48 protein-coding genes and 2 tRNA genes (2 of these 50 cut by a window edge) are annotated in these 57,671 nt (G+C 68.3%); 29 read left to right on the forward strand and 21 right to left on the reverse strand.

Translation table 11 applies throughout. The features are described 5' to 3' along the window. The 3 genes in view from GPX89_RS28380 to nudC are tightly spaced (at most 26 nt apart) and all read left to right on the forward strand, a layout consistent with a single transcriptional unit that may run on beyond the window. Positions 1 to 3,389: the 3' portion of an ATP-dependent helicase gene (locus GPX89_RS28380; protein WP_328602404.1), read on the forward strand. The gene continues 373 nt to the left of window position 1, outside the view; the window shows 3,389 of its 3,762 coding nt (coding positions 374-3,762); its start codon lies beyond the left edge, outside the window; the stop codon is at positions 3,387 to 3,389. 26 nt (positions 3,390 to 3,415) lie between these two features. Beyond that, entirely contained in the window at positions 3,416 to 4,477 is a 1,062-nt protein-coding gene (locus GPX89_RS28385; RefSeq protein ID WP_328602405.1) for a potassium channel family protein, read from the forward strand. Positions 4,478 to 4,501: 24 nt separating this feature from the next. Then, entirely contained in the window at positions 4,502 to 5,431 is a 930-nt protein-coding gene (nudC, locus tag GPX89_RS28390) for an NAD(+) diphosphatase (RefSeq protein WP_328602406.1), read from the forward strand. Between the two features lie 60 nt (positions 5,432 to 5,491). Here the strand turns inward: nudC and GPX89_RS28395 are convergent, their stop codons facing one another. Next, positions 5,492 to 5,743: a mycoredoxin gene (locus GPX89_RS28395; RefSeq protein WP_328602407.1), complete on the reverse strand. Its 252-nt coding sequence runs from the start codon at positions 5,741 to 5,743 to the stop codon at positions 5,492 to 5,494. A gap of 110 nt (positions 5,744 to 5,853) precedes the next feature. Between GPX89_RS28395 and GPX89_RS28400 the strand changes: the two genes are divergently transcribed. The 3 genes from GPX89_RS28400 to GPX89_RS28410 are packed head-to-tail and all read left to right on the forward strand — an operon-like array spanning position 5,854 to position 7,165. Then, entirely contained in the window at positions 5,854 to 6,276 is a 423-nt protein-coding gene (locus GPX89_RS28400; protein ID WP_157390775.1) for an SRPBCC family protein, read from the forward strand. After that, positions 6,273 to 6,698, forward strand: coding sequence for an EVE domain-containing protein (locus GPX89_RS28405; RefSeq protein WP_157390776.1), 426 nt, complete (start codon positions 6,273 to 6,275; stop codon positions 6,696 to 6,698). The genes GPX89_RS28400 and GPX89_RS28405 overlap by 4 nt, the downstream gene beginning before the upstream one ends. Further along, a complete protein-coding gene (locus tag GPX89_RS28410) occupies positions 6,698 to 7,165 on the forward strand; it encodes a MarR family winged helix-turn-helix transcriptional regulator (protein ID WP_157391197.1) in 468 nt (155 codons plus the stop codon). Before GPX89_RS28405 ends, GPX89_RS28410 begins: the two co-directional genes overlap by 1 nt. Positions 7,166 to 7,250: 85 nt before the next feature. Here GPX89_RS28410 and GPX89_RS28415 read toward each other — a convergent pair whose 3' ends face one another. Beyond that, on the reverse strand, positions 7,251 to 8,522 hold the full coding sequence (locus GPX89_RS28415) for a low temperature requirement protein A (RefSeq protein WP_328602408.1): 1,272 nt from the start codon (positions 8,520 to 8,522) through the stop codon (positions 7,251 to 7,253). 90 nt (positions 8,523 to 8,612) lie between these two features. Between GPX89_RS28415 and GPX89_RS28420 the strand changes: the two genes are divergently transcribed. The 3 genes from GPX89_RS28420 (at position 8,613) to GPX89_RS28430 (ending at position 11,736) form a co-directional block, all read left to right on the forward strand. Continuing rightward, on the forward strand, positions 8,613 to 10,769 hold the full coding sequence (locus GPX89_RS28420) for an ATP-dependent DNA helicase UvrD2 (protein WP_157391199.1): 2,157 nt from the start codon (positions 8,613 to 8,615) through the stop codon (positions 10,767 to 10,769). 153 nt (positions 10,770 to 10,922) lie between these two features. Further along, on the forward strand, positions 10,923 to 11,276 hold the full coding sequence (locus tag GPX89_RS28425; protein WP_157390777.1) for a hypothetical protein: 354 nt from the start codon (positions 10,923 to 10,925) through the stop codon (positions 11,274 to 11,276). Between the two features lie 139 nt (positions 11,277 to 11,415). After that, positions 11,416 to 11,736: a WhiB family transcriptional regulator gene (locus GPX89_RS28430; RefSeq protein ID WP_407939495.1), complete on the forward strand. Its 321-nt coding sequence runs from the start codon at positions 11,416 to 11,418 to the stop codon at positions 11,734 to 11,736. Between the two features lie 529 nt (positions 11,737 to 12,265). Here the strand turns inward: GPX89_RS28430 and GPX89_RS28435 are convergent. From GPX89_RS28435 to GPX89_RS28445, 3 genes are all read right to left on the reverse strand, one after another. Continuing rightward, the gene (locus GPX89_RS28435) at positions 12,266 to 13,654 is read right to left on the reverse strand and encodes an ABC1 kinase family protein (protein ID WP_157390778.1); all 1,389 of its coding nucleotides are present in this window, start codon (positions 13,652 to 13,654) and stop codon (positions 12,266 to 12,268) included. 50 nt (positions 13,655 to 13,704) lie between these two features. Further along, positions 13,705 to 14,574 carry a TOMM precursor leader peptide-binding protein gene (locus GPX89_RS28440; RefSeq protein ID WP_157390779.1) on the reverse strand — a complete coding sequence of 290 codons (870 nt, stop codon included), beginning with the start codon at positions 14,572 to 14,574 and terminating at the stop codon, positions 13,705 to 13,707. Between the two features lie 83 nt (positions 14,575 to 14,657). Continuing rightward, positions 14,658 to 16,064, reverse strand: a complete 1,407-nt coding sequence (locus tag GPX89_RS28445; RefSeq protein ID WP_157390780.1) for a zinc-dependent metalloprotease — start codon at positions 16,062 to 16,064, stop codon at positions 14,658 to 14,660. Positions 16,065 to 16,171: 107 nt separating this feature from the next. Here GPX89_RS28445 and GPX89_RS28450 point away from each other — a divergent pair, with 107 nt between their 5' ends. Then, positions 16,172 to 17,197 carry a YlbL family protein gene (locus GPX89_RS28450; protein WP_328602409.1) on the forward strand — a complete coding sequence of 342 codons (1,026 nt, stop codon included), beginning with the start codon at positions 16,172 to 16,174 and terminating at the stop codon, positions 17,195 to 17,197. A 13-nt stretch (positions 17,198 to 17,210) separates the two neighbouring features. On the opposite strand, the gene GPX89_RS28455 is transcribed toward GPX89_RS28450, so the two are convergent. Continuing rightward, positions 17,211 to 17,822, reverse strand: coding sequence for a PPA1309 family protein (locus tag GPX89_RS28455; RefSeq protein ID WP_328602410.1), 612 nt, complete (start codon positions 17,820 to 17,822; stop codon positions 17,211 to 17,213). 496 nt (positions 17,823 to 18,318) lie between these two features. Between GPX89_RS28455 and GPX89_RS28460 the strand changes: the two genes are divergently transcribed. Together GPX89_RS28460 and GPX89_RS28465 are read left to right on the forward strand one after the other, a co-directional pair. Then, positions 18,319 to 21,312, forward strand: a complete 2,994-nt coding sequence (locus GPX89_RS28460) for a UPF0182 family protein (protein WP_328602411.1) — start codon at positions 18,319 to 18,321, stop codon at positions 21,310 to 21,312. 242 nt (positions 21,313 to 21,554) lie between these two features. Continuing rightward, a complete protein-coding gene (locus GPX89_RS28465; protein ID WP_157390782.1) occupies positions 21,555 to 22,409 on the forward strand; it encodes an NAD(P)H-binding protein in 855 nt (284 codons plus the stop codon). Between the two features lie 94 nt (positions 22,410 to 22,503). Here the strand turns inward: GPX89_RS28465 and GPX89_RS28470 are convergent, their stop codons facing one another. Beyond that, positions 22,504 to 23,040: a transglycosylase family protein gene (locus tag GPX89_RS28470; RefSeq protein ID WP_157390783.1), complete on the reverse strand. Its 537-nt coding sequence runs from the start codon at positions 23,038 to 23,040 to the stop codon at positions 22,504 to 22,506. 535 nt (positions 23,041 to 23,575) lie between these two features. Between GPX89_RS28470 and GPX89_RS28475 the strand changes: the two genes are divergently transcribed. Continuing rightward, a tRNA-Met gene (locus tag GPX89_RS28475) sits at positions 23,576 to 23,649 on the forward strand. A gap of 64 nt (positions 23,650 to 23,713) precedes the next feature. Here the strand turns inward: GPX89_RS28475 and GPX89_RS28480 are convergent. The 4 genes from GPX89_RS28480 to GPX89_RS28495 form a co-directional block, all read right to left on the reverse strand. After that, on the reverse strand, positions 23,714 to 27,007 hold the full coding sequence (locus GPX89_RS28480; RefSeq protein WP_157390784.1) for a hypothetical protein: 3,294 nt from the start codon (positions 27,005 to 27,007) through the stop codon (positions 23,714 to 23,716). A 15-nt stretch (positions 27,008 to 27,022) separates the two neighbouring features. Then, entirely contained in the window at positions 27,023 to 27,427 is a 405-nt protein-coding gene (locus GPX89_RS28485; RefSeq protein ID WP_157390785.1) for a hypothetical protein, read from the reverse strand. A gap of 89 nt (positions 27,428 to 27,516) precedes the next feature. Continuing rightward, positions 27,517 to 28,248, reverse strand: a complete 732-nt coding sequence (locus tag GPX89_RS28490; protein ID WP_157390786.1) for a hypothetical protein — start codon at positions 28,246 to 28,248, stop codon at positions 27,517 to 27,519. Further along, positions 28,245 to 28,772: a hypothetical protein gene (locus GPX89_RS28495; protein WP_157390787.1), complete on the reverse strand. Its 528-nt coding sequence runs from the start codon at positions 28,770 to 28,772 to the stop codon at positions 28,245 to 28,247. Before GPX89_RS28495 ends, GPX89_RS28490 begins: the two co-directional genes overlap by 4 nt. A 91-nt stretch (positions 28,773 to 28,863) precedes the next feature. On the opposite strand from GPX89_RS28495, the gene GPX89_RS28500 reads away from it, so the two are divergent. The 3 genes from GPX89_RS28500 to GPX89_RS28510 are packed head-to-tail and all read left to right on the forward strand — an operon-like array spanning position 28,864 to position 31,266. Beyond that, on the forward strand, positions 28,864 to 29,313 hold the full coding sequence (locus tag GPX89_RS28500; RefSeq protein WP_157390788.1) for a hypothetical protein: 450 nt from the start codon (positions 28,864 to 28,866) through the stop codon (positions 29,311 to 29,313). A gap of 22 nt (positions 29,314 to 29,335) precedes the next feature. After that, positions 29,336 to 30,031, forward strand: coding sequence for a response regulator transcription factor (locus tag GPX89_RS28505; protein WP_157390789.1), 696 nt, complete (start codon positions 29,336 to 29,338; stop codon positions 30,029 to 30,031). After that, positions 30,028 to 31,266 (forward strand): HAMP domain-containing sensor histidine kinase, encoded by a 1,239-nt coding sequence (locus GPX89_RS28510; RefSeq protein ID WP_157390790.1) that lies wholly within the window; start codon positions 30,028 to 30,030, stop codon positions 31,264 to 31,266. The genes GPX89_RS28505 and GPX89_RS28510 overlap by 4 nt, the downstream gene beginning before the upstream one ends. A 132-nt stretch (positions 31,267 to 31,398) precedes the next feature. Here the strand turns inward: GPX89_RS28510 and GPX89_RS28515 are convergent, their stop codons facing one another. Together GPX89_RS28515 and GPX89_RS28520 are read right to left on the reverse strand one after the other, a co-directional pair. Continuing rightward, on the reverse strand, positions 31,399 to 31,938 hold the full coding sequence (locus tag GPX89_RS28515; RefSeq protein WP_157390791.1) for a hypothetical protein: 540 nt from the start codon (positions 31,936 to 31,938) through the stop codon (positions 31,399 to 31,401). A gap of 165 nt (positions 31,939 to 32,103) precedes the next feature. Then, a complete protein-coding gene (locus GPX89_RS28520) occupies positions 32,104 to 33,117 on the reverse strand; it encodes a hypothetical protein (RefSeq protein WP_157390792.1) in 1,014 nt (337 codons plus the stop codon). Positions 33,118 to 33,472: 355 nt separating this feature from the next. On the opposite strand from GPX89_RS28520, the gene GPX89_RS28525 reads away from it, so the two are divergent. Further along, a complete protein-coding gene (locus GPX89_RS28525) occupies positions 33,473 to 34,045 on the forward strand; it encodes a TetR/AcrR family transcriptional regulator (RefSeq protein WP_157390793.1) in 573 nt (190 codons plus the stop codon). Positions 34,046 to 34,055: 10 nt separating this feature from the next. On the opposite strand, the gene GPX89_RS28530 is transcribed toward GPX89_RS28525, so the two are convergent. Then, positions 34,056 to 35,480 (reverse strand): chloride channel protein, encoded by a 1,425-nt coding sequence (locus tag GPX89_RS28530; RefSeq protein WP_198347638.1) that lies wholly within the window; start codon positions 35,478 to 35,480, stop codon positions 34,056 to 34,058. Positions 35,481 to 35,521: 41 nt separating this feature from the next. Further along, complete coding sequence (locus GPX89_RS28535; protein WP_157390794.1) at positions 35,522 to 36,478, reverse strand: alpha/beta fold hydrolase; 957 nt, start codon at positions 36,476 to 36,478, stop codon at positions 35,522 to 35,524. Positions 36,479 to 36,668: 190 nt separating this feature from the next. Here GPX89_RS28535 and GPX89_RS28540 point away from each other — a divergent pair, with 190 nt between their 5' ends. The 3 genes from GPX89_RS28540 to GPX89_RS28550 all read left to right on the forward strand — a co-directional run bounded on the left by GPX89_RS28540 (position 36,669) and on the right by GPX89_RS28550 (position 37,990). After that, positions 36,669 to 36,944, forward strand: a complete 276-nt coding sequence (locus GPX89_RS28540) for a hypothetical protein (protein WP_157390795.1) — start codon at positions 36,669 to 36,671, stop codon at positions 36,942 to 36,944. A 136-nt stretch (positions 36,945 to 37,080) separates the two neighbouring features. Beyond that, on the forward strand, positions 37,081 to 37,836 hold the full coding sequence (locus GPX89_RS28545) for a PP2C family protein-serine/threonine phosphatase (protein ID WP_328602412.1): 756 nt from the start codon (positions 37,081 to 37,083) through the stop codon (positions 37,834 to 37,836). Between the two features lie 80 nt (positions 37,837 to 37,916). Next, positions 37,917 to 37,990: transfer RNA gene (locus tag GPX89_RS28550), tRNA-Met, on the forward strand. A gap of 464 nt (positions 37,991 to 38,454) precedes the next feature. Here the strand turns inward: GPX89_RS28550 and GPX89_RS28555 are convergent. Further along, complete coding sequence (locus GPX89_RS28555) at positions 38,455 to 39,621, reverse strand: MFS transporter (RefSeq protein WP_157390796.1); 1,167 nt, start codon at positions 39,619 to 39,621, stop codon at positions 38,455 to 38,457. Between the two features lie 59 nt (positions 39,622 to 39,680). Beyond that, positions 39,681 to 40,388, reverse strand: a complete 708-nt coding sequence (locus GPX89_RS28560) for a GntR family transcriptional regulator (protein WP_157390797.1) — start codon at positions 40,386 to 40,388, stop codon at positions 39,681 to 39,683. Positions 40,389 to 40,732: 344 nt separating this feature from the next. Between GPX89_RS28560 and GPX89_RS28565 the strand changes: the two genes are divergently transcribed. From GPX89_RS28565 to GPX89_RS28585, 5 genes are all read left to right on the forward strand, one after another. Next, complete coding sequence (locus GPX89_RS28565) at positions 40,733 to 41,584, forward strand: alpha/beta fold hydrolase (RefSeq protein WP_235948303.1); 852 nt, start codon at positions 40,733 to 40,735, stop codon at positions 41,582 to 41,584. Between the two features lie 50 nt (positions 41,585 to 41,634). Then, on the forward strand, positions 41,635 to 42,945 hold the full coding sequence (locus GPX89_RS28570; protein WP_157390799.1) for an MFS transporter: 1,311 nt from the start codon (positions 41,635 to 41,637) through the stop codon (positions 42,943 to 42,945). Positions 42,946 to 43,109: 164 nt separating this feature from the next. After that, positions 43,110 to 44,501 (forward strand): MmgE/PrpD family protein, encoded by a 1,392-nt coding sequence (locus tag GPX89_RS28575; protein ID WP_157390800.1) that lies wholly within the window; start codon positions 43,110 to 43,112, stop codon positions 44,499 to 44,501. Between the two features lie 33 nt (positions 44,502 to 44,534). Continuing rightward, positions 44,535 to 45,695, forward strand: coding sequence for an acyl-CoA dehydrogenase family protein (locus GPX89_RS28580; RefSeq protein ID WP_157390801.1), 1,161 nt, complete (start codon positions 44,535 to 44,537; stop codon positions 45,693 to 45,695). Continuing rightward, positions 45,692 to 47,755, forward strand: a complete 2,064-nt coding sequence (locus GPX89_RS28585; protein WP_157390802.1) for a 3-hydroxyacyl-CoA dehydrogenase NAD-binding domain-containing protein — start codon at positions 45,692 to 45,694, stop codon at positions 47,753 to 47,755. Before GPX89_RS28580 ends, GPX89_RS28585 begins: the two co-directional genes overlap by 4 nt. 151 nt (positions 47,756 to 47,906) lie before the next feature. On the opposite strand, the gene GPX89_RS28590 is transcribed toward GPX89_RS28585, so the two are convergent. Continuing rightward, a complete protein-coding gene (locus GPX89_RS28590; RefSeq protein ID WP_157390803.1) occupies positions 47,907 to 50,051 on the reverse strand; it encodes an acetate--CoA ligase family protein in 2,145 nt (714 codons plus the stop codon). Between the two features lie 141 nt (positions 50,052 to 50,192). Here GPX89_RS28590 and GPX89_RS28595 point away from each other — a divergent pair, with 141 nt between their 5' ends. Then, entirely contained in the window at positions 50,193 to 51,110 is a 918-nt protein-coding gene (locus tag GPX89_RS28595; protein ID WP_157390804.1) for an acyl-CoA thioesterase, read from the forward strand. 61 nt (positions 51,111 to 51,171) lie between these two features. Then, positions 51,172 to 52,350 (forward strand): thiolase family protein, encoded by a 1,179-nt coding sequence (locus GPX89_RS28600; protein ID WP_157390805.1) that lies wholly within the window; start codon positions 51,172 to 51,174, stop codon positions 52,348 to 52,350. A gap of 387 nt (positions 52,351 to 52,737) precedes the next feature. On the opposite strand, the gene GPX89_RS28605 is transcribed toward GPX89_RS28600, so the two are convergent. Further along, positions 52,738 to 53,172 (reverse strand): type II toxin-antitoxin system Rv0910 family toxin, encoded by a 435-nt coding sequence (locus GPX89_RS28605; RefSeq protein WP_328602413.1) that lies wholly within the window; start codon positions 53,170 to 53,172, stop codon positions 52,738 to 52,740. Positions 53,173 to 53,221: 49 nt separating this feature from the next. Then, the gene (locus GPX89_RS28610; RefSeq protein ID WP_157390806.1) at positions 53,222 to 54,241 is read right to left on the reverse strand and encodes a fatty acid desaturase family protein; all 1,020 of its coding nucleotides are present in this window, start codon (positions 54,239 to 54,241) and stop codon (positions 53,222 to 53,224) included. 273 nt (positions 54,242 to 54,514) lie between these two features. Between GPX89_RS28610 and GPX89_RS28615 the strand changes: the two genes are divergently transcribed. After that, on the forward strand, positions 54,515 to 55,888 hold the full coding sequence (locus GPX89_RS28615; RefSeq protein WP_157390807.1) for a cutinase family protein: 1,374 nt from the start codon (positions 54,515 to 54,517) through the stop codon (positions 55,886 to 55,888). A gap of 24 nt (positions 55,889 to 55,912) precedes the next feature. Here GPX89_RS28615 and GPX89_RS28620 read toward each other — a convergent pair whose 3' ends face one another. Further along, on the reverse strand, positions 55,913 to 56,953 hold the full coding sequence (locus tag GPX89_RS28620) for an AraC family transcriptional regulator (RefSeq protein WP_207710605.1): 1,041 nt from the start codon (positions 56,951 to 56,953) through the stop codon (positions 55,913 to 55,915). 188 nt (positions 56,954 to 57,141) lie between these two features. Here GPX89_RS28620 and GPX89_RS28625 point away from each other — a divergent pair, with 188 nt between their 5' ends. After that, a protein-coding gene (locus GPX89_RS28625; RefSeq protein WP_157390809.1) for an ATP-binding protein crosses the window boundary here: on the forward strand, positions 57,142 to 57,671 show its 5' end (the start). The gene runs 1,999 nt beyond the window's last position; 530 of the gene's 2,529 nt are visible here — the first part of the coding sequence; the start codon lies at positions 57,142 to 57,144; the stop codon falls past the right edge of the window.

Consider the following 57,671-nt stretch of genomic DNA (forward strand, 5'->3'; position numbering starts at 1 on the left):
TCACCGAATACGGCCTGCTGCTCCCCGTCGAACCCACCGCCACCCTCCTCACCCAGACCCAGCTCTGGCAGCTCGCCTACCGCGTCGTCTCCACCTGGGACGGCGACCTCGACACCGACCGCAGTCCCGTCGGCGTCACCGAAGCCGTCCTCGCCCTCTCCGGCCAGATCGCCGAACACCTCGTGGAACCCCGCCAATTGGCCACGGCCCACCTGGAATTGGAGCGCCTGGTCCACACCCTCCCGGCGGGCCCGCGCCAGAAGGGCGGCCCCAAGAAGGCCCTCCTCGACCTGCTCGAAGCCCAACACGAGCGCGTGGCTCTGCTGCCCTTGGTGGATCGCTTGGCCGAAGAGCTCCGCCGCCGCGGCGCCCTGGACTTCGGCGCACAAATGTCCCTGTCGGCCCGCCTTGCCGCCACCCATCCGGAAGTCGGCGCCGCCGAACGCGATCGGTTCCGCCTGGTGCTCCTGGACGAGTATCAGGACACCGGCCACTCCCAGCGCATCCTGCTCTCGGCCCTCTTCGGCGCGGCGGCGCTCGTCCCACCCCAGGTCGCCGCGACCGCTGACGGTACGCGGAATCCACACGGCGGCAAGGCGACAGGTGGCGAAGGCGGCTCGGTCGGACCGGATGCCACGGGCGAGTCGGACATGGCGCGGCATGGTATCTCGGCCGCTGAGTCCGACACGGCCTCCGGAGGTCGGCGACAGCCGCTGGCGGTCACCGCCGTGGGCGATCCCATGCAATCCATCTACGGCTGGCGCGGTGCGTCAGCTGCCAATCTGCCGCGCTTCGCGACCGATTTTCCCGCTGCCCCAGGGGTTCCCGCGCCGATCCTGCCGCTGCTCACCAGCTGGCGCAATCCGCCCGAGGCGCTGGACCTGGCCAACCTGGTGTCGGATCCGTTGCGGGAGCGCGCGGCCCGGGGCGGCGGAGTGACGGTCGACGCGCTGCGGCCCCGGCCGGACGCGACCGCGGGCACGGTGGCCCTCGCGCTGGCCGATACCGTCGCGGTGGAACGGGAATGGGTGGCCGAGCGGATCGCCGCCGAATGGGAGGCGGCCACCGACGAGGGCGACCCGCCGCCGACCTCCGCGGTGCTGGTGCGGCGCAACGCCGATGCGGCCCCGCTCGCGGAAGCCCTGCGGGAGCGGGGATTACCGGTGGAGATCGTCGGCCTGGGCGGGCTGCTGCACACCCCGGAGGTCGCCGACATCGTCGCCACCCTGCGATTGATCGCCGATCCGTCGGCGGGCAGCGCGGCGGTGCGCATCCTGACCGGCGCGCGCTGGCGCATCGGCGTCTCCGATATCGCGGCCCTGTCCCGCCGTGCCCGGGAGCTGTCCATCCGCCGCCCCGCCGGGCAGACCGACGCCATCACCGACACCGCCACCCTCGACGAGGCCCTGCGCGAGGTCGCGCCCGAACCCGCCGAGAAGGCCGGACTCGGCGATGCCATCGCGGATCCCGGTGACGCGGAAGACTATTCGGCGCAGGGCTTCGCCCGCATCACCGCGCTGGGCCGGGAACTGTCCGCGCTGCGCGAACGCGCCGGGCAGCCGCTGGCCGAACTCGTCGCCGACGTGGAGCGCACCATCGGCGTCGGCGTGGAGACCCAGACCCGCCGCACCCACGCCGCCGCCGGGCGCGAACACCTCGACGCGTTCGCCGAAGTGGTGGCCGGTTACTCCGCCGACCACCGCTCCTCGCTGGCGGGCCTGCTCGACTTCCTCGCCGCCGCCGAAGAGGTCGAAAACGGTTTGGAGCCGGGCGAAGTCGAGGTCGCGCACGACCGTGTCCAGGTCCTCACCGTGCACGCCGCCAAGGGCCTGGAATGGGAGGTGGTGGCCGTACCGCACGTGGTGGACGGCACCTTCCCCTCCGGCACCGGCACCGCCACCTGGATGGGCGCGCTCGCCGAACTCCCCACCACCCTGCGCGGCGACCGCGAACAGGAGGACGCCACCGACGGCGTCCCCGTCCTCGACCTCACCGACCTCTACGACCGCGCCGATCTCGAACACGCCCTCGACGCCCACAAGAAGGCCCTCGCCGCCCGCCGCCTCGACGAGGAACGCCGCCTGTTCTACGTGGCCCTCACCCGCACCGAACGCGTCCTGTTCGTCTCCGCCCATCACTGGGCCGAGACCGGCTCGAAACCCAAGGGCCCCTCGGCTTTCCTGACCGAACTGAGGAACGAGACCGAATCCCCGGGTTCGTCGTTGTCCCGCGCCGTGCGCATCGACCGCTGGGACGACCCGCCCCTGCCCGACACCCCCAACCCCTTCACCGACAACCCGCAGTCCGCCACCTGGCCCCGCGACCCGCTGGGTTCGCGCCGCGAATTCGTCGAGGAGGGCGTGCATCTGGTCAAGGCGGCCCTGGATTCCCTGCGCGCCGAAGCCCGCCCGCAGCAGACCGAGCTCGACTTCGGCCCGGAGTTCCAGCTTTCCACCCCGAAATCCGACCAGGCCGCCGAGACAGACGATGCCGCCCCCGACGACGATCCGGAGGGCTGGGCCGAGGACGTGGACGCCCTCATCGCCGAGCATCTCGCCGCCGAGAAATCCGTGCGCGAGGTCGAACTGCCCGGCCAGCTCGCCGCCACCTCGCTGGTCGACCTGCGCGCCGACCCGGTGAAACTGGCCGCGCGCCTGCGCCGTCCGCTGCCCTACCCGCCCAGCCCGTACACCCGCCGCGGCACCGCCTTCCACGCCTGGCTGCAACGCTGGTTCGGCGGCGCGCGCCTGCTCGGCTTCGAGGAGCTGCCCGGCGCGGCCGACATCACCGACACCGATGCCGACCTCATGCGCCTGCAGGAGGCGTTCCTCGCGTCCCCGTGGGCCGATCGCAACCCGGTCGAGGTCGAGATCTCCTTCGAAACCACCCTCGCGGGCACCGTCATCCGCGGCCGCATGGACGCCGTCTTCCGCCGCCCCGACGGCACCTGGGTCGTCGTCGACTGGAAGACCGGCGGCGAACCCACACGCGCCGAAGAGGATTCGGTCGCCGTCCAGCTCGCGGTGTACCGGCTGGCCTGGGCGCGCCTGGAGTCCGCCCGCACCGGCATCCCCGAGGCCGAGCTGCTGGCCAACACCGTGGCCGCCTTCCACTACGTCCGCACCGGCCGCACCATCGCCCCCGAACACCTGCCCGGCCCAACCGAACTCGCCGCCATCATCACCACCGCGGCCCCCCGCCGCACGCCGCCGCCCCCGCCGCGGCCGCCCCGCGACGACGACGATCCCGGTCCCGAGGAGCCCACCGACGTCGAAATGCTGAGTCTCCCGTCCGAGTTCGACCTCCCGCTCGACCTCGACCTCCCGCTCGACACCGCCCTCGAACCACCGCCGGATCCGGAATCGCTGCCACCGGATGCGGGGTGGTAGTCCAGCGGGCCGGTACGCTGCGGACCGTGTTCGGTGATTCGTCGCGCGGTCTGGGCAACCTGAACGATCGACCCGATTTCGCGCTGGTCGGCATCCTGCAGGTCCCGACCCAGCGGTCCAGCCCGTGGTATTCGCTGGCGCGGCGGCTGGGCCTGGCGGTCCTGCTGCTGGTGGCGGCCACCGTCATCGTCTACGTCGGCCGCGACGGCTACCACGACAATGCCCGCGACCGCATGGGCGTGCTCGACGCCGCCTACTACGCCACGGTGTCGCTGTCCACCACCGGCTACGGCGACATCACACCGGTCACGCCCACCGCGCGGCTGATCAATATTCTCGTGGTCACGCCGCTGCGGATCCTGTTCCTCATCGTCCTGGTCGGCACCACCCTGTCGGTGCTCACCGAACGGTCCCGGCAGGCGTTCAAGATTCAGCGATGGAGGCGCTCCGTGCGTAATCACACCGTGGTCGTCGGCTACGGCACCAAGGGCCGCACCGCCGTGGACGCCATGCTGGCCGACGGCGTGCAGGCCGCGGACATCGTGGTCGTCGACACCGACCCGCAGGTCCTGGAATTCGCGGCCAACGCGGGCCTGGTCACCGTGCACGGCTCGGCCACCAAGTCGGATGTGTTGCGGCTGGCCGGGGTTCAGCACGCCGCGGCCGTCGTGGTCGCCGCCAATCGTGACGACACCGCGGTCCTGGTCACCCTCACCGCGCGCGAAATCAATCCCAAGGCAAAGATTTCCGCCGCCGTCCGCGAGGCCGAGAACACCCACCTGCTGCGCCAATCCGGCGCGGACTCGGTGGTCGTGTCCTCGGAGACCGCGGGCCGGCTGCTGGGCATCGCCACCACCACCCCCGCCGTGGTCGACATGATCGAGGACCTGCTCACCCCCGAAGCCGGATTCGCCATCTCCGAACGCGAAGTCGAGACCGAGGAGGTCGGCGGCTCCCCGCGCCACCTGCGCGACATCGTGCTCGGCGTGGTCCGCGAGGGCCGCCTCATCCGCGTCGGCGACCCCGAGACCGACGCCCTCGAAGCCGACGACCGGCTGCTCTATCTGCGCCGAGTCCAAGCGGGGTAACCGGGCCCGGCTAGTCTCGAACCTGTGTCAGGTTTCCAGCTGAATGCGATTCCGGTGCTGTCTCGTACCTCGCTCGACCGTGCGGAACACCTCCGCTCCGACGAGCAGGCCCTCAAAGAGGGCTGGGCGCAGGCGAAACTCCTACGAATGAACAGGCGCGGCCAGGTCCGCATCGACGGCGGGGCCGTGGTGCTCGAGGCCGCGACCGACTTCGCGGACGAACGCACGCTCGAGGCCGTCTTCCTCGGTCTGGACGGCGACATCCACCTGTGGGCGGTGCGCGACAACACCATCGAGGGCAACCTGGCCGACCTGCGCGCCCACGGCGCCACCCTCGAACTCGACGATTTCAGCACCGGCCTGCTGTCCACCGCCATCGCGCTGCTCAACTGGCACGACAAGGCCCGCTACAGCTCCACCGACGGCACCGCGACCGTCGCGACCAACGGCGGCTGGTCGCGCACCAGCGAAGCCGGGCACGAGGAATTCCCGCGCACCGACCCGGCCGTCATCTGCCTCATCACCGACGAGAGCGGTGACCGCGTGCTGCTGGGCCGCCAGAACAGCTGGCCGGAGGGATTGTTCTCGCTGCTGGCCGGATTCGTGGAGGCGGGGGAGTCGCTCGAACGCTGCGTCGAACGCGAGATCAAGGAAGAGGTCGGCGTCGACGTCCGCGACATCCGCTACCTGGGCAGCCAGCCCTGGCCGTTCCCGCGTTCGCTCATGCTCGGTTTCACCGCCGTCGCGGATCCGGAGCAGCCGTTGACCTTCCACGACGGGGAGATCGTCGAGGCGTACTGGTTCACGCGCGACGAGGTGCGTGAGGCCCTGGCCGCGGGCGCGTGGGGGCGCGACAACACCGAGGTGCTCCAGAGCACCGAGCGCAAACTGCTGCTGCCGGGCTCGATCTCGATCGCGCGGACCATCGTCGAATCCTGGGCCGCGGAGGGCTGATCGAAGACAACAGGAAGCCGCACACCCGCTGGTGTGCGGCTTTCTTTTTCTCTCCGGGGCTCAGCCGATGGCGGCGAGCGCCTCTTGGACCTGCTTCAAGCTCGGGTTGGTGGCGGTCGAGCCGTCCCGGTACTTCACCGTCGGTACGACGTGGTTGCCGTTGTTCACGCTGCCCACGAATTCCGCGGCGTCGGGATGGTCCTCGATGTCGATCACCTCGTAGGTGATCCCGGCCTCGTCGAGCTGCGTCTTCAGCCGACGGCAGTAGCCGCACCAGGTCGTCGAGTACATGGTCAGGTCAGTTGCAGTCACGAGTCGTGCAACGTACTCCCACCTGATCGTGTTCCCTTTTCCGGGTCGCCTGTGAGCCGATCGAAACCCGGGTGTTGACAGGAAAAGTAGTAAGCGCGCATACTATTCTCATGACGCAGATCGCCGAAGCCACCGCCACCTCGACCGCCACTCCCGCCGCCTTCTTCGCCAAGTGGGCCGACATGGGCACCTGGCAGGAATGGAACTCCGACACCGAATGGGCCAAGCTCGACGGCCCGTTCGAGCAGGGCGCGACCGGGGTCATCAAGCCCAAGGGCGGACCCAAGACCAAGTTCGTCGTCACCAAGCTCACCGACACCGAATTCATCGACTCGTCCAAGCTGATCGGCGCGCGGCTGATCTTCGCCCACCACGTCGTCACCGACGGCGAGCGCACCACCGTCACCGTCCGCATCTCCATGGAGGGTCCGCTGCGCGCGCTCTGGACCAAGATCCTGGGCGGCGACCTCGCCGCATCCGTGCAGGCCGATGTCGACGCGCTGGTCGCCGCCGCCGAGGCGGTGCTGGTATGAGCACCAGGTACTGGCTGGGCGTGGTCTCCCGTGACCACGTCCGGCGGGGCGTGGAACTCGGCTTCGCGCAAGCCAATCACGGCAAACGCGCCGCCGTGGAACGCATGCGGGCCGGCGACGGCCTGGTCTACTACTCGCCCCGCACCGGCATGCGCGAGGGCGAACCGATCAAATCCTTCACCGCCATCGGCACCATCGCCGATGGCCCGGCCTGGCAGGTCGAAGAACAGGGCGGCTGCTTCCGCCCCTGGCGGCGCGCGGTCGACTACGACCGCGAGGCCCGTGAAGTCCCCATCGACGACCTGCGCACCGACCTCGATCTCACCAGCGTCCCCAACTGGGGCATCGTGCTCCGGCGCGGACTGATCGAACTCTCCGCCCACGATTTCGAACTCATCTCTCGCGCTATGGTCGGACAGTGATGGCGAATGACGGATTGCACACCGAATTCGAGCACGCCGACGAAAGCCCCGGACTGTTGCTCTGGCAGGTGACCAATCGCTGGCAGGCCGCGCAACGCGCGGCCCTCGCCCCCTTCGACCTGACCCACGTCCAGTTCGTTCTGCTCGCCGCCCTGACCTGGCTCACCGGCCGGTCCGGCGGCGACCCCGTCACCCAGCGCGACGTCGCCGACCAGGCCGCCACCGACCCCATGATGACCTCCCAGGTCCTGCGCGCCCTCGAACAGAAGGGCCTGCTGGAACGCCGCGACCACCCCACCGACAAGCGCGCCAAATCCCTGATCCCCACCGAATCCGGTGCGGCCCTGGTCAATCGCGCCATCGTCGCCGTCGAAGCCTGCGACCGCGACTTCTTCTCCCCGCTGGGCGAGCGGACCGGCCGGTTCACCGCCGCCCTTCGCCAACTCCGCGACCGCGACCACGGCTGAGCTCCGCGCATCTTCTCGATGACGGGTTCGGCACTCGAGCGCGATGACGACTCGCCGTCACCCGGTCGATCGGGCAGACGGCGACCTAGGTGGCGGCATCGGTCTCGCGGGCGGGGCCGGAACCGTTGCGCCACTTGCCCGCCGCCCAGGTCTCCCACAGCAGCGGCCAGACCACCAGCACCGCGACCGCGCAGACCAGGGGCAGAGCGGTCAGATGGGTGGCGGCGAAGCCGAGGCCGACCGCCAGCACCGTGCAGGGCAGCGGCCAGGTCAGCAGCCAGCGCCACCCCACATTGCCGCTGCGGAGACCACTCACGCCCACGACCGCGAAATAGCTTGCGGCGCCGCCGCACAGCGCCCAGCCGACACCCGTGCTCAGGTGACCGTGGGCGTGATCCATGGCCAGGCCCAGACCCGCGGCCAGGGTGGCCAGGCCGCCGGTGATGCCGCAGTGCGTGAGCATGATGCGCTGCCAGGGCTCGTCCGCGCCGGCGACGGTCTCGGTCATCAGCCGGGGGATGAATCCGAACAGCAGGGTGAGCGCCCACAGGCCCGCCAGGATCACGAACGCGGCGAAGGCCAGGCCCACCACGGCGGCGGTCCACCGTTGCCCGCCCAACGCGGTGATGATGCCGATGACGCCCTCGCCGAGCACGATGATCACGAACAGCCCGAGCCGTTCGCCCAGATGACCCGGATCGGCGTGCACCGCTTCGAATTCCGGCACCTTGTCCGGGTCGAAGCGGTCCGGGTCGAAGCGGGGGCTCTGCTGGAGGCGCTGCACCCGAGCGCGCAGCCGCTTGCGCGACTCGGCCAGCATCCGCTCACCGCTGATCGCGAACATGACCCACAGATCCAGCGCCAGGCCCGCCGCCCACAACCAGTACTTCGCCGGTTCGGGCACCCACAGCGAGATCAGCCACGGGTAGACGCCGATGGTCAGCTGCACGGCCGGCCAGTCGACCACGACCTTGCCGCGGCCCCACAGATGTTCGGAGCCCAGCCGCACCAGCACATAGACCGCGGCGAACGTGGTGGAGTGCCGGTCCGGGATGCCCGGCACGGCCGCCGCCATCAGGCCCAGCCCCGCCATGGCGGCCAGCATCAGCGGCACCCGGGCCTGATCGCGAGCGATATTGCCGTAGAGCGTGATGCACGCCCACACCATCCAGAACGCCAGGTAGAGCACCACATACAGGCCGAAGTCGCCCAGCGACGGCCCGCGGTGCAGCAGGTGGGTCAGCTGGCCGATGCCCGCCACCGCGACCAGGTCGAAGAACAGCTCCATCCAGCTCGCGTGGCGCTCGTGGGTCTCGGGCGACTCGGCGCTGCCGGTCTCAGGTGTCTCGTTGACCACATCCGCACGCTAATCGGACCGCCTGGCATGTGTCCGGTTTCCGCGCCGCCACGCCGAGGGCGGTCACACCTGTCGGAGGGCTTTGCCATGATGGAGCGCGTGACTGCCGCGACCGATCAGGCCCAGCAACGGCTCGACGCCCTCGATGCCGAGCAGGCCGCGGCCGTGCGCGCGCCCAGGGGACCGGTCTGTGTGCTGGCGGGCGCGGGCACCGGTAAGACGCGCACCATCACCCATCGCATCGCGCACCTGGTCTCGGCCGGGCACGTGCGGGCCGACCAGGTGCTGTCGGTGACCTTCACCGCACGCGCGGCGGGGGAGCTGCGGAACCGGTTGCGGGCCTTGGGCTTGAGCGGGGAGGCGGGGCAGGTGCAGGCGCGCACCTTCCACGCGGCGGCATTGCGCCAGCTCAAATACTTCTGGCCGCAGGTCGTCGGCGATGTGCCGTGGCGGCTCATCGACGGCAAGTTCCCCATCGTGGCGCAGGCCGCCGGGCGCGCGGGGCTGCCCACCGACACCGACAGCCTGCGGGATCTGATCAGCGAGATCGAATGGGCCAAGGGCTCGCTCATCGCGCCCGAGGACTACGCGGGCGAGGTGGGCCGTCGCCATCGCGACGTGCCCTACGAGGCCAAGAAGGTCTCGGCGGTCTACACCTATTACGAGGCGCTGAAGACCACACCCGACGGTCTGCTGCTCGACTTCGACGACCTGCTGCTGCACACCGCCGCCGCGCTCGAGGACTATTCGTCGGTGGCCGAGGAGTTCCGCGGCCGCTACCGCTGCTTCGTGGTCGACGAGTACCAGGACGTCACCCCGCTGCAGCAACGGGTGCTCGACGCCTGGCTCGGTGATCGCGACGACCTGACCGTGGTCGGCGACGCCAACCAGACCATCTACTCCTTCACCGGGGCCAGCCCGACCTACCTGCTCGACTTCTCGCGCCGGTTCCCCGACGCCACCGTGGTCCGCCTCGAGCGCGACTACCGTTCCACGCCGCAGGTGGTGTCGCTGGCCAACCGGGTGATCGGGGCGGCCCGCGGGCGGATCGCGGGCACCCGGCTCCAGCTGATCGGCCAGCGCGCCGACGGACCCGAACCGACGTTCGCCGAATTCGACGACGAACCGGCCGAGGCCGCCGCCGTCGCCAAGGCGGTCGCCAAGCTGCTCGGAAACGGTGTTCCCGCAGCGGAAATCGCCATCCTGTACCGCATCAACGCGCAGTCGGAGGTCTACGAGCAGGCGCTCACCGAGGCGGGCATCCCGTATCAGGTGCGCGGCGGCGAGGGCTTCTTCAACCGGCCCGAGGTGCGGCAGGCGGTCTCGGCGCTGCGCACGGCCGCCAATCGCGACGATCTACCCGACGCCCGCGGGGAGAAGCTGGTCACGCTGGTGCGCGCGGCGCTCGCGCAGGTCGGGCTCACCAAGGAGGAGCCGGTCGGTGTGCAGGCCCGGGAGCGCTGGGCCTCGCTCGTGGCGCTGGTCCAGCTCACCGAGGAGCTCGCCGGCGTGGAACCCGAGCTGGACCTGAGCGGTCTGCTGCGCGAACTCGGCGCGCGGGCCGAGGCCCGGCACGCGCCGACCGTGCAGGGCGTCACCCTGGCCTCGCTGCACGCGGCCAAGGGGCTGGAGTGGGACGCCGTCTTCCTGGTCGGCCTGGCCGACGGCACCATGCCGATCCAGCACGTATTGGGCCCGGACGCAACGGTTTCCGACGAGTCCGCCCTCGAAGAGGAACGACGGCTGCTCTACGTCGGCGTCACCCGCGCCCGCGAGCATCTCCAATTGTCCTGGGCGCTGGCGCGTTCCGCGGGCGGGCGCAAGGTGCGCCGCCGCTCCCGATTCCTGATCGGCCTGGTCCCCGACGATTCCCCGGCCTCGCGCATCGCCACCCACACCACCGACCGCCGGTCGGGCCCCAAACGCGTGCACCCGACCTGCCGCATCTGCGGCCGCCCGCTGCTCAACACCCAGGCCACCATGCTCGGCCGCTGCTCGCGCTGCCCGGCCGACGTGGACACCGAACTGCTTGTGGCCTTGCAGGAATGGCGCAAGGAGAAGGCGGACGCGCAGAAGCTGCCACATTTTGTGGTGTTCAGCGATACGACGCTCACCGCCATCGCCGAGCAGCGGCCGACCGACGACAAGGCGTTGGTCGCGATCCCGGGTATCGGGGCCAAGAAACTGCAGACATACGGGGCGGATGTCCTCGCGATCGTCCGATCGCGGCTACGCGACTCTTCCTAGTCCCGAAAGAAAATGTGCGCAAGCCCCTAAAACCGCAGGTAGAAAATAGGTTGTGCGCATCCGTACGACTACCTAGTGTGGATCTCGTACCCGGGGCAGCACCCCGTGTTCCAAAAAACTGATCGCATACGAGTGAAGGAGGGAGGCAGACCAATGAACGGCATCGTGAACATCACCGCTACCAGCTTCAGCGCTGGCAGCTTTGCGACGTCCACTGTCGCGTCCGCCTCCCGGGGGATCCTCGCGTCGCAGGGGATTCGTATGTCCGGCGTGAATGGCGATCTTGGTCTTCAGGTCTTTGCAAGCAAAGCCCAAGCGGACCAGACGATCGTGATCAAGCAGGACAAGCCCAAGGGCGACTGGCAGCTGGCAGCCGACTACGCGGCCGCCGAAGCCGTGGCAGTTATGGCCGGAGCCGAGCGACCGGTCCATCTGCACGCAGTCCGCCCGAACACCACCGACCCAGCGACCGTGATCAGGAGTCGACACCGAAGTCGACTCAGGTAGGGAACACCTCCCAGACCTCCTGGCCACGGATCGCGAAAAGCGCGAATACCGTGGCCAATGTTTTTTCGGCCTCCAGCCACCGGCACCGGTCTTCGCGAACACACCGAACGACCGAAAGCACGAGCTGAAGGAGCCCGACGTGTCTACCACCACGGTCATCCGTGAACGAGTGACATGCCGCAACACCGTGGCCAACACGACCGCCCGCACCCGCCGGACGGTCACCATCACCCTGCCTTGCCGAGTCGGCAACCCGGACCTCTGGTTCGCCGAGTCCCCCGCCCAGTTGGAAGAGGCGAAGGCGCTCTGCGCTTCCTGCCCGATCCGCCAGGGCTGCCTGTCGGCCGCACTGGATCGCGCCGAGCCGTGGGGCGTCTGGGGCGGTGAGATCTTCGACCAGGGTGTCGTGATCGCCCGCAAGCGCCCGCGTGGCCGCCCGCGCAAGGTCGCGGTGGCATGACCGCCCCGGCATCCGGGGGAATAGAACGCATACGACCCGCTTACCAGAAGGTAGGCGGGTCGTTTTGCGTCACAAGGACTTTCAACTCTCGTAGCTCTCAGGGGCTTCCCCTGAAACCCCTTTCACCAGACTCTCAGGGGCTTACCTTGAAACCCCTTTCACCAGACTCTCAGGGGCTTACCTTGAAACCCCTTTCACCAGACTCCCAGGGGCTTACCTTGAAACGTCTTTCACCAGACTCCCAGGGGCTTACCTTGAAACCTCTTGTGTGCGAGGTGCAGGGGCCTGCCGTGAAACCCCTTGTACCCGAAGTGCAAGGGGCTGCCAGGAATTCCTGCTGCCCGATGTTGGAGGTTCGTGTCGGCACCCCCGATGCGTCCGCGGCGCTGAGAACCTTGTCGGGACTTCTCGATGACCCCGTCATTCCGGCAGGCTTTTGGCCGGAATCCACTGAAATCCGTTGGAGTGCTGCCGGTGTGGATACCGGCCAAGGGCGCGCCGGGATGACCGGGGTCGAGGTCGGGCGGGGCTAGCTTGCGGCGCTGAGGGTTTCGGCGTAGCCGGGGACCCAGTCGCGCATGAGTTTCATGAAGGGGATTTCGGCGTCGAGTTGGGCGCAGATGCCTACCGAGCCGCCGAGGACTCGGAAGATCATGACGTGTTCGGCCGGGAGTTGGAGGGAGCGGGCGGTTTTCATCATCTCGGAGTTGGAGATGTCGGTGGCCTTGCCCGCTACGCGTTGCATCCACTTGCGGGTGAAGTGGAAGGTCTCGGTTTTGATGGGGTCGGTGAAGGGGCGCAGGTAGGCCTGGATCTCCTCGATGCTCACGGTCTTGCCGGGGATGACCCAGCCGTTGTCGTGGAGCAGGGCGGTCAGCTCGTCGTAGCGCTGCTCGACCTCGAGGGCGACCATCTGGCCCAGGATCTTGGGGAAGCCGTTGGGCAGGGGAGCGCAGGCGCCGTAGTCGATGACCGCGAGGCGGCCGTCCTCGAGCACCATGAAGTTGCCGGGGTGCGGGTCGGCGTGCAGCAGGCCCGCGATCGACGGTGAGCTGAAATGGAATTCACCCATCAGCGAGGCCGTGCGGTTGCGCAGTTCGTAGGTGCCCTCGGGATCCTCCATACCGCGCTGGATGATCTTGGAGACGGGGGTGGCATTGTCCAGCCATTCGGTGACGATCACCTTCGGGGCGCTGGCCACCACCTTCGGCACCAGGAAGCGCGGATGCCCGTCGAAGGCCCGGGCGAACTGGCGCTGATGCCCGGCCTCGATGCGGTAGTCGAGCTCCTCCTCGGTGCGCTCGCTGATCTCGGCGAGGATCGGTTTGACGTCCGCGCCCGGAATGAGCGTGCCCATCATCCCGGCGAACCGGTTGAGCGTCTTCAGATCCGCGCGCAACGCGTCGTCCGCGCCGGGGTACTGCACCTTCACCGCGACCACCCGGCCGTCGGACCAGATGGCCTTGTGTACCTGGCCGATGCTGGCCGAGGCGGTGGGGGAGTCGTCGAATTCCCGGAAGCGTTGCCGCCAGCCGGTTCCCAGCTGCTGATCCAGCTGCCGGTGCACGGCCGCGATCGGCATGGGCGGCGCGGCGGCCTGCAGCTTGGTGAGCGCCTCGCGATAGTGCTCGCCGAACTCCTCCGGTACGGCGGCCTCCATCACCGACAGCGCCTGGCCGAACTTCATGGCTCCGCCCTTGAGCTCACCGAGCACCGCGAACAACTGCTCGGCGGCCTTCTGGTTCAGCTCGGCGTTGATCTCCTGCTTGTCTCCCCCGGCAAGTTTGCGGCCGAAACCCACGGCCGCCCGCCCTGCGATGCCCAGTGGAATTTTGGCCAGCTTGGCATTGCGGGAAGAGCGCTTGCTCACAATCTCTGACACGTTCCCATCATGCCGATGTCCCAGACGGTGCGCCATCAAAATCAGCTGTTCTTTCGGGTCGCGAACGATAGTGGTTTCCGTCACAGTCATGCGTTTTCGCAACAACCGCAGCTGGGATGCGCCGGCCAGGCCCGCCGATCGAGATGCGGAACATCGAGATCGAGCTCCAGTGTGGCGTTCAACGTCGCCGGTGGCCGTTCCTCCGGGCCGAAGGAAATGGTCTCGATCTCTTTCAGCGTCAGGGCCGCCGTCATCGCGACACCCGCGGGTGACGCGCACCCGGCCCGGCCCAGCAGCTGCGCCGCCAGCTGCGGCCACGCGGGTTCGCGATCGGTGCGGTGCAGATCCGCGCAACGCAGGCAACCGGTTTCGCCCGGCAGCACCAGCGGCCCGACGATGCCGCGCCCGTCACGAAGCCGCACCGGCAGATGCGGGACGCGCCGGCGCATGAGCGCGGCGACCAGGCCCGGATCCGGGACCAGCGCGTCGGTGAACACCAGGAGATCGGGTCGCTCGGCCCCGAGGCTCTCGCCCGCATCACACCGCGCGTGGGAGTGTTTGGCCTGCAGCCCGATCCGGCGCAGCCCCGCCAGTACGGCGTCCGCGAGCGGGCCGCGCCCGTGAATCCGCACGACCCGCACCCGCGAGCGCGGCCGTTCCGTCTCGAGGAGACCGGCGGCCGTCAACTGTGCGAGCAACGCCCGCACGATGTCGGCATCGAATCCCAATTCCCGCGCCTGCCACAGAATCTCGGACTCGGTGCGGGACCCGTCGAGCAGCCGCAGCAGCGCGGGCGCCGATTCGACCGGCCCCGGCGGCGACACGATCACCGCGCTCTCCGGATGCAAGCCCAGCTGCACCGCCCCATCTGGCCGCAGCAGCACGGTGATTCGGGGATGGAGCATCGGCCCGCGCATCGCGGTCGGCGCCGGGCGGGTGGATATCAACGCTGTCATGCCACCAGCCTGCGCGCCCCCGGCGCAGAAAAAACCCGCGAAAACGCTTGTTCATCAGCGCTTTCGCGGGTTATCCACAACTCCTACTTCGAGTCTTCCCCGCCCGACTCCGCATCCTTGTCCGAGCGGGCTTCCTTCTCGGCCCGTTCCTTGGCCTCCGTCTCGGCCAGCTGCGCCAGCGGATCGTCGAACGCGCTCGCGCCGCCGCCCAGCACCGAATCGATGAAGCCCGCGGGTGAATCCAGATCCGAGGAATCCGGCAGCAGGTCCGGGTGCGCCCACACCCCGTCGCGCTTCTCCAGCCCGGCGTCGGTGGTCAGTCGCCGCCACAGCGCCGCCGCCTCGCGGACCTTGCGCGGCCGCAACTCCAGCCCGACCAGCGTCGCGAAGGTCTGCTCGGCCGGTCCGCCGGTGGCACGCCGCCGCCGCAATGTCTCGGCCAGTGCGCCCGCACCCGGCAGCCGATCACCCACCGCGTCGGCGACCACGGTCTCCACCCAGCCCTCGATCAGGGCCAGCAGCGTCTCCAGCCGCTCCAGCGCCGCCTTCTGCTCGGGCGTGGTCTGCGGCTCGAAAGTGCCCTGGGACAGCAGCTCTTCCAGCTTCGAGGGATCCTGGGCCAGCGTCATCGGATCCAGGTTCGCCGCGGCCTGCTCGATGGCCGAGAAGTCCATCTTGATGCCGCGCGCGTAATCCTCCACCGCGCCCAGCACCTGCTGGCGCAGCCACGGCACATGCGCGAACAGCCGCTGATGCGCGGCCTCGCGGGCGGCCAGGTAGACCAGGATCTCGCTCTCGGGCTGCTCGAGCCCTTCGCTGAATTCGGAGATGGCCGCGGGCATGAGCGCCGCGGTGCCGTCGGGGCCCAGCGGCAGTCCGATGTCGGTGGAGGTCAGCACCTCCTTGGCGAGCTGGCCCAGGGCCTGGCCCAGCTGCGAGCCGAAGGCGAGACCGCCCATCTGCCCGAGCATTCCGAACATCGGGGCCGCGAATTCCTTGGCCTCGGCTGGGAGCGTGGAGGTCCACATGCCCGAAACCTGTTCGGCGACCGGATCACACAGCCGCTTCCAGGTGGGCAGCGTCTCCTCGATCCAGTCGTTGGCGGTCCACGCGACGGTCTTGGTCGCGCCCGCCGGGAAGGTGGTGGCCGCGTCGAGCCACAGCTCGGCCAGATGCGCCGCGTCGTTCACCGCGCTCTGCGCGCCGGCGGAGACGGGCGCGACGGTGGTCCCCAGCTGCTGCCGGGCCAGTCGCTTGGCGATGTCGTAATTGACCGGTCCGCCCTGCGATCCCGGCTGGCCCATGCTCGAGAACATGGCGCCCAGCTGCGAGAGCATCTGACCGAGTTGCGAGGGATCGAATCCGCCGCCGCCCTGACCCCCGATCGGGAATCCGAACGGGTTGTTCGCACCAGAACCGCTGGACTGGTCGCCGGGCTTGCGCTCGGGATCGTCGTCGCGATTCGAGAATCCGAACGGGAAATCACTCATACCCACTACGGTACTGGAGCCCCGCATCACACGAATCTCCCGGGAAATCGAACAGCACCGCCGAGCGGAGCGCGGCAATGGCCTCGATGACCAGTACCCTTGGCCGCGTGAACCGCCGCATTGTCACCCTGCTCGCCGCTCTGGTCCCGATTCTGGTGCTGGGCGTCGTGGGCAGTGTCGTCACCGTCCCGTTCGTGGCGCTCGGACCCGGCCCGACCTTCAATACGCTGGGCGAAGTCGAGGGCAAGCAGGTGGTCGACGTGGAGGGCGCGGAGGTAAAACCCACCTCCGGCAACCTGAATATGACGACCGTGTCCGTTCGCGACAAGCTGAATATCTTCGAGGCCATCGGCTTGTGGATCGACGGCCAGCACGGTCTGGTGCCGCGCGCGGAGGTATATCCCCCGGGGCAGTCGCGTGACGAGGTAGACAAATCCAATCAGCAGCAGTTCAAGGATTCCGAGGACTCCGCCGAACTGGCGGCGTTCAACTATCTGAAGCTGCCCACGGCGGTCGAGCTGGCCAATGTCGCCGACGACGGTCCGGCCAAGGACCTGCTGAAGAAGGGCGACGAGATCGTCAGCATCGACGGCAAAGCGGTCGCCACCACCAAAGACGTTGTCTCCGCGGTCTCCTCGACCAAGCCCGGCACCCCCGTGCACATCGTGGTCCGGCGCGATAGCGCCGACCAGACCGTCGAGGTCACGGTCGGCGCGCGGCCCGACGATTCGGGCAAGGGCTACCTCGGCGTCACGCCCAACGAGATCAGCAAGGGCCCGGTCAAGGTCGACTTCAACCTCGGTGAGATCGGCGGCCCGTCCGCGGGCCTGATGTTCACCCTGGCGGTGATCGACAAGCTGACCACCGGCGACCTGTCCGGCGGCAAGTTCGTCGCCGGCACCGGAACCATCGATCCCGACGGCAAGGTCGGACCCATCGGCGGCATCCAGTACAAGATGATCGCCGCCCGCGAGGCGGGGGCCGTGACCTTCATGGTCCCGGCCGCCAACTGCAACGAGGCCGCCCAGCGCACGCCCGAGGGCCTGCGCCTGGTCAAGGTCGAGAACCTCTCCGGCGCGGTGCAGGCCCTGCAGGACATCAACGCGGGCAAGGACGTTCCGAGCTGTAGCTAGTTCCGCGCTGTCGCTAGAGGAACTCGTCGGGGTCGTTCTCGAGCGTGTGGCGTAGCGCCTCGACCAGATTCGGGGCCAGGTTGGGGGCCGTGCGCAGGTCGAGGTCCCCGAACGGGTCCTCCTCGTCCTCGCTGGGGCGGACCTGCAGCAGCGACAGCGAGGTCCCGTCGCGCAGCACACCCACGTACAGTCGCGCGTCGCGGCGCTCGGCATGGGTGAGGGCGGCGCGGCGTCCGGCCTGATCGGCGGCGTCGCGGTCGGCCAGCAAGGGAGCGATGGCGTCGTCGAGGCTCTGCTCGGCGGTGGGCGGCAGCACCACGATCTGCTGCACCAGCACGCAGCCCTCGACCGAGCCCGGCCAGCTGGTGGTGGCCAGGAACTCGTCCAGCGCCATGGCGTCGGCCTCCCCGGCGATGTCCTCCGGGAAGGGTTCCTGCGCAATGGGAGTCAGCGCGTCGGCCTCGTCGAGCTGATCCAGCAGGGCCGGTTCGGCGGCGACCAGATCGGCGGTCGGGACCAGCGCGAACATCTGCGGCGGGCGGTCCCAGCCCTCGCCGTCGACATACTCCGCGACTTCCCGAATGCACCGGTACAGGGCCGACGCCGCCCACTGCTCTGGATTCACTCCGCAATCCTCGCATCGCGCGGCGCTGATCTCGAGCGCGGGGCGAAACCCAGCCGGAGCGCAGGGCACAGCCGACCGACCGCAGGGCACAGCCGACCGGCCGCAGGGCACAGCGCCTCGATGATGGGCCGAACCACCTCGAGCACAGGGGGTGCTCGCGTCCGAAGCGGTCCTGGTCGGCGTGGACTCGGCCGACATGGCCCGGCGTGGACCTGGCCCGGCTGCGGGAAGCGGGGGTCCGCTCTCAGCGAAAGTTCGATCGGCTCCGGGGAATCGGCGGCGCTGATCGGCGGTGTGATCAGCCGCTTCGCGCAAGGTCACCGCCTGCCCGACATGTCCGGACACAGACTGCCCGGCAGGTGTCGGGGTGCCGGACGGGCGTTTTACGTAGAGTGGGGCGCGAACGGTCCCCTGGGACCAACTCGCATCATCGGACTGCGGCGCTCGGGCAGGTCATACCGGCAAGGGCGCCGCCGGACCCTGGGAGAGTGGCATCGTGGGCATGCGCCCCCCGACCGGCTTACCTTCGCTGTCCCGACGCAGCCGCATACTGCTCGTCACGGCCCTGGTGTTGGCGGCTCTGTTACTGGTCGGGCCTCGGCTCACCGACGCCTATACCAACTGGCTGTGGTTCGGGGAGGTGGGATTCCGCAAGGTCTACCACACCGTGCTGCTGACCCGGATCCTGTTGTTCCTGGTGGTCGCCATCGTGGTGGCGCTCATCATCTGGTCCGCCCTGCTGCTGGCCTACCGCTCGCGGCCGGTGTTCGTGCCGGTGAGCGGACCCACCGATCCGATCGCGCGCTACCGCACCACCGTGATGAGCCGGCTCAAGCTCTTCGGCATCGGCATTCCGGTGCTGATCGGCGTGCTGTCCGGTCTGGTCGCGCAGGGGAGCTGGGTGACGGTGCAGCTGTTCCTGCACGGCGGCTCGTTCGGGCAGAAGGATCCGCAGTTCCACCTGGACATCGGCTTCTACGCCTTCGACCTGCCGTTCTACCGCATGGTGCTGAACTGGCTGTTCGTGTCCGTGGTGATCGCGTTCTTCGCGAACCTGGTGGCGCACTACGTGTTCGGCGGCCTGCGGCTGTCCGGGCGTGAGGGCGCGTTGAGCACCTCGGCGCGCGTGCAGCTGGCGGTGCTGGCCGGAATCTTCGTGCTGCTCAAGGCGATCGCCTACTGGTTCGACCGGTACGCGCTGCTGTCGAGCACCCGCAAGGAGCCGACCTTCACCGGCGGCTCCTACACCGATATCAACGCGGTGCTGCCCGCCAAGCTGATCCTGCTGTCCATCGCGGTCATCTGCGCGGTCGCCTTCTTCGCCGGAGTCGTGCTGCGCGACTTGCGGATTCCGGCCATGGCGGCGGCGCTGCTGGTGCTGTCCTCGGTGCTGGTCGGCGCGGTGTGGCCGCTGCTGGTGGAGCAGTTCTCGGTGAAGCCGAACGCCTCCACCAAGGAGCGGGCCTACATCGAGCGCAATATCGCGGCCACGCGGGATGCCTACGGGCTGACCCCCGACAAGGTCTCCTACGCCGACTACAAGGGCGTGGCGACCAACGATCAGGTCACCTCGACCGCGGACCAGCAGACCGTCAAGAACATCCGCCTGCTGGACCCGAACCTGCTGACCCAGACCTTCATTCAGCGCAACCAGCAGCTGCAGAACTTCTACGGCTTCCCGGATCCGCTGGACATCGACCGCTACACCATCAACGGTGAGACCGGCGATTACATCGTGGCCGCGCGCGAGCTGCAGCCGCAGAACCTGTCGGAGAACCAGACCAACTGGATCGCGAAGCACACCGTGTACACGCACGGCAACGGGTTCGTGGCCTCGCCCGCCAACAAGGTGAACGCGGCCCCGCCCAAGGAATCCCAGCAGGCCGCCGCCGGTGATTCCGGTGGCGGTTACGGCTACCCGGTCTTCACGGTGCCCGGCCCGAACGGGACCGAGCTGAGCACGGTCAGCGACCTGTTCACGGCCAAGGACAAGGAAGCCATCCCGGTCGAGCAGCCGCGCATCTACTTCGGCGAGCTGATCTCCAAGAGCGATGCCGACTACGCCATCGTGGGCGGCGGGGAGAAGAAGGAATACGACACCCCCACCGATCAGTACACCTACACCGGTGCGGGTGGCGTGAAGATCGGGAACTGGTTCAACCGCTTGGCTTTCGCGGCCAAGTACGCCGAGCGCAACATCCTGTTCTCGGGTGCCATCGGCCCGGATTCGAAGATCATCTTCAATCGCAATCCGCGCGACCGCGTCACCAACGTCGCCCCCTGGCTGACCGCCGACGGCGATGTCTACCCGGCCGTGGTGAAGGGCCGCATCGTCTGGATCGTGGACGCCTACACCACCCTCGACAACTACCCGTACGCGCAGAAGACCCCGCTCGACGGCGCGGTCGAGGACAGCATCGATCAGACGACGGGACGTCTACTACCCCGTAAAGAGGTCTCCTACATCCGGAACTCGGTGAAGGCCACCGTCGATGCCTACGACGGCACCGTCTCGCTCTACGAGGTGGACAAGACCGATCCGGTGCTCAAGGCATGGGAGGGCGTCTTCCCGGGCACGGTGAAGCCGGAGAGTGAGATCTCGCCGGAGCTGCGCGCGCACTTCCGCTATCCCGAGGACCTGTTCAAGGTGCAGCGGGAGATGCTGGCCAAGTACCACGTGGACGATCCGGTGGAGTTCTTCAACGGCAACGCCTTCTGGTCGGTCCCCAACGATCCGACCCAGGAGGGTCAGGCGTCGACCGCGCACCAGCCGCCGTACTACGTGCTGCTGGGCGATCCGAAAACCGGTAAGCCGCAGTTCAATCTGACCAGCGCCATGGTGGGTTACAAACGGCAGTTCATGTCCTCCTACATCCAGGCCAACTCCGATCCCGACAACTACGGCAAGATAACCGTTTTGAGGTTGCCATCGGATTCGCAGACCTCGGGTCCCGGGCAGACGCAGACGTCCATGACGACGGCCCCGCAAGTGTCCCAGGATCGGAACCTGCTCACGGGCGGCAATGTCAACAAGATCAAATATGGCAATCTGCTGACCCTGCCGGTCGGTGACGGCGGCATCCTCTATATCGAACCCTGGTATCTGGAACGCAATAGCGGCGGGCCCAACGCGCCGACGTTCCCCCAGTTGGTGAAGGTCCTCGCCAGCTACCGGGACAAGGTCGGCTACGGCGCGACGGTCAAGGAAGCGCTCGACCAGGTGCTCTCCAGCGCCAGTGGCGCCGCGACCGATCAGCCCGGACAGGCGGTCACCCCGCCGGCCCAGGGCGGGACGACACCGCCGCCGTCGACGACACCGGTGGCGCCGCCCGCCACCGGATCCAGCGGTAAGGACGCCGCTGTCAAACAACTCGACGACGCCTTGAAGGCGGTCCAGGACGCGCAGAAGTCCGGCGATCTCGGACAGCTCGGCAAGGCGCTCGAACAGCTGCAGACCGCGGTGAACACCTACGAGAGCGCTCCGAAGTAGGGGCTCGATCACGATCGAAAGGCGCTGTCATCCATTGGGTGACAGCGCCTTTCGCGTTCGGTGGGGGGCGACGGTGGACGATTCCATGATTTCGTTCTCCGCGCATGGAGGAAATCCACGCGATCTGCCCGAATATATGGCGGCTTTCTACGGCTTTTCTCTGGTCGATGGCCTGATATTCACGCAAGTTCCATGATCGAGAGGCGGGAATTGCCCGCCACATCTCGATGAACGGAGCACCCATGTTTCTCGTCACCGGAGCCACCGGAACTGTCGGCCGGGCCGTGATCGACCGGCTGCTGGCCGCGGACCTGCCGGTGCGGGCGATCACCCGCCGACCCGAGTCCGCCGATCTGCCCACGGGCGTGGAGGTGGTACGCGCCGATCTGGGCGACCCGGGCAGCCTGCCCGCCGCGCTGGCCGGAGTCCGCCGCGTCTTCCTGTCGACGTCCGGTACCGAAATCCCGGAGCACGACGCGAATCTCGCCACCGCCGCGGCCGCCGCGGGCGTCGAGCGATTGGTGAAGTTGTCCTCCGGCCGAGCCGGTGACGCGGCCGCCACCGACCCGATCCCGTCCTGGCATCGCGCGGGCGAGGCCGCCGTCCGCGCGAGCGGCGTGGACTGGACCATGGTGCGCCCCATGGGATTCATGTCCAATGCCCTGCACTGGTCCTACTCGATCCGCGAATCCGCCACCGTCCGTGCGCCTTTCGGTCAAGGCCGGATCGCGGTCATCGATCCGTTCGATATCGCGGTGGTCTCGGCGGCGGCGCTCACCGAGCCCGGTCATGCCGGGAAGGTCTACACGCTGACCGGTCCGCGGGCGCTCTCGCCGGGTGAGCAGACCGAGGTCCTGGCCGAAATCATCGGCCGCCCACTGCGATTCGAGGAGATCTCGCCGGAGGCGGCCGAGGCGGACCTGCTGCGGTTCGGGGTCGATCCCGAGATGGCTTCGGCCATCATGGCTTTGCGCGCCATGGCGCTGGAGTCGTTCACCTCGGTGGTGCATCCGACGGTCGCGGAGGTCACGGGCCGGTCACCGCGAACCTTCCAGGAATGGGCCCTCGAAAATAAGGGGCAATTTACTGCCGCATAGTAAGAATTATTGCCCCCGAATAGCGAAAGGTGCTGCCGTCTCCATTGACGGCAGCACCTTTCCATTTCTTCCGGTATGGGGAAGGAGTTTTGAACTACTTGCCCCACGATTCGATGAGGGGGGCGTTCGACTGGAGGATCCCGTTGTACTGGTCCTGCACGCCGAACTGCTGGGCGAGACCACCGGCGACGCTCTCGGCCTGGTCGATCAGGGCCTGGCGGTCGGTCGGGGCGGCGGGAGCGGCGGCCGGAGCCTCGGGCTCGGGAGCGGCCTCGGGCTCGGGGGTGGATGCACCGTAGCGCAGGTACTTTCCGCACACGGGCCAGGCGCCGGCACCCTGGGTGGCCAGCACGTTCTCGGCCACGCGGATCTGCTCGCCCTTGCTGGCATTGGCCGGCGAGCCGGTTCCGCCATTGGCGGCCCAGGTGCTCTGCGTGAACTGCAAGCCGCCGTAGTAGCCGTTGCCGGTGTTGATGCCCCAGTTGCCGCCGCTCTCGCACTGGGCGACGCCGTCCCAGTCGTGTGTCGCGGCGGAAGCCGTTGCGGTGAAGCCGAACGGGACGGCAACAAGTGCGCCGGTGACGGCGGCGAAGCCGAGGGCGCGAGTGTTGAACTTCCGGTTCTGTTTCATGGTGTTTTCCCTCCCTGCGCTTCCGGCCCGGCGCGTGTGCTCCGCCGTGTCCCTGTCCCCAGGAGGTCTGGGTTTCCGACCGCGGGACAGGGTTTCCGGAGTGCAGCGGTTCGGTTCGGTGCCCATCTCAGGTTTGATCCGGGCCGGAACTGACCATAACGAGGAAATCTCGGTAGATCACGTCTTGATAACTTCAGAATTGCATGAAGCGAATGATGCCGAAAACCGCGTTGATGCAGGTTGGCTATGCTGCAAATGCGAATCCCGATCGGTCTGTTATACACCCGTGATGTGACTCAACTCACTACGAATTAGTGATGTGAGTCACGTTTCTTCGCCATTCCGGCGGCCAAACGTGCGCGCGAGGCTCTCAAATGGAAGATTTTCAACCTGATCACTCCGCTTAGTGGACGACCGTCCTGCTCGATTCGCTACGTCACATCCGGGCCTCGCCGGGGTAGGGGGTCGTAAAAACCCCTATTGACCAGCCGATTTGGCGCTGCTCATCGCCCGTGTGTAATGTTGTGTTCACCGACGCGGGGTGGAGCAGCTCGGTAGCTCGCTGGGCTCATAACCCAGAGGTCGCAGGTTCAAATCCTGTCCCCGCTACTAACGAAGAAGGCCCGGAACCACCAGGTTCCGGGCCTTCTTCTATTTCTCGATATCTCGCCCGCTATTCCGGGGCCGTGTACACGGCGCTCGCGCCCCGGCGGACATCCACGTCCGGATGCGCGCGCAGGCTCGTCAGGAGATCGGGCCAGGGCGTGGGCCAGCCGAGCGCGGAACCACACCGGGCCGTCAGCGCCACGGCCACCAGGGCGCTGGACGCCGTGCGGCTCGCGGCCAGGGCCGTGGCGATCGGGGCCAGCAGCTCGGCCGGGCCGCCGCCGAGATCGTGGGGGAGCCGGGCGGAGAACTGCTCGGCGGGCAGACCGGTCAGCGCGCCGGAGGCCATGGCGGACAAGCCCTCCACGGCGGCGACGGTCGGCTCGGCCTCGGTCCAGCGCACGGCCGCGATGGCGAGTTCGATGAGCTGCCCGTGCCAGAGCGGGTCAGCGACCAGCCGCTCGATGACCGGAGCGGCGACCGGGCGGGCGGCGTCATTGTTGCGCACGGTGGTGCTCAGCCATTTCAGCAACATGGACAGCCGTTGCCGGGCGGGCAGATCGCGACCGGGCAGCACCGTGTCCGGGAGGCGGTCGATGACGGTCAGCAGGATGCCCGGGTCGCCCTGCGCGGCCACCCGGGCGAGGATGGCCCGCATCGCGGCCGTCCACAGGCCGAGCTCGGACAGATCGGTGAAGCGATCGACGAGGACCGTGCTCGTGTCCGCCGGGGACCACCGGTGCCAGCGGGTCAGCGCGTTCAATGCCGCGACCGCCACCCGATGGTCGGGTCCGGCCGCCAGATCGCGCAGGAAGGCCGCGAAGCGTTCGCGCTGCGGCACCGGCAGTTGTCGCGGCGGCAGGTCCATGATCGCCCCGGCCACTTCGGGATCGGTGGCGGCCTCGGCGATGAGCTGCCACGCCTCCTCGCGATCGAGCAGTCGGTGGGCGGCGAAGACGGCCGCGCGGCGGATATCGCGGTGCGCGTCCGGCCGATCCCAGCGGGCGCGGACGATCGCCATGGCGTCGGGGGCGTGCAGGACGGCGAGCAGTCGCACGCCCTCCTTGACGGCGGTGATCTTCGGCGAATCCAGCAGTGGCGCAAGGGTGCTGCTCAGCCGGTCCGGCGGTATCGCGTAGGCGCAGGCGGTGATGCTGCTCACCGCGACTCGCGCCTTGTCGTCCCCGGTGTGTGCGGCCAGCACCGCGATGGCGCGCTCGGGTTCTTCGCTGCGGCCGAGGGCGGTGAGGGCAGCCTCGGCGACGGTGAGATCGTTTGTCCTTATATAAGGGAGAAGACGATCGAAGGTCCCGGGCAGCAAACCCAGTCGGCGGACCGCGCCGGCGCGTTCCGCGACCGAGGCTTTCGGCGACCGTGCGTAGGTGTCCAGCAGTGCTGCGTACCGGTCCACCTGGCGTGGTGTCCAGCGGTCGAATCCGGTGTCGAAGCTGGGCACGAATCGGATCTTCTTGGACAGGAAGCGTCCCGAGGTCGCCCCGGCCAGGACCGTGTCGAGCAGGTCCGTGCGCCGACCGGCGATGACGGCCTGCACCTCCGGCAGCGCGATGAGCGAGCGATCGCGGCGCAGCAGGTCGTCGAGGTGGGCGTCTCGGGTGGCCGGTGCCGCCAGCGCCAGCCGCACCGCCCGGCGCACGGTCGAATCATCGTGCGCCGTACAGGCATTCAGCACCAGGTCCTGGAGCTCGGTGAGGGCGTAGGCGCGTCGCCACAGCCCGTCGGCCAATTCCAGGGTCAGCGCCCAGCGGTCGCGGGCGGCGTCGTCGAGCAGGCGCGGGCGGAGTGCGGCGAAGAGCCGGTGCTCCATGCCGCGTGGCAGATTGTGGTGCAGCCCGGTCAGATTCAGGGGAGCGGATTGCTCGGCCAGCCGGGTGGTGAGTCGCAAGGCGGTGTCGGTGAAGGCGCTGTCGCCGGTCTGCGCGCCGCGCAGCAGCAGGGTGCGGGTGAGGGTCCCGATGGTCGCGACGCTCTGATAGGAGCGGTCGCGAGCCTGCAGCGCGTCACCGGCCAGTTGTTCGAGCGCGGGCAGGTGGCCGGTTTCGAGGAGGGCGGGCGGAATTGTCGTCACAGCGTGTAATGCGCTGCGGCGCACCGGATCCTGCTCATTGCGCAGCCGCTTCAGCAACTCCAGGAGCTCGCCGATGACCTCCGGATCGTGGCTGCCGACGGCCGCGGTCACCAGCCCGGGGTAGGCGCGTGCCCGGTCCTCGGCCTCGGGTCGCCGAATGGCTTCGGCCAGTGCGGGTTTCGCCTCGGGCCAAGGCAGGCGGGCGGTGAGCAGCTCGGCGATCTCCGGGATGTCCGCACCGCCCGGTCGGGCGAGCAGTTCCCGTGCGATGGCGGCATGTTCGCGCCCGGGCAGAGCGTCGAGCGCGACCAGGTCGGTGGCTGCGGGCCCGAGGCCGGGGCGCGTCAGCAGGGGACCGGCGATCGCGGTCCGCCGTGCGGGCGACAGCAGGCGCAGGAAGCGGCGTCGTTCGTGCGGTGCGCACGCCTCGTAGAGCCGTTCGAGCCGATCGTCGGGCAGCGTGCGCAGGGCCCGCCAGACCGCGGGACCCGCCAGTTCGCGGCCGCGCCCGCTCGGATGCAGGATCAGCTCGCACACCGCGTCGGGATCGTGCCGGGCCAGCAGGCCCGCAACGGGTTTCAGCGCGGACACCGGAATCAGGGTGACCGCCTGCGCGGCGAGCGTCAGCAGCCGCGCCGGGTCGTATCCGGCGGCCGCGTGCACATCGGCGGTGAGCCACTGCCAGAGCTCGCGCCATTCGTCCTTCCCCGCGTCCGCCGCCCGCTCGCTCACGTAGTCGACCAGCACACCGATATGCCGATGCCCCAGCGCCGACCGGTGCGTCGCCGCATAGGCCAGCTCCGGGAGCAGCTCCGTCACCACCTTCGCCGAGCAGAACGCCAGGATCCGCGCGGCCTCGCCGTCCCCGTAGAGCGCCCGCACCCGCGGCGCCATCGCGTCGGCGAGCACCTCCCGATTCCCGTGTGCGAGAGCCCGATACACGCGCTGCCGCCCCCGCCGGGACAGGCTCGGCAGCCGATCCAGCACATCCTCGGGTTCGGCGCCCACTCGGATCAACGCGGCGAGCGCCCGCCCCGCATCGTCGGGATCCGTCGAATCCGACTGTGCCCGCAGATAATTCCGCTCCCCACCGACCACCGCCATGAACACCGCGGTCCGCCGCCCGTACCGCCCACTCCCGGACAGTTCGCTCAGCACCCGCGCCAACCCCGGTGTCCCCGCCAGCCGCAACGCCTCCCGCGCTACCGCCGCCCGCCGCGCCGGCACCGACAGCGACGCGACCCCCTCCAACAACTCGATCCCCGAATCGGCCATATCGGCCACCGTACGTCAGGACAGCAGTCGGAGGACGTCCACCGGGCTCCCTCGAAGCGTGCATTCCTGGTAAGGCGTCGGGTCCGTGGCGATTTCGCCGCAGTCCCAGGTGCCGGCGGTGCGGGTCGTCACCGGAACCTGATATCCCCGATGGTTCCAGTCGGGGTACTGATGGGAGTAGGCCCATGCTGCTTCCATTGCCCGGCCGCAAACTCCGGGGTCGTCGTTCATCCCGTATGCCTTCACTGCCAGACCGCTCGGTCCGGCGCCGCAGGAAAACCATTCCGGCGCGGACACATTGCCGCCGGGAGCCGGGAAGATCCCGGGGCGAGAGTTCTGCAGTGGATAACATGCGGTGAGGCCGGCGACCAAGGCCGCACCGGTGATGGCGAACGCGATTCGCGAAGTGGGTGATCTCATTCCAGCAATGCTCGTCGCACGCGGGTTAGCGGACTGGACCGCGAACGGTTAAGGAATGGATAGGAACCGGGAGACCGGGTCGGCCCCGCCTAGCGCGTCGATCGGACCGTGGTCTCCGGGATGCCCTCGCGTGCGTGTTCTTGCCGTCGCGCCCAGTAACCGATGGCCGCGAAGGCGGTATAGGCGAACGCCGACAGGATCGTGGGCAGGCTCGCGGGGATCAGGTCGTGGAAGTAGCCGTGGTGCACGGTGTTCGCGTCGTTCGGGTTGAACTGGGCCCAGAGCCGGTGGGCGGCGGCGAGCAGACTGATGAGGGCGCTCGCGAAAAGCAGTGAGAGCGCGGTTCTTTCGAAGCCGGTCAGGGTGCGCAGCCGCAGCGCGGGGATGGTGACGGCGAAGACGGCGGTATTGGTGGCCATGGCGATCGCCGCGACGGTGATCGCGAGCAGCGAGCCCCACCCGTGCCAGGTGTGCAGGCTGCGCAGCAGGGCGTAGGCGATGCCGACCACGACGCCGATGCCGAGGGAGACGTACGCGGGCCGGGTGAGCTTGTGCTGCCCCATCGCCCGGGTGAGGTGGGCGGTGATGCCGATGCAGGCGGTGACCACGAGCGCGTAGCGGAGCAGATCGGCCTCGCTGGGCGGAACCCGCAGCGGCGCCGGGTATTCGTCACCGATCCAGTCGGCGCTGTAGAGGGCGAGTGCGGCGATCGCGATGGTGAGCGCGCGGGTGCGCGGGTCCCGCCACTGGGTGGCGCGCAGCGCGGCCACCACGGCGGCAAACCCTGCCGCACAGGCGAACAGGACATCTTGGGCGTTCATCCGATCAGACCCTTCACGACTTGTTCCGTACGGCTCGGTCGAGGTTCGGGCTCGGCGCCGGTCAGCAATCTCCTCGTCACTTCATCGGCCAACTGGCTGTTGCTCGCGGTGCGCAGAATCTCGGGAATCGAGGAGCGGGCCGTGACGATCGGCAGATGCACCTGCTCGGGCCTGACCAGCCCGGCCTGCACCAAACCTTCGACAGGACTCACCCCATAGGCGTCACAGAACTCCAGGATAGTGCCCGCCACAGGCGAATCGGTCTTGGTCAGGTGCCGTCGGACCCGATTGTGATCGGTGCCCATCCGCTGCGCGATCGCACGGTCACCGGCACCGCCGGTTACGGTGTCCACCCATTTGCCAAAATCGCTCTCCACGTCTCCAGTATGGGACAGATCTGATACAGCCACAATCCGCAATCTAGCAGGCAATTTGTGAGTTTGCGTGATCAGGCTCTCATCAATTTTGAACCAGGTGGCTTGACGGTGGTTCAGATTTGATGCCAGTCTGGATTTGGTCAGCAACCGGATAGCTAATGGATGGCGCCGGGAATGCTGAGTGAGCGCGGTGCGTCAGGGCCCGGCTCGAATCCGACAAGAAATCTGAGGAGGTTTCATGAACAAGCGTGTGAAAGTCATCGCCGCCTCGGTGGCGGCAGTCGGCGCGATCGGCGCGGGCGCGGCGGCAGGTAGCCATTTCACCCACCGGAACATCGCCGATTCCAGCACAACCACCACGGTGACCGAACGTCCCGCGCAGCCGGCCGGCCAGGGCAACCCGACGCAGGTCCCGGCCGACACCGCCCGACCGGGCAAGCCCGCCCCGGTCACTCGGCAACCTCAGATCCAGCCGACCCGCCCGCCGGTGACCACGCAGCCCGGTCGTCCCGGCAATCCCCAGAACCCGAGCGTCGAGATCCCGCAGGGCGGCGGCATGACCGGTGGACAGCCCGATGGCGGTGGCATGACCGGCGGCCAGCCGGGCGGCGAGTGGCAGCCGGAGAGCGGTGGCGGCGGCATGACCGGTGGTCAGCCGGACGGTGGCGGCATGACCGGTGGTCAGTAGGGCGTGCGAGAGGCGCGGTGACATGTCGAATGACGTGGTGCTGGTCGTCGACGACGACGCCCGGGTATTGGCTTCGGTGGCACGGGGATTGCGGCTGTCGGGGTTCACTGTCGCGACCGCCACGGATGGGGCGTCCGCACTGCAGTCGATGGCCACCTGTCCGCCTGCCGCGGTGGTACTCGACCTGAACATGCCCGGTCTGGACGGGGTTCAGGTGGTGACGGCGCTGCGGTCGCTGGGCAACGAGGTGCCGATCTGTGTGCTGAGTGCCCGATCGGAGGTCGGCGACCGCATCTCGGCGCTGACCGCGGGCGCGGACGACTATCTGACCAAGCCGTTCCACCTGGGCGAGTTGGTGGCCCGGTTGCAGGCGCTGCTGCGCCGCAGCGGCGTGAGCGCGACTGTCGATCCTTGCGCCGAGGTCGCGGTGGGTGAGCTCACCGTCCAGATCGGTGCACGCCGCGCTTACGCCAACGGCGTATTACTCGACCTGACCAAGCGGGAGTTCGATCTCCTGGCCGCGCTGGCAGCGGTGCCCGGCCAGGTCTTCAAGCGCACCGAATTGCTCAGCGACGTCTGGGGATACACCTTCGAGACGCAGACCAAGGTCGTCGACGTGTTCGTGTCCTACCTGCGCGGCAAGATCGAGGCGACCGGGTGTCCCCGTGTGCTGCACACCGTGCGCGGGGTCGGCTATGTGCTACGGACCGAGCCGTGAAGCGGACCATCTCGCTGCAGACCCGCGTCGCGATCGCCTGCGCGTCGGTCGCGGTGCTGGTGATCTGTGCCATGGCAGCGGTATTCGTGCTGGTGGCCAAGACCGACACCGGCCGCCAGCTCGACGACATCGCCCGGTCGCTGTCCGTCACGACGGACGATTCGGTCCCGGAGCCGACGCCGTCCAGCCCGCCGCGTCTGGTGGTACTCGAGGATGCTTCCGGGTACGTGTGGGAGTTGCCGGCTTCCGGCAAAGAAGTCGCGGTCACTACGGCCGTGCCCAAATCGCTGGTGGCACAGGTGGTATCGCAGAAGACCCACCGTATTCTCGGGGCGGCCGTCGTCGCGGTCCTGGTGGCGACCGTCCTGGGCTGGTGGGTGGCGCGCCGGGCGGTACTGCCGCTGCGCGAGTTGACGACCGCCACCCGTGACGTGGGTTCGAAACTGCAACTGGAGGTTTCGCCACGCGGCGGTACCACCGAGACCGCGGAACTGGCCGCCGCCATGAACGAGATGCTGGATCGCATCGCCGAGGAACGCCGCACCACCGCCGACACGCTCTCCGCCGCACGCGACTTCGCCGCGACCTCCGCCCACGAGCTGCGCACACCGCTGACCTCCATGCGCACCGACCTGGAAGTCCTGTGCTCACTGCCGCTTCCGGAGCGGGACCGGACCGAGATCCTCCACGACGTGCTCAACACCCAGCGCGTCGTGGAATCGACCCTGTCCGCCCTGGAATGCCTGGCGCGGGGCGAGATGATCACCGAATCCGACTGGGAGGAAATCGATCTCGACGAGCTCATCGACCAGGTCGCCGAGGCGGCCCATCGCTCGCATCCGGGAACGAAGGTCGCGTCCCTGCGGGCCGAGCCGTTGTACATCCGTGGCCTGAGCGCCGGGATCCGGCTGATTCTCGACAACGCCATCACCAACGCGGTCCGGCACGGCGGGGCGACACGCATCGAAATCGACGCTCGCCCAACGGGAGACGGTCTGATCACCGTATCCGCGGACGACAACGGCACCGGCGTGCCACCGCTCGACCGCGAGCGCGTGTTCCACCGCTTCGTCCGCGGAACGACCGAAACACCCGGGAGCGGACTGGGATTGGCCCTGATCGAACAGCAGGCCAGGCTGCACGGCGGAAGTGTCCGGCTCACCGACAGCCCGCTGGGCGGCGCCCGGCTCGAGGTCACCCTCGCCGTTCGGTCTGCCCCGAGCCCGAGGACCTGATCAATGCTCCCGGCGGACTGCCGGGGCGCTTTGGCGGCGCGCGTGAGCACGGCGACCACGCAGACGGAAGTCGGGCATGGTGTTGATCCTCACTGACGAATGGCTCGAATTGATTGGGCCACTACAGTTTCCTCACCCTTCGGGCTGGCCGCCGCCCATGCCGCCGGTGTCGGGCTGGCCGCCGCCCGTGCCGTCCGTAGTGGGCTGGCCGCCTCCCATGCCGCCGCTTTCGGTCGGCTGACCGCCGCCCATGCCGCCGCCGGTGTCGGGTTGGCCGCCGCCCATGCCGCCGCCCGTGTCGGGCTGTCCGCCACCCGGGGACTGGACGGGTACGCAGACCCACTTCGCGCCGGTCCACTGCCATTGCCCGAGTCCCGCACCGTCATAGGGACATGGATCGCCCGCCTTGGGTGTGGTGTCGGCGGGCTTCGACGTGGCGGGCGGCTGTGCGGGACCGGTGGTCCGAGCCGGCGGTGGCGCGGGGTTCGATGTCTGGTTGGGTGGCGCTGACGTGGTGGAGGTTGTGGTCGAAACGGTGGCGCTCGTGGTCGACGAGGTGGTCGGGTTCTTGTCCGAGCCGCTGTCGGAGTGACCGCAGGCGGTGATCGCGACCGTTGTGGCGGCGAACGCGGTGGCCAGGTAGGCCCATCGAAGACTTCGCTGTGGGGACATTCTCAACGCCCCGCGGCCGCTGCCCAGATGGCGCTCAATCCGCCGTCCCAGATGGCGTCGAGGCCGTGCACGACCGTGTAGAAGGCCGGGGTGTAGGCGAAGGCGTTCAGTACGGAATTCATTCCCTCGCAGAAGGCTTGGTTCATTGTCTCGACTGCCTTTCGCTCAGTTCCAGTAGGTGGGTGGTCGATTCGGGAAGCCGTACAACGGAAGTCCGGTGTTGAAGCCGGTGCCGACGTCGCGGGCGTGCTGGATGGTGGCCCGCGAACCCGGAACGCTGCTGTGGCCCTGCGACATCGTGGTGGTGGACAGCTGGATGTTGAGCGGGAACAGGTGCGGCTGATCCACGTGGAAGGAGATCGACAGGTCATCGCACGACGCCGAGACGGTGCGCGGATAGTCGAACGGACCGATCTGCTCGGCCGGTGACGACATCGAATCCCAGTCCGTCTGTTCATAACTCCGTGGTTCGCACATGGTCAGCGCCCCATCGGCCGCGGTGTGCGCGAGCACCCCGCGTGTCTTGCCGTCCGCCTCGGGAAACACGAACAGCTGATCCGCCGACCCATCCGGATTCCCGGACTGGGCGTAGTCGTAGCCGACATGGCCCGGGCCGAGCAGGAATCCGCCGGCCATCCGTTCCTGTTCGCCCACCCAGTGATTCACCTCGGTGAACTCCGAATGCCCCGGGAACTTGACCCGGCCGTTGATATCGGCGGTGGCGATGGAGGACGCCCAGAACACTTTGGTGCCGTCCCAGTCCACCGGATCCATCGCGGCGCCCGGGTGGGTGTTGGTGTACCAGAGGTCGGCGACGGTATCCATATTGTCGTAGGTCAGGTGCCAGGCTTGTTTCTCGTCGTCCCACACGAAGTGCAGGATGGCGCTGTCGATGGTCGGCGCGGTGGTGACGTGCACCGGGCTCGCGGGGTATTCCACCAGGTTGCGGTAATCGCCTTGTGGATCGTTGAGATTGAGGTTGTTCATGTAACCCCATTTGACCCCGGCCATGCCGTGGTTCAGATAGGTGAACTGGAAAAGTCCGAGCCCGTGCGGATCCTGGGCATGGAACCATCCGAAATCCAGAATGTAGTCCCCGGCCGTCATATCCTGGGCCGTGGCGGGCCGTAGGGGAGTCGGCACATCGTCGATCGCTCCCGCTGTCCCGGCGGATCCCATGCTCGAGCCTGCAGAGCACACGGCTACGGCGATGACCACGGCCAACCTGCTGGAAATCCTCCCGCGCATATGAATTCCCTTGCCTCCTCGGTCGAATGCGGAATACCGTAGCCGCTGGTCCTCGATTCGCGACTCTCCTGCGATCGTGTCGCCGTACCGGGAGAACATTCGACTTCGAGATCGAATGACCCCGAATTTCCTGGAGAAAGATCCTGATTTTTCGAATCGAGGCCAATTTCTTTTCGAAACAATGCGATTCACCGAGAGAGCGTTCGAAGTGAGTGGCCGTCATCCGGGCCGTCCCGAGTCGACCCGGCAGTGATGGGACAACCATCCCGTCATTTACGATGGGTGCATGGCGCGTTGGGAACCCGGGGCACGGGAGCGGCTGGTTCTGGCCGCGGTCGATCTGTTCACCGAGCAGGGGTACGACGCCACGACTGTCGCGCAGATCGCCGAGCGCGCCGGGGTCACCAAGAGCACCTTCTTTCGCCATTTCCCGGACAAACGAGATCTGCTGGTTGCCGGACAGGAGACGTTGAGCCGGCTGTTGTCCGAGGGGATCGCCGAAGCGCCGGAGGCCGTGACTCCGCTGGAGGCCGTCGCGGGCGGGCTCGAACGCGCGTCGAGTGCGATGGGGCCGATGAACCACGAAATCGCGCCTCGGGTGACGGCCGCGATCGCCGCCAATGTCGAACTTCAGGAACGCGATGCGCTCAAACAGGTGGGTCTCGCCGCAGCCATGAACGACGCGTTGATCGCTCGCGGCGTGCCCGACCACATCGCCCACGTCGCAAGCGAACTCGGTGTCCTCGCCTTCAAACGAGGCTTCGCCCAATGGCTCGAGGGCGATCGGGAGGCCGCGTTGGCGCCCTATACCCTGGCAGCGCTGGAGGAACTGCGGTCGGCGACCCGAACCCTCAGTTGAGCAACGGTTTTCAGGAAGCCAGGCCGTGGCTTTCGATCCGGCCGGGCGGGTGGGCGGGCAGCCGCGCGGAATAGATGGAGTAGCCGTCGAGGTGGCGCACCACCAGCGTGGCGGTGGCGGTGGCGGCGATCATGGCGGGCAGGATGGCGAAGCCGCCGTGGGTGAGTTCGAGGACCAGGGCCAGGCCGGTGAGCGGGGCCTGCATCGACGCGCCGATGGCGGCGCAGGCCGCGACCATGGCGAACGCGCCGACCGGGGAGCCGGGCCACATCCGCGTCCACAGGATTCCGGTGCCCGCGCCGAAAGCCGCCCCCGTGCTGAGGATCGGCGTGAACAATCCGCCGGGCGCGCCACTGCCCAGGCAGACGGCCGTGACGATCGGTTTGAGAATGGCCAGCGTCAGCAGCAATCCGGCACCGCCGAGACCCAGGAAGGCGGCCGCCGCGATGCCGTGGCCGTTGCCGAACAGTTGCGGGTAGGCGATGCCGACCAGCCCGAGCGCGCCGAAGGCGAGGATGGGCGCGATCAGGACACCGATCCCGCTGACACGGTAGTGCGAGAGCCAGCCGATGACCCGGATATAGCCGGTGGCTGCCAGCCCGAGGAACGGTCCGATCAGCAGCGCCCAGGTCAGCAGCGACGGACTCCAGTCGTAAGGGGCGATGTCCAGGTAGGTGGCGCGGTTGGGGAGATACAGCCACGCCGTCATGGTCGCGATCCCCGAGCAGGCGAGCGCGGGCAGCAGGATGGCGATAGAGGTTGTCCCGTACAAGATTTCGGCGGTGAAGAAGGCTCCCCCCAAGGGCACGTTGTACACGCAGGCCAGACCGGCCCCGCCGCCGCAGGCGATGAGGAGCCGCCGCTGGGCCGCGCTCAGCGCGAACCCGCGGCTCAGCACACTGCCCCACGCGCCGCCCATCAGTTTGGGCGCGGCTTCGCGGCCCAGCGACGCGCCCAGTCCGATGATGACCTCGGAGATGACCGCGGTGCCCAGGCAGCGCCGGAAGGACAGGTCACCGGATTCGGTCCAGACGATGTCGTCGAGGTCGGTCTTCTCGCCGGGGGTCCAGCGCCGCAGCAGATAGATCGAAACCCCGCCCACCACACCGGCGATGAGCAGCGAAACCACCCGCCGCACCGACGACGCCTGCGCCACGTTCGACAGATAGGCGCCGCCGCCGGGGAAGGCGACGGCCTCGACCCGGAACAGCAGGGCCATCAGCGCGATCCCGCCGAGTCCGGCGGCCACGCCGGTCAGTACGAGAGCGACCCAGAACATCGGGGTGAGCGCGGCCGCGCCGTCGTGGCGCGCATTGGGTTGTTCCATCGCGCCGCGCTGGGACGGCATGCGCCGACTGAGCACGGGCTGGGGGCTGCGCAGCCGTTCGCTGCGTTCGGGCCGTCGTGGTCTGGATTCGGGATTCCGCCGCGGCACGTCCTCAGAATAGGACGCGCGCGGCGGATTGCCCGGCAGGGTCAGCCGACCTTGTCGAGGAACGCGAGGACGGCCTCGTTGATCTCGTCCGGGCGTTCCTGCTGGATCCAATGGCCGCAGCCGGGGATGACCATGGGCTCGTGCAGGTTCGGAACCAGCGTGCGCATGGCCGACAGGTCGTTGAAGCGAACAGCGGTGTCGTACGCGCCTCCGGCGAAGAGGGTCGGTTGCGGGAGGACGCCGGTGCCGAGGGTGGGCAGCCGATGCCAGTCACGGTCCGCGTTGCGGTAGCGGTTCAGTCCGCCGCGGAATCCGGTGCGCTGGTATTCGGAGACGTAATAGGAGAGGTCCGCGTCGCTGAGCCAGGGGAGCGGGCCGGGCGGTTCGGGGATCTCGTCGAGCAGTACCGCGTCCGCCGGGAGGGTGGTCAGCAGACGTACCCCGAGCTCGCCCGCGTCGCCGGACAGGCCGTACAGCATCAGCCGCAGGGTGCGGGCGACGTCGGCGGACAGGTCGGAATCGGCCACCGGCTCTTGGAAATACAGCATCCAGTTGAGTCGGTCGCGGGCCCAGGCGCGCAGTTGCTCGGTGGGCGGCGCCGGAGTGCGCGCCTGGTGCGGCACGCTCAGCGCGACGATCGCCGGGAACCGCGCCGGATGCGATTCGGCTGCCGCCCAGGCGGTTCGCATGCCCCAGTCGTGGCCGACCAGCACCGCGGTCGACTCGCCCAGCACGTCCAGCAGTCCCAGGACGTCGTCCACATACGCGGCCATCCCGTAGTCGGCGGCATCGGGCGGCGCGGCGGTGCGGCCGTGACCGCGCAGGTCCGGCGCGACCGCGTGATACCCGGCCGCCGCGAGCGCGGGCAGCTGATGCCGCCAGGAGTACCAGAGTTCCGGGAATCCGTGCAGCAGGATCACCAGCGGTCCACTGCCGGACTCGGCTAGATGGGTCGGTAGGCCGTTGACGATGACGGTCCGATGTTCGATCGCGTTCATGCGATCCAGTTCACGTCGCGGCGCGGTGCGGGCACATCCGCCGGTGGGCGGCATCGGGCCTACGCGTCGCGGCGTAGGCGGTGACCCTCGACATAGCCCGGATCCGCGTTCGAGGTCTAGCCTCACTGGATTGCTGATCATTAGCTGCGATCGGTTCCATGGAGCGCCGCGCGAGATGAACGGAGCAGAAATGAAGCGATTGATCCTGGCCGTAGCGTCGGCCACCGCCCTCGGTGGCGCGGCCGCGGCCATGGCGGCCCCCGCGAGTGCCGCGATTCCGCCGGGTGTTTCGTGCGCCGGCCCGGCCTGCTTCAACTCGACCGATGAACCCCAGACCGTCTTCGGCACCGAAATCTGTCAGAGCGGGCCGCAATACGCGGTATCGGTGGTCGTCCCGCCCAATGGCTCGGCCGTGCTCCCGGGCTACGCCTGCCCCAACGGCCAGCCCGCGGGCCTCGTGTATTGACCCGTCGTGACCCAACCGCAGCCGACTCCACAGCAATCGCACAGGCAATTCGGGAGTGCTGTTCGGGTTTCGGTCGTTGAATCGGTAGTGCTGGCAGACAGCACCCCCGTGAGGCCGAGTCCCAGGAGGTCGGACCGTGCACACCGAAGCCATCGAGATCGAAACCGCCGAGCCGGACCGTGAAGTACGGCTCGGCCGGGTGTCGGGTTCGGCGGTGAGCAAGCCCGGTCGCCGCGAGATCAATGCCGACGCGGTCGCCACCTTCACCGACGATCGCACGGGCCGAAGCGCTTTCGTCGTCGCCGACGGCGTCGGCGACCATCTCGCCGCCGCGCGCGCCGCCCGGCTGGTGGCCCGGACCGCCGCGCGAGTGGCCGCCCGGTCCGGCGCGCACGCGGGAATCGTTGCCGCCCAAGAGGAATTGCTCCGAGAACTACCCGAAAAAGGCGCCGACGCCGTCCTGGTCGTCGCGGTCCTGCCCGCCGCCGGCCACCTCGACGCCCCCACCGACATCGCCTGGGTCGGCGACTGCCGCGCCTACCGCTTCAACGGCCGAGTCCTGCACCGGGTCACCACCGATCACACTGTCGCCGAATACTTCCGGTCCCGCGGCCACGACCCCCTCCCCGGCATGGCCCACCTCGTCACCACCTCGGCCCGCACCGCCCGCCCCGAAGACATCGGCCACACCACCACCGGCTCCAGCACCGGCCGCCTCCTGCTGTGCACCGACGGCGTAGGCAAACGCCTCTCCATGCCCGCCATCAAATCGATTCTGTCCGACGGCATCTCCCCGAAGTCCACCGCCGAAACCCTCGTCTCCGCCGCCCTGGCAACCGGCGGCACCGACAACACCACCGCCCTCGTCGTCGACGCCCGCCCCCTCCCCTAACCGCCCCACCCCCCGAAAAACGGCTCTGACCAGCCGATTAGGTCCCCTTCCCATTCCATGTGTAATGTTGTCCTCACCGACGCGGGGTGGAGCAGCTCGGTAGCTCGCTGGGCTCATAACCCAGAGGTCGCAGGTTCAAATCCTGTCCCCGCTACTAGGGGAAACGGCCCGGAACCAGTAGGTTCCGGGCCGTTTTCGCGTTCATTGGGCATCACGTTCGGCATCGTTAGTCAATCTCAGTTTCATGGGTGCGGTGCCGTCGCAGGGGTTTCGCGGCGTCCCAGCATGGAGCTGACGACGAGGCGTTCGAATCGTTCCCGGACCGAATCCGGGTGCATCGGACGGCCGTCTGCGTATGTGAAGACCAGTCGGTGTCGCGGAGGTCGTCGCCGTAGGGCGCGTTCGGGTCCTGGGCTCGCCCGGCGGTGAACGCATGCTGTCCCAGATGAATCCGGCGGCGAGCCGTCGGCCGCGTTGGAGCCGGGAGGGATCGGGCTCGAGTGCGCCCGCCATAGCGGCTGCCAAATCGGGGGCTCCTGCGGCGAGAGCTTCCGCCGAGAATGGCGGGTTCGATGCCGAGTTCGGCTGCGCGAGTGTTGAATTGGGTGCGGTAAAGCGTCACCGGGTTCGGGACAACGCTCGCCAGGTCGAGAGTGCCGCGCTCGCCAAGAGGCCCCCGGTGAAAATGAAGACCGCGTCGGTTCCCGCGCTCCCGGCGACTGCGCCCGCGGTCAGCGGTATCACGACTTGACCGAGGCGGTTTCCGGTGAGGCGCAACGAAAGTGCGGAGGCCCGGTTGGCGGGGGAGACGAGTCCGGCGACCCAGGTCATGGTGAGCGGTTGGGCCAGGCCCCAGAAGAATCCGGCACCGGCCATGAAGGCGGTGACGACGATCGGGTTGGGGATGGCGGGGATCAGTGCGATCGGCAGTGCCGAACAGAGTGTGCCCGAGATCAGTAGCCACTTGCGTGAGGCAAGGCGCAGCATGTCGGTGAGGAAGAACCGCGAGACGACCGAGGCGGCGGCCCGCGCGGTGAGGATGACGGTCACGGTGAGCACGGAGTATCCGAAGCGTTGCCCGAAGATGGGCAGGTACGCGGCGGTCAGGTCCATCGAGGTGAGCACAATGAGACTGCTGAAGACGGCCGGCCGCATGCCGGTCGTGGACAGCATCTCGATCATCGATTGGTTCGGGCCGTTCGCGGCGTGTTCGCTGCTGCGTCGCGATATCCGCAGGGCGGGATGCAGACTCACGGCCGTGGCGATGCCCGCCAGCACCGCCATGACCCATAGGGTCTCGGTCAGCGCGGCCGACCCGCTGTGCGGTCGGGAGGAGAACAGGGCGATGATCGGTACCCCGGCCGACTGGCCGAGGGAGATCCATACGGTCAACCCGCCGAATCTGCGGTCGTAGTCGCCGGGATCGGACATGAGCGGGACATAGCCCTGGGCGGCGACGACGGTGAGCAGGTGGCCCAGGCCGAGCAGGATCGTCCCGGCCGCCAGCTGGCGGAGTCCGGTGCTGAAAATTACGCAGACGACCGCTGAAACGGCTGTCGCGCAACCGATTCGGAAGACCGCGGCGGCGTGGCTACGGTCCACGGCCCGGCCGGCCGGCAGGGCGGCCAGCAGCGGCACCAGGGAGTAGAGAGCAGTGAGCACGCCGATCGTCGTGCCGTCGCCGCCGAATTCCAGCGCACGATAGGAGATGATCACCCGGACGGCGGTGAAGACCGCCTGCGACAGCCCTGTCGCGGTGCAGAGCAGCGCGAACCAAGACGGCATGGATCGAGCCGACCGCATCACCGGATGGATTCGGCCGAGGGTCGTGCGGGTCGCACCGGTCAGGCTCGCTCGAAATCTTGACGCTCGTCGTGGCCGGCGGCGCGCAAGTCGGGTTCGCTTTCCCGGATCCGGGCCGCGTGCTCGATGTGTTCGGCCGTCAACCGCCCCGCCGCGGCCGCGTCGCGGCGGACGAGCGCGTCGAGGATGTCGTCGTGGTCGTGCTGTAGTTCGGCCGCGTCCTCGGGGCGACGCCAGACCGTGGTGTCGGGTGTGAAGCGCGCCCAGAGCAGTTCGACGTGCTGCACGATCAGCGGCGATGTCTGCCGGTAGATCGCGAAGTGGAACTCGCGGTTCATCATCGACAGCTCCGCCGGCGACGCGGTGCCGGCGCGCTGTGCCTGCGCGAGAGCGGCGTGCTTCTCCTTGATGGCGGCCAGTCCCGCATCGGTCATGCGATCGACGGCCATTTCCGCGGCCACTTTTTCCACCGCGGCGCGCAGCCGGTACAGATCGCGCGCGGTGTCCGGCGTCATCTCCCGGACCGTAGCGCCTCGATGCGGCGAATAGTCGAGGACGCCGTCGGCCTCGAGCAGCCGCATGGCCTCGCGGACCGGGGTCGCGCTGACACCGTACTTCTTGGCCAGGACGGTCTGCTTGATGAGCTCACCCGGCTTGATGGCTCCGGAGGCGACGTCTTCCTTCAAGCGCTCGGCGACGTAGGCGGTGCGGCTGAGCGGAGGGGCGGCAGCTCTGTCACGCGAAGTCATCACGGTTTCCCTACCTAGTCTGCGGTGGTCGGAGCGGGCCGTGGCGGCCCGCGGGTCGTCGAGAGGGCTAGCAGGTCCTCTCCACTCTATTTTCTGTACTACATCGAAGTGTATCCATGGGTGGCGATCTCTTAGCCACTCTATCGACAGTAGACAACACTCTATAGAGTATGTAGCCTCGCTCACGAGGGTCGCCCGATGTGATCTGGACCGCATGAAGGGTCTGCGGCGACGGCTCGATGCAGGCTTCGAAACCCTGCGCCCGAACCGAGGTTCGTGCCGCCCTCGCATTCCTCCATATGCCGGCCACAACCGGCCACAGTTCCCCAACAATGAGGACCGCAATGAAGACTGGCAATTCCGGCCACGGACCGAACCTCGTGGAAGAGCCCGAGCGGACGGTCATCCCCGCCGGCCCTGATGTGCAGATCGAGGCCATCACCGAAGGTCGTGGGCCCGCGATCGTCATCCTTCCGTCGCTCGGCCGTGGGGCCGAGGACTATGACGAGGTCGCGCGACTACTGGCAGCCGACGGCTTCCGCGTAGTGCGCCCACAACCACGAGGCATCGGCCGAAGCATCGGGCCGATGGACGATCTGGACCTGCACGACTTCGCCGCGGACGTCGCGGCTGTGCTCGATCACGAAGGGACGGGTCCCGCTGTCGTCGTGGGGCATGCCTGGGGCAGTCAGCCCGCGCGCATGCTCGCGTCGGACCGCCCGGACCTGGTGTGCGGGTTGATCATGGCCGCGGCATCGTCGGGCAAAATGCCTCCCGGCTCCACCGAGCAGCCATACCGCAGAATGCGCGAAGCAGTCGACGGATCGGGTAACCCGGAACTGCCCGAAGCGCAGCGAATCGAATATCTCAGGCAGGCGTTCTTCGCGCCGGGCAACGATCCGACGGTGTGGTTGACCGGATGGCATCGGGAAACGCATGAGGCAGAGTCCCGCGCGCGGGACAACACACCCATCGACTCCTACTTCGCCGGCGGATCGGTTCCGCTACTGGATTTGCAGGCCGAATTCGATGCGGTGGCCGTGCCCAACGTATTCAAACCCATGCTCGGCGATCGGGTGACGGTGCGCACCATTCCGAACGCGGGACACGCGCTCGCGCCGGAACAGCCGGAGGCGTTCAGTGCGGCGATAGCGGAATTCAGCCGCGAAGTCTATCGTGCTCTTTCCATCGCGTAGTCGGCGGATTATCGATTCTCACCAGTGACCCCAAGACCCGAGGAGGAGTCATGTCCGCCGTAACAACAGAAAAGACCGTCACCGAGGCCAGTTCCCGGGGAGCGATGATTCGCACCGTCCTGGGCATCGTTCTCGAGTATTACGATTTCGCTGTATTCGGAATTTTCACACCATTTTTCGCCAAGCAATTCTTCGGCGGCGTCGGAGCCATCGGAGCCACCCTGTCGGCATTGACGGTCTTCGCGGTCGGGTTCGTGTTCCGCCCGGCGGGATCGATCTTCTTCGGCTGGCTGGCGGATCGGCGCGGCCGCAAAGCCGCGATGGTGATCGCCATGACCGTCACGGCCGTGGGCAGCCTGATCATCGGGATCACTCCGACCACCGCGACCCTCGGAATGGCGGCGGTCGTCATTCTGATCGTGGCACGAATATTGCAAGGATTCGGGTACGGCGGGGAGAATGCGGCCGCATACTCGTATTCAGCCGAGATCGCACCGGCCAAACGGCGCGGCCTCTGGATGAGCTTCAACGGCATGGCGCTGATCCTCGGAATCATGACGGCAACCGCTATCGGCGCCGTTCTCACGACGGTGTTGACGACAGCGCAATTGGAGTCGTGGGGATGGCGCATTCCATTCATCATCGGCGGATTCACCGGTATGTTCGGACTCTACCTGCGCCGGACACTGCACGAGTCGGAGGCTTTCACCGATCATGTGAGCAACACGGTCGAAGTGCGAGCCGAGACGCAGGCCACGCCGATGTTCAAGGATCTCTGGATCTACCGCAGCAGCATCCTTCGAGTCCTGGTAATGACTGCGGGAATTACGGTGACCTTCTATTCTTGGGTGGTTCACGGTGCGACCAACGCGATCGTTTCCTACGGGGTGGACAAGCGTTCCGCGTTCATCGTGGCTTTGGTGTCGCAGGCCTTGTACGTCATCGCCACCCCGTTCTGGGGCCGATTCTCCGACCGATTCGGACGGCGGGCGAACTTCTTGGTCTACGGCATCTCGACCGCTGTCTTCGCGTTTCCCGCGCTCTGGCTGATGGGCAGTCAGTGGTGGCAGATGTTCATCGTGATGTCCATTTCCCTGGTGCTGCTCTCCGCGGCGACCGCCGCCAACACCGCCTTCTACGCGGAGTTGTTCCCGACGGCCGTGCGCTCCAGGGGAGTCGCCATTCCGTACGGGCTGGGGATCGCCGTCTTCGGTGGGACCGCACCACTGCTCGACACCTGGCTGCACAGCATCGGCCTCAGCCAGGTGTTCACCATCTATGCGCTCGTCATGGCCCTCGGCGCGGCGCTGGCGGCGTGGTACAGCCCGGAGACGGTCGGCCGCAGCCTGCACGACAGTTGACCGAGGTCCTTCCGGCTCGTTAGCCGCCGGGTGAGTCTCCTGCTGAGCCCATCAACCGGAGACCTCACTCTATAGAGTATGTAATATTTCTTGAAGGTAGTCGCATGCGGTCGGGATCGCGCCGAGCGATCCCGACCCCGGCTCGAAACACGGATGGAGCCCCAATGACGTCCTCTGCTCGACTGACCGAGATCGTCGCCGACTGGATCGTCGATCAACAGCAACGGCCGTTGCCCGAGGCGATGGACCACCACGTGCGGAGATTGCTCCTCGATCACCTGGCGGGGGTGGTGGCGAGCGCTCCGCGTGAGGTCAGTACCGCTGTCGGCGGCCACGCCCGGCGCATGTACCCGGGCAACGCGGCCACCGCCGTGGGGCACGGACGGATGTCGGTACTCGGCGCGGCGCTGGTGAACGGCACCAATGGGCACGGGATCGAGACCGATGAGGGGTACACCCCGGGGAGCATGCATCCGACGTCGGTGATCCTGCCCGCGGTATTCGCGGTCGCACAGGAGCGGGGAATCAGCGGTTCCCGCGTCCTGACCGCGGCGGCGATCGGCATGGAACTCGCCTGCCGGATCGCGGCGGCCGGACATCCCGCCACCCGCAATCGGCACTTCCACAACACGCCCGTCGCGGGCGTCTTCGGTGCTGCGGCAGCGGTTTCGGTGCTCTATGGACTGGATGCGCGGACGACGGCGAATGCGCTCGGCATCGCGGGCTCGCACGCGAGTGGCCTGTTCGAATTCCTCGGGCAGTCCGCGGAGGTGAAGCGGTTTCATCCGGGCAAGGCCGCCCGCGACGGCATCGCCAGTGTCGATCTGGCGGCGGCGGGCCTGACCGGCCCGACCACGATCCTCGAGGGGAAGGACGGCTACTTCGCCGCCTACGCGGGAACCGAAGGCGCCGACTGGGATCCGCGCATCGTGACCACGGGGCTCGGTGCGGACTGGGTGCTGTCGAACACCTACGTCAAGCCCTATCCGTGCTGTCGTCATCTGCACGGGGCGATCGATGCGGCACTCGAGTTGCGCGCGACCCACCGCTTCGATGCCGCGGCGATCGACTCGGTGCGCGTGGGAACCTTCGCCATCGCGACGAAACACGCTGGGCGGGAGTTGGATACGGTTCTGCAGGCGCAGTTGAGTCTGCCGTTCACGGTCGCGGTCGCGTTGCAGCGCGGCGCGGTCACATTGACCGACTTCGATGCGGCGACCCGCGGTGACGCCGACGTGCGCGCGCTGATGGACACCGTGGTGGTGGAACTCGACGCGGCCGCCGACGCGGCGTACCCGCGCACCGGCCGCCCGGCCGACGTCACGATCACACTGCGCGATGGGGCTCGATACCACTGTCGTATCGAACAGCCGCGCGGTGAACCGTCGAACCCGCTGTCCGATGCCGAGCTGGAGGCCAAGGCGCAGGGCCTCGTCGAACCCGTGATCGGTGCCGACGGCGCCAAGGAATTGATCGCGGCGGCATGGGATTTCGATTCCGCGGACGTCCTCGATGTCCTCGATTCCGCAGTCCGCGTCAGCCTTTCGCGCCAATAGCCCGCTGTAAGTCGCTACACCTAGGGAAGTGGTATGACCTCCACATTGAGTGACCGTGAAGCCCTGCTCGAATCCGTTCGGTCCTTCGCGCGCCGACATCTGGCCGAGGGTGCGCTGGCACGAGCGCACGATCCCGGATATGCCTGGGACATCGCCGAATTGCTCGCCGCGCAGGGGCTGCTCGGACTGACCATCCCGGTCGCGGACGGTGGGCAGGGCGCTGCGCTGGCCGATGCCGTCGCCGTGATCCGCGAGATCGCCATGGTGTGCCCGAAGAGCGCCGACATCCTGCAGGCCGGCAATTTCGGCGCGATCCGCACCTTCGCCGAATTCGGCAGCCCCGAGCAGAAGGCCCGTTTCCTGCCCGATCTGCTGGCCGGTCGGGCGCTGCTCGCGCTGGGGATGAGCGAACCGGAAGCGGGGTCGGCCGCAACGGAATTGCGGACCACCGCCACCGCGGACGGCGACGGGTACCGCATCGACGGCACCAAGATCTGGGGAACCCACAGCGTCGACGCGACCCTGTTCCTGATCTACGTCCGCTTCGGCCCGGGCACCGGCAACATCGGGTCGGTGCTGATCGAGCGGGGCACGCCGGGCTTCCGCATCGGTGCGCCCTCGACCTTCATGAGCGGCGAGCAGTGGGCGCAGTTGTATTTCGACAACTGCCTGATCCCCAAGGAGAACGTGCTGCTCGGCCCCGGCGGGTTCAAGAAGCAGATGAGCGGCTTCAACGTCGAACGCATCGGAAACGCTTCTCGCGCCTTGGCGCTCGGCAGGCTGGCCTTCACCATCGCGCGCGACCACGTCGCGCAGCGCACCCAGTTCGGACGCACCCTGAATGAATTCCAGGGCCTGCAATGGAAGTTCGCCGAAGTCGCGGTGGCCCTCGATGCCGCCGAGCTGCTGCTGGATCGGGCGGTGCGCAATGCCGCGGCGGGGCTGCCCTCGGCCTATGAGACCTCGGTGGCCAAGCTGGCCGCGAACGAGGCGGGCTTTCGCGCCGCGAACGAGGCCATGCAGGCGATGGGCGCGCTCGGGTACAGCTCCGAAACCCTGGTCGAGTACTGCATGCGGCGCACACGCGGCTGGATGATCGCCGGTGGTTCGGTCGAGATCCTGAAGAACCGCATCGCCGAGGAGATCTTCGGACGCCGCTTCGACCAGCGTGTGCCGGGAACGAGAACCGCATGACCGCACAGCCAGCGATGCTCGCGGACACCGCGCCGGTCTCGTACTCGGCCGAGAACCGGGTCGCGGTACTGACCATCGACAATCCGCCGGTCAATGTCGGCACCGCCGAGGTGCGGGCCGGTCTGATCGCGGGACTCACGGCCGCACAAGCGGATCCGGATGTCGACAGCATCGTGCTGATCGGGTCCGGCGGACACTTCGTCTCCGGGTCGGATCTGCGGGAATTCGACGGGCCGGTCCTGGAACCGCAGTTGCCGACGGTGATCGCCGCGATCGAGTCGAGCCGCAAACCTGTTGTGGCGGCGCTGTCCGGCACCACGCTGGGCGGCGGTTTCGAGCTCGCCCTCGGCTGCGACGGCCGAATCGCAGTGGCCGGGGGCGTGATCGGCCTGCCGGAGATCACCCTGGGCATGATCCCGGGCGCCGGCGGCACCCAGCGGCCGCTGCGGCTGGTGGGGCCCGTGCGCACCCTCGAACTGATCACCACGGGGGAGCGGATCCCGGTTGAACAGGCGCACCGTGAAGGTTTGATCGATCGGATCGTCGCGGGGGACCTGCGGGCGGAGGCGGTGCGCTTCGCTCGTGAACTGCCGGGCAAGCGCGTCCTGCGGAGCCTGCCGCCACTGGAATCCGAACCGGGTGATCTGGAGCGCGCTGCGGCGGCGATGCTGCGCAGGACCAAGGCCCGCCCGCACGCGGTCGCGGCGGTGGGTGCGGTGCTGGTCGGGCTGGCCGAGCCGGCCGAGTGCGCGCTGCGCCACGAGCGGGCGGAGTTCAACCGTCTACGGAGGGGCAGCGAGGCATCGGCGCTGCGGCATCTGTTCTTCGCGCGGCGCACCGTCCGGAAACTGAACCGTCCCTCCGAGCCGCGACGACTCGAACAGGTCGGCGTGGTCGGGGCCGGGACCATGGGTTCGGGTATCGCGCGGGCATTCGCTGAATCCGGGATCCGCGCAATCGTTTTCGATCAGCAGGACAATGCGGCCGTCAGGGCGAAGGCCCGCCTCGGGGAAAGCTACCGAACGGCGGTCGAGGCCGGGAAGCTCGATCCGGACGAAGCTCGCCGACGACTGGACCTGTTCGAAACCGCCGGCAACCCCGCGGATCTGGCAGACTGCGACCTCGTCGTCGAGGCGGTGTTCGAGGACCGGGACGTCAAGCGGGCGGTGCTGAGCCAATTGGATCGGCTGCTTCGGTCCGAAGTGCCGATCGCTACCAACACCTCCTACCTCGACGTCGACGACCTGGCCACTGCCGTGGGCGACCCGGGCCGCGTGGTGGGGATGCACTTCTTCAGCCCCGCCCACCGCGCGGAGGTGCTGGAAATCGTGCGGGCGCGCGAGACTTCCCCCTCGGCGCTCGACACCGCGCTCACCGCGGCGAACATCCTGAACAAGGTGCCCATCATCGCCGGCGTCTGCGACGGTTTCATCGGAAACCGCATCTACAACGCCTACCGGCGCCAGTGCGAGCTCATGCTCGAAGAGGGCGCCCTGCCGGACCAGATCGACACCGCGCTCACCGAATTCGGGTTCGCCATGGGGCCGTTCGCGGTCGCGGATATGTCCGGCCTCGACATCGCCTGGCGGATGCGCACGGCACGAGCGGACCGCCGCGATCCGCGCGAACGCTACCCCGATGTCGCGGACACCCTGTGCGAGCAAGGGCGATTCGGTCAGAAGAGCGGGGCCGGCTGGTACCGCTACGAGCCCGGCTCCCGCACCCCGCATGTCGACGACCACGTCCGGACCTTGATCGAAGCATCGTCCGAACGCAAGGGAATCAGCCGCAGAACCTTCTCGGCCGACGAAATCGTCGACCGCGCATTGGTGTCCATGGCCAACGAGGCCGCGCTGATCCTCGCGGATCGGGTCGCGGATCGGGCGTCGGACATCGACCTGATGCTGACGCTGGGCTACGGCTTTCCGGCGTACGAGGGCGGGATCACGCACTGGGCCGGGCGTCAGGATGCCGTGTCGCTGATGCGGCGGGTGCACGCGCTGGCGGTCAGTACCGGCCATGGTTTCGTCATCGGGGATCTGGACGTCTTCGCGGGATAACCAGAGTCCCTTTCGGTCCCGCTCGATCCGACCGGATCGAGCGGGACCTTCTTCTTTGCCGAGATACGACCGGAACGAAACAGGTAACAGAACGCCGGCGGGCTGGTCATCTTCCAATCGGATGTGACCAGCCCACCGGCGTGTGGAGGAATCAGCGGGTGGCGACGGCCAGGGCCGATGCCCCCTCGGGTGTGTTGGTGTCGCTGGCCCGGTGGCGGCGGACGAGAGCGTCGAGCGCGGTCACCCCGGCCCCGGCGGCGCGGATGGACAGCGGATTCACCTCCGCCTCAATGACATCCGGTGCGTCGACGGCCAGGCGGGAGATGCCGACGAGCGCCCGGGCGAGCGCCTCGACATCGCCGTCGGGCAGCCCTCGATACCCGGTGAGGACTGCCAGCCCCTTCACCTCCGCGATCATGTCCCGCGCGGTGGGAAGGTCGATCGGGGCGAGCCGGACCGAGGAGTCGGCGAAAAGCTCAGCCAGGACGCCGCCGGTCGACAGCACCACCATCGGGCCGACCTCGGGTCCGACCCGGTAGCCGATCAGCGCCTCGGCCAACCCCTTCGGCGCCATCGGCTGGACCAGGACGCGATCGGCTACCAGCCCGGGGTGATGGCGCTCGATATTCCCGGCGATCGTGCGTGCGGCGGCACGTAGTTCATCGACATCAGCTACACCGAGCACGACCCCGCCCGCGTCGCTCTTGTGCGGAATCTCCTCGGACAGGATCTTCACCGCGACCGGATAGGAGAACGGCAGGGTGATCTCACCGTCCAGCTCCGAGACGGTCAGCGCGACCGACGGGGCGAATTCGATGCCCTGCGCCGCGAGCAGTCCGGCCGACGCCAGCTCGTCGAGGACCTCTGCGCCGACATCGAGTCCCGTTGCGGGCACACGAATCTCGCCGATCGTCGCCGGAAGCCGGGCGAAGGCCGAGGCCACCACATCCGCGCAGGATTCGGGGGTCCGGAAGGCCGGTACCCCGGAGCTGTTGAGCAGATTCGCCGCATCGGGCGCCTCCGGCAGCGCGAAGGCGACGATCGGAACCCGATGATCACCGCGTTCGGCGATCGCCTGCACCGCCAGCTCCGGATTCAACCGGGCCGAGGAACCGATCACGAAGACGATCAGGTCGAACTCCCCGCTGTCCTGCATGGTGGCCAGGGCGGCGGTGACGACGTCGTGGCGTGCGCCCGCCAAACCGAGGTCGGCGATGAGGCTGTGCGGAATCACCGCACCGGCGGCCGCCATCGCGGCGACCAGACCGGCGCTGGGGGCGGTGATGCTCAACCCGCGAACGGCCAACTGGTCCACCATGATCGCGGCCCCGCCACCGGTGGTGGTGACCACGCCGACACGGGGGCTGCGTGGCCGGTCGCCACCGTCCAGCCGCCGCAGCAGACCCGGAGCCTCGAGCAGGGATTCGAAATTGCTCACTCGGGCGAATCCACAGGCGCGCAGGAAGGCATCGGCTTCGCTGTCCGCGCCGGCCAGCGCACCGGTGTGCGAGACGGCCAAGGCGGCGGCTTCATCGGATCGACCGAGTTTGTAGACAGCGACGGGCTTTCCGGCCCGCGCCGCGGCGCGGGCGAAGGAAGCCAGCTCGGGGGAGTGCCGCAGCGACTCCAGGAACAGGGCGTAAGAGGTGATTCCCGGATCGTCGAGCGTCGCCTCGCAGATCTCACCCAAGGAAAGATCGGCCTCGCCCCCGGTGGAGACCAGTCCCGCGAACCCGATGCCCCGCCCCCGCGCCCGGCTCACCAGCGAACCGATCACACTGCCCGACTGTGATGCGACGAAGACACCGCCCTGCGGGATGTCCGGCTCGCCGAATGCGGCGTTGCCCGTGAGCATTACGCCGTTACGGGGGTTCACCACACCGAGGCTGCTGGGCCCGACGAGTCGTACCCTGCCCGCCGCGGCGGCCCGCAGCCGGTCCTCACGCTCTCGGCCGGCCGGTCCGTCCTCGGCGAAACCGGAGGCGAGCACCGTGGCCACGGGGACGCCGAGGCGCGCGCACTCCTCGACCACGTCGATGGCGGTCTCCGCGCCGGTCATGATGTACACGTGGTCGGGCACCTCGGGCAGCGAAGACAAACTCGGCCAAGCCTTTTCGCCCTGGACGGTATCGCGCTTGGGGTTCACGAAGTACGCGGTGCCACGGTATCCCGCCCGCGCGAGGAACTGCTGTGGTCGCCCGGTGGGTTTGGACGGATCGTCGGAAGCCCCGACGATGGCGACACTGCGCGGCGCGAGTAGGGGTTGTGCGATAGCCGCTCGGCGGTCCTTCTGCATGTAGTTCGACTCCTGTGCGTCGGCTGGGCGAGGGGATGGGTCCGGCTCGGGTCACGCCCGTGCTGAAGGGGATCCGCTTGCGGAACGCCGACACAACGGTCCCCTTGTGGCGATGATTCCATACTCTATAGAGTGTTGTCTATGGAAGTTGAACCTCCTGGGCGGCAGCCCGTTGACCGGATACCTGAAGTCGACGGCGATGAATCCTCGATCCCGGGGCTGGTGAACCCGGTGCCACTCGTGCAGCGGCTCGCGCTGACGCAGGAGCGCGATGACAGGTTCATCGGATATCCGCCCTGTGGTTTCGACCAGCGGGTATTCGGCGGCCATCTGGTAGCGCAAGCCCTACTGGCCGCCGCCGGGACGATCCAACCCGGTCGGGTCGTCAGTTCGCTACACGCCTATTTCCTCCGGTCGGGACGGCCGGAGGAAGCACTGGACTATGCGGTGACGACGATTCGAGACGGCAGATCGTCGGCGGTGCGGTCGGTGACCGTCACCCAGGCGGAACGGGTGTTGATGACCTTGTCGGCCTTGTTCGCCGAGCACCGCGAGGACATCGACACCAGATCGGTACTGCCGCCGCAGGTTCCACGTCCGGAGGATCTGGTTCCCTTGCATGAGCGGCGCACCGCTGTTCCGGATCGATGGGACGGCATCAATCGTCCGACCCGCGAGCATTGGTGGACGGCCTCGCGTCCGCTCGACGTGCGGTACATCGACGACGACGCACCCGGTCGCAGATTCTGGTTCCGCGCCGAAGCCGTTGACGGCGGTCCGCAGAATCTGCACCGAGCGATCGTCGCCTTCGCCTCGGATCGCTCACTGCTCCCGGTGATCGTGAAAGAGCGAGGCGCAGTCGACTCGGCCTCGGTGCCGAAGGTGTCCAGCGTCGATCACGCGCTGTGGTTCCACGGTGACGTGCGTGCGGGGGAGTGGCTGCTGTATGTCCAGGACAGTCCCCACAGCACCGAGCGATTCGGCACCGCAAGGGGTTTGATCCACTCCTCGGACGGCGCCGTGGTCGCGTCGGTCGTCCAACAGGGGTTGCTGCATTGACCACGGCGAAACCCACCCTCACCGCGGAACCGACCGCGTCGCACACCCTGGAGTCGAGACAATGACGAGCGCATTCCTTTACGACGGCATCCGCACACCGTTCGGCCGCTACGCGGGCGCACTGAGCCATGTCCGCCCCGACGACCTTGCCGCACACCTGCTGCGAACCCTGGTGCACCGCACCGGAATCGACCCCGCCGCGGTGGACGAGGTCGTGCTCGGCAATGCGAATCAAGCCGGTGAGGACAACCGCAATGTGGCGCGGATGGCGGCGCTGCTGGCGGGCTGGCCCACCGCGGTACCGGCGACGACGGTCAACCGATTGTGCGGATCGAGCCTGGACGCCGTGCTCCAGGCATCCCGGCTCCTCGAAACCGGTGACGCCTCCCTCGTCGTGGCCGGGGGCGTCGAGTCGATGAGCCGCGCCCCCTGGGTAATCGCCAAGCCGGTCAAGGGTTTTCCGGTCGGCGACCAGACCATGCAATCGACCACACTGGGATGGCGAATGGTCAACCCGGCAATGCCGCCGCGCTGGACCGTCTCCTTGGGCGAGAGCACCGAAATCCTCACCGAGCGTTACGGACTCGACCGGGATGCGCAGGACGAGTTCGCCGTTCGCAGCCACCGCAATGCCGCTCACGCCTGGGACCGGGGCTTCTACGACGATCACGTGGTCCCGGTGCCCGACACCGACATCGTGCGCGACGAGTCGCTACGCCCGGACACCTCGATCGAGCAGCTGTCGCGTCTGAAGCCGTCGTTCCGCACCCACGGCACCGTGACCGCCGGCAATGCCTCGCCGCTCAACGATGGCGCCTCCGCGCTGCTGCTCGGCGACGAGACCGCGGGCGACCGGCTCGGCCTCTCCCCACTGGCCCGCATAGCCGGGCGGGGCGCGGCGGGTGTCGATCCCGACGTGTTCGGCATCGGTCCGGTGCGTGCCGCCGAGAACGCCCTGCAGCGTGCCGGAATCGGCTGGGGCGATCTCGGCGTCGTGGAGTTGAACGAGGCTTTCGCCGCGCAGGCGCTCGCCTGCATCGCCGATTGGCCGGACCTGGATCGGCAGATCGTCAATGTCAACGGCGGTGCGATCGCTCTCGGTCATCCGCTGGGCGCATCGGGCGGCCGCATCGTCAACCAGCTCGCTCGCGAGATGCGGCACCGAAACGCCCGATGGGGACTGGCCGCACTGTGCATCGGTGTCGGGCAGGGACTTGCCGTAGTGTTGGAGGGCGCCTGAGCGAAACGCGGCGACGTTCACTCCACCCACCGGCTCGGCGACACACTCCAACCGATCTAACCCGCGTGCCGTTGCCCTGGCCGAATTCGATACGGCGAAACCGCTGGTCCCTGCGCGCAGTACGGCATCAAATTCGGCATCACGAGGTGGCGTAGCCGCCCGGTACGGATGGGAGCATACGAACCCTACGGGACGGCTGGGATTCCGTTGATCAGCATGAACAGGACGCGGCGAAACAGGATGACACGTCCAGGACCGTTTCCTGCCAGCTCATAACCCAGAGGTCGCAGGTTCAAATCCTGTCCCCGCTACCAGGGAAGCGGCCCGGAACCAACTGGTTCCGGGCCGCTTTCGCGTTCGGTGGGATTGCGTTCGGAGTGCCGGGGATCAGTGGCCGTACAGCTCGACGAAGCGGTCGAGGGAGCGTTCGATGTCGCCGCGGAGGGCGCGGGCCACTACCGAGCCGATGGGGCCGAACAGCGGTGCGCCGCCGAGGTCGAAGTCGGCGGTGACCTTCGAGCCGGATCGGGTTGGGGATACTCGGAGTTCGATGCCGAACTTGGTGCCGCCTATGCCGGAGCCGTTGAGGATCAGGCGGTTCGGGGGTTCGGCGGTTTCGACCGTCCAGGTGACGCGGTTGCGGAAGCCTTTGACGGTGGCTACGCCTACCAGGCGGGTGCCGGGGGTGAGGCCCTCGGGGACCGGGCCGCGCCAACCCTCGTGCAGGGTCAGCCACTTGTCGAGTTCGGGGAGGTCGGAGGCGTGCGTCCAGGCGCGGTCGGGCGGGATCGGGACGTCGACGGAAACCTTGAGCTTGGCCACGACTGCGATGGTATCTGTTACACGGTGTAGCACTGCGGGCGCATGGGGCTCAGGGGCGCGCCACGGTGTTCAGGTGGCGCAGGGCCTGGGAGTAGGAGTCGAGGAGGGAGGTTTCGGCGTAGGGGATGCCCAGGTCGGCGCAATGGGATCGGACCAGGGGCTGGGCGGTGCGCAGGGCGGGGCGGGGCATGGAGGGGAAGAGGTGGTGTTCGATCTGGTAGTTGAGGCCGCCCAGGGCGAAGTCGAGCAGCGGGCCGCCACGGACGTTGCGGGAGGTGAGGACCTGGCGGCGGAGGAAATCGGTGTCGTCGTCCGCGTGCAGGACCGCCATGCCCTTGTGGTTGGGGGCGAAGGTGCAGCCCATGTAGAAGCCGAACAGGCCCTGCTGGACGGCGAGGAAGACGAGCGCCTTCGCCGGTGAAAGGATCAGGAATACCGCGGCCAGGTAGGCGATCGCGTGTGCGGCCAGGAACGCGCCCTCCCGGATACGGTGGGGGATGGGCCATTTCAGGACGGCGCGCACGCTCGCGTAGTGCAGGCTGCCCGCCTCCAGCGGCAGCAAAGGGAAGAACAGCCAGGCCTGATAGCGGAAGATGAAGCGCCGCCAGCCTTTTCCGGCGGCGGCGCGCTCGCCGGAGTGGGCCAGGACGCCCATGATGTCGGGGTCCGCGCCGTCGGTGTTGGGGTGCGCGTGGTGGCGGTTGTGATTGCTGGTCCACCAGCCGATGCTCACGCCGGTGGCGAGATTGCCGACGAACAGTCCGTACAGATGGTTGGCCCGGCGGGTCCGGAAGATCTGTTTGTGCCCGGCGTCGTGTCCGAGGAACGCCAGCTGGGCGAAGACCGCGGCCAGGAAGGCGGCGGTGCCCAGCTGCCACCAGGAGTCGCCGCCCAGCCACAGCGCCGCCCAGCCGCCCGCGAAAGCCGTTGCGACACCGGCGGTTTTCCACGCGTAGTACCGCGGCCGCCGATCGAGCAGGCCCGCCTGCCTGACCTGCCGCAGCAAGCCCGCGTAGTCACTGCCGCGAACCGGCGCTGTCGGCCGCTGCCCTGCCGTCTCGATTACCAAGTTCCGCACATCCTGTCGTGGTGGCCTGCCACCAGCTTCCCGCGCCGTGGCCACCGTCAGGTGAACGAATGTGCGAAGCGGCGACACGGGCGCGTGACGATTCAGCGATCCGCGCGGGCGGGCTCTACCGCGTCCTCAAACTCTGAAACACGGATGTGTCTGAAAACCCTGCGGAAACCGCGCCGAACGGAGAGAATTAGCCGGAACTGTGCTGTGGGCTCGGGTGCCCGCCGCGCGGGTCGAGATCCGATCGGCGACAGAGGGATTGGACACATGAGCAGGCTGGCGACCTCGTGCGCGGCGATCTTGGTCGCCGCGGTGCTCACGGTCGGAAGCGTGGTGGTGGGTGACGCGCGAGCGCAGGCACGGGGTGCGGAGACCTGCACGCCGTACACGGCGATCTTCGCGCCGGGAACCTGGGAGACGCGTTCGGACGCGGATCCCAAGGTGCCCGTCGGCATGCTCCGGCCGATCGGGGACGGGTTGCAGCGGCAGTTCGGCGAGGACATCACCGTGCTCTACGCCCCTTACGCCGCAAGCGCTTTCGATCAGGGACTGAGTTACGCGCAGTCCCTGAGCACCCTCGAGGACCGATTGCAGCGGATGATCGGCGGCCTGTGCGACTCGACGCGCGTCATTCTCGCCGGATACAGCCAGGGCGCGGACGGCATGGGCGACCTCGCGACCCGCATCGGCAACGGCGAGGGTCCGATCGCCGCCGACCGGGTGGTCGGCGTCGGCCTGCTGGCCGATCCGCATCGCGACCCGGGCACCACACTGTCCCTGGGTGATCCGCAGCCCGGTCACGGCATCGCCGGAACCCGCGGGCAGGATTTCGGCGCGCTGACCGATCGGGTCCGCACGCTGTGCGTCGAGGGCGATCTGTACTGCTCGCTCAATGCCGCCACCTCCCCGTTCCTTTCGGCGCTGGGCAAGGTGCTCAGCGGCAATCCCGCGCCGATCGCCTCGCTGATCCCGGCCGGCATGGATCCCAGCACGCTCGTCGCCCAGGCCGTGACCGTAGGTGCGGGCTGGGCGGCGACCGCGGCGAACCTGCCCACCATTCTCCAAGGCGTCAACAGCCTGCCCGGATTGATCCAGGCGGGCGACATCAACGGCGCGCACCGGATCGCGAGTGCCGTGAATGTCGCGCTGGCCCCGCTGGTCCAGGCGGTCGCGGGCGTGAACCTGTCGCTGATCGGCTCGGTCATCCGCGCGGCCGCCGCGGTCGACCCCACGGGCTGGACGGCCGCCGAGAGCACGCTGGCCGACATCCTCACCCAGATCGACATCCTGCGTATCGCCGGCGATGTCGGGCAGGTGCAGGAAACCCTGTGGCGCGCGGTCGAATCCCTGAATCGGGGCGGCCCGCTCGCCGCGGCCGCCGACCTCGGCGGGCTCACCGTGAGCGGACTCGACCTGGTCGGCGCGGTCGCGGGGCCGTTCACCACGGCCGTGCGCGGCGGCCTGCGGGTGGCGGCCCAGACCCTGCTCGCGGGCGGCGGCTACGACTTCGTCAACGACCTGCTGGAGCTGAGCCGCCAGGGCGTGGACATGGCGGCGTTCTACGCCTCCAACGCACACGTCGACTACGGCGAGGACGTCCAGCTCCTGCTGAACTTCCTCGGCTCCCAGGCGGTTTCCTAGCTTCCGTGCGAGTTCACGGCGGACTCACGCGAGCCGACGGCGGAACTCCACGGTGCTGTCGCCGGTCCAGCGGCGGATGGCGCGGCGCAGGGTCCGGGCGTCGGTGTAGCCGAGGCGGGCGGCGACCGATTGGACGGGCAGTCCGCTGTCGCGGATCAGGCGAATGGCGTTGGCGTGGCGCACCGATTCGACTTCCTGCCGCCAGCTGGTGCCCAGCTCCTGGAGCCGGCGCTGCAGGGTGCGCGGGCTGAGCGCGAGGCGGCGCGCGGTGGCCTCCAGGCCGGGTTCGCCGTCGCGCAGCGCGGCGGCGATGGTGCCGCGCAGCGTTTCCCGCCAATCCGGTGCGGATCGGGAACTGGCCAGCACCAATTCGGCGTGGTCGCGCAGCATCGGCCCCAGGTAGGGGTCGGCGTTCGTCGGCAGCGCGCCCGCGTCGAGGAAGGTCATCTCGGCGTGCGGCTCACCGAAATCGATGCAGCCGGTGCCGAATTCGTCGACGAGAGGCTTGCGGCGGTGAGATGCGCCGTGGCTGAACGTGATTCGGACCGGCACCAGCGGTTGCCGGACGGCGGCACGCATCCGCCGCAGCAGGATCGCGAGGGTGAATTCCTCCACGGGCGCGAGCGCGGCGGCGGGTTCGCGCCCGGGCGTGCGGCGCACGGTCAGCAGGCGGCCGTCCTCGTGGATCGACCATTCCACATCGGGGTCGGTCACCACGGCCCGGAGCGCGATCGCGACGCGCACGCTCTCCGCGAGGGTGGGCGCGCTGGCGAACAGGTAGTCCCAGACATGCAGTTCGCCGAATTCGGCGGCGCGCGCCACCAGCGCGCCGGAGCCGGGACCGGCCCGGTCGTCGATGAGTTCCCAGACCCGCCACACCCATTCGGTGGGGATCCGCAGCCGATCGTCGTCCAGCACGTCCGGATCCACGCTCGGCAGGATCGCATCCAACTCCGCGGGCGGAACGCCGAGGGTCAGCGCCATGCCCCGGAGCAAGCCGGCGGTGCGGGCGGGATTGGTGCCACCGATCGCCGATGGCAGCCGTGCGTCCCGGGGGGAGAGCATCTCGGTCCTTTCCGACATGGTGGTGCGGCTGTGACGGTCAAGACTCCGCGAATAGGTAGCCCGAGCGCATCGGTAGTAGCCGCCGAGCTCGCGTGCGGCCGCTGTTTTTCGAGGTCGGAGCGGCGGCGCGGGACGCGACCACTAGGCTGGCCCGATGTGTCGGTGGAGCTGAACTGTGTGGCGTAGGTATGCCGACGGGCGATGAGGGATTCGTAGGCCGCGAGCGCGAACTGGCGCGCGTCACGGCCCTGCTGGCGGAATCGGCGCGCATGGTCACGCTGGTGGGATCGGGCGGTATCGGGAAGACCCGCCTGGCCATGGCGGTGACCGCCCGGTTGCGCGAGGTGGCGCGGCTGCCCGTGTTCTGGGTGCATCTGGCCCGGCTGCCGAAGGACGCGTGCCCCGGGGCCGTGCGCGACGAGATCGTCGCCGCCGTGCTCGACGGGGACTTCTCCGGGCGTACCGCGCGCGAAGCCCTGATCGACACGCTCGGACAGCCGGGTGCGGCCGGACGCCCGCGCCGGCGCGTGCTGGTCCTCGACAACTGCGAGCACGTGCTGGAACCGGTCGGCACCGTGATCGCGGATCTGCTCGCCGAGGTTCCGGAACTGGCGGTGCTGGCGACCAGCCGCACCGCGATCGGCTGGGTGGACGAGCACATCGTGGCGATCCCGCCGCTGTCCCGCGACCAGGCCCGCGACCTGTTCCGGCGGCGCGC

The organism is Nocardia terrae, from assembly GCF_009760405.1.
Classification (GTDB): Bacteria; Actinomycetota; Actinomycetes; order Mycobacteriales; family Mycobacteriaceae; genus Nocardia; species Nocardia terrae.

Excerpts from the sequence above, each read along its gene's own strand:
- GPX89_RS28470 (WP_157390783.1), bottom strand. The coding sequence starts at position 23,040 with ATGAAACAGAACCGGAAGTTCAACACTCGCGCCCTCGGCTTCGCCGCC.
- GPX89_RS28590 (WP_157390803.1), bottom strand. The coding sequence starts at position 50,051 with ATGCAGAAGGACCGCCGAGCGGCTATCGCACAACCCCTACTCGCGCCG.
- GPX89_RS28500 (WP_157390788.1), top strand. The coding sequence starts at position 28,864 with ATGAACAAGCGTGTGAAAGTCATCGCCGCCTCGGTGGCGGCAGTCGGC.
- GPX89_RS28485 (WP_157390785.1), bottom strand. The coding sequence starts at position 27,427 with ATGAGATCACCCACTTCGCGAATCGCGTTCGCCATCACCGGTGCGGCC.
- GPX89_RS28615 (WP_157390807.1), top strand. The coding sequence starts at position 54,515 with ATGAGCAGGCTGGCGACCTCGTGCGCGGCGATCTTGGTCGCCGCGGTG.
- GPX89_RS28600 (WP_157390805.1), top strand. The coding sequence starts at position 51,172 with ATGACGAGCGCATTCCTTTACGACGGCATCCGCACACCGTTCGGCCGC.
- GPX89_RS28440 (WP_157390779.1), bottom strand. The coding sequence starts at position 14,574 with ATGACAGCGTTGATATCCACCCGCCCGGCGCCGACCGCGATGCGCGGG.
- GPX89_RS28525 (WP_157390793.1), top strand. The coding sequence starts at position 33,473 with ATGGCGCGTTGGGAACCCGGGGCACGGGAGCGGCTGGTTCTGGCCGCG.
- GPX89_RS28575 (WP_157390800.1), top strand. The coding sequence starts at position 43,110 with ATGACGTCCTCTGCTCGACTGACCGAGATCGTCGCCGACTGGATCGTC.
- GPX89_RS28585 (WP_157390802.1), top strand. The coding sequence starts at position 45,692 with ATGACCGCACAGCCAGCGATGCTCGCGGACACCGCGCCGGTCTCGTAC.
- GPX89_RS28400 (WP_157390775.1), top strand. The coding sequence starts at position 5,854 with ATGACGCAGATCGCCGAAGCCACCGCCACCTCGACCGCCACTCCCGCC.
- GPX89_RS28535 (WP_157390794.1), bottom strand. The coding sequence starts at position 36,478 with ATGAACGCGATCGAACATCGGACCGTCATCGTCAACGGCCTACCGACC.
- GPX89_RS28445 (WP_157390780.1), bottom strand. The coding sequence starts at position 16,064 with ATGAGTGATTTCCCGTTCGGATTCTCGAATCGCGACGACGATCCCGAG.
- GPX89_RS28515 (WP_157390791.1), bottom strand. The coding sequence starts at position 31,938 with ATGTCCCCACAGCGAAGTCTTCGATGGGCCTACCTGGCCACCGCGTTC.
- GPX89_RS28480 (WP_157390784.1), bottom strand. The coding sequence starts at position 27,007 with ATGGCCGATTCGGGGATCGAGTTGTTGGAGGGGGTCGCGTCGCTGTCG.
- GPX89_RS28555 (WP_157390796.1), bottom strand. The coding sequence starts at position 39,621 with ATGCCGTCTTGGTTCGCGCTGCTCTGCACCGCGACAGGGCTGTCGCAG.
- GPX89_RS28405 (WP_157390776.1), top strand. The coding sequence starts at position 6,273 with ATGAGCACCAGGTACTGGCTGGGCGTGGTCTCCCGTGACCACGTCCGG.
- GPX89_RS28595 (WP_157390804.1), top strand. The coding sequence starts at position 50,193 with ATGGAAGTTGAACCTCCTGGGCGGCAGCCCGTTGACCGGATACCTGAA.
- GPX89_RS28540 (WP_157390795.1), top strand. The coding sequence starts at position 36,669 with ATGAAGCGATTGATCCTGGCCGTAGCGTCGGCCACCGCCCTCGGTGGC.
- GPX89_RS28620 (WP_207710605.1), bottom strand. The coding sequence starts at position 56,953 with ATGCTCTCCCCCCGGGACGCACGGCTGCCATCGGCGATCGGTGGCACC.
- GPX89_RS28425 (WP_157390777.1), top strand. The coding sequence starts at position 10,923 with ATGAACGGCATCGTGAACATCACCGCTACCAGCTTCAGCGCTGGCAGC.
- GPX89_RS28565 (WP_235948303.1), top strand. The coding sequence starts at position 40,733 with ATGAAGACTGGCAATTCCGGCCACGGACCGAACCTCGTGGAAGAGCCC.
- GPX89_RS28560 (WP_157390797.1), bottom strand. The coding sequence starts at position 40,388 with ATGACTTCGCGTGACAGAGCTGCCGCCCCTCCGCTCAGCCGCACCGCC.
- GPX89_RS28580 (WP_157390801.1), top strand. The coding sequence starts at position 44,535 with ATGACCTCCACATTGAGTGACCGTGAAGCCCTGCTCGAATCCGTTCGG.
- GPX89_RS28570 (WP_157390799.1), top strand. The coding sequence starts at position 41,635 with ATGTCCGCCGTAACAACAGAAAAGACCGTCACCGAGGCCAGTTCCCGG.
- GPX89_RS28435 (WP_157390778.1), bottom strand. The coding sequence starts at position 13,654 with ATGGCGCACCGTCTGGGACATCGGCATGATGGGAACGTGTCAGAGATT.
- GPX89_RS28410 (WP_157391197.1), top strand. The coding sequence starts at position 6,698 with ATGGCGAATGACGGATTGCACACCGAATTCGAGCACGCCGACGAAAGC.
- GPX89_RS28490 (WP_157390786.1), bottom strand. The coding sequence starts at position 28,248 with ATGAACGCCCAAGATGTCCTGTTCGCCTGTGCGGCAGGGTTTGCCGCC.
- GPX89_RS28520 (WP_157390792.1), bottom strand. The coding sequence starts at position 33,117 with ATGGGATCCGCCGGGACAGCGGGAGCGATCGACGATGTGCCGACTCCC.
- GPX89_RS28505 (WP_157390789.1), top strand. The coding sequence starts at position 29,336 with ATGTCGAATGACGTGGTGCTGGTCGTCGACGACGACGCCCGGGTATTG.
- GPX89_RS28420 (WP_157391199.1), top strand. The coding sequence starts at position 8,613 with ATGGAGCGCGTGACTGCCGCGACCGATCAGGCCCAGCAACGGCTCGAC.
- GPX89_RS28465 (WP_157390782.1), top strand. The coding sequence starts at position 21,555 with ATGTTTCTCGTCACCGGAGCCACCGGAACTGTCGGCCGGGCCGTGATC.